Annotated in this window: 55 protein-coding genes and 1 rRNA gene (1 of these 56 cut by a window edge); 32 read left to right on the top strand and 24 right to left on the bottom strand. The window is 73.4% G+C overall.

Annotated elements, in window-relative coordinates; genetic code table 11:
• Position 1, bottom strand: partial view of a hypothetical protein gene (locus HCN08_RS27020; protein WP_167985872.1) — a 1-nt sliver only. The gene continues 1010 nt to the left of window position 1, outside the view; just 1 of its 1011 coding nucleotides falls inside the window; only part of the start codon is in view: it crosses the left edge, with 1 base visible at position 1; its stop codon lies beyond the left edge, outside the window.
• Entirely contained in the window at positions 1–927 is a 927-nt protein-coding gene (locus HCN08_RS27015; RefSeq protein ID WP_206319291.1) for a hypothetical protein, read from the bottom strand. Before HCN08_RS27015 ends, HCN08_RS27020 begins: the two co-directional genes overlap by 1 nt.
• Positions 924–1817, bottom strand: coding sequence for a hypothetical protein (locus HCN08_RS27005; protein ID WP_167985870.1), 894 nt, complete (start codon positions 1815–1817; stop codon positions 924–926). Before HCN08_RS27005 ends, HCN08_RS27015 begins: the two co-directional genes overlap by 4 nt.
• 167 nt (positions 1818–1984) lie before the next feature.
• Between HCN08_RS27005 and HCN08_RS27000 the strand changes: the two genes are divergently transcribed.
• A complete protein-coding gene (locus HCN08_RS27000) occupies positions 1985–2347 on the top strand; it encodes a DsrE family protein (protein ID WP_167985869.1) in 363 nt (120 codons plus the stop codon).
• 29 nt (positions 2348–2376) lie between these two features.
• Here HCN08_RS27000 and HCN08_RS26995 read toward each other — a convergent pair whose 3' ends face one another.
• From HCN08_RS26995 to HCN08_RS26955, 10 genes are all read right to left on the bottom strand, one after another.
• Entirely contained in the window at positions 2377–2691 is a 315-nt protein-coding gene (locus tag HCN08_RS26995; protein WP_167985868.1) for a DUF3099 domain-containing protein, read from the bottom strand.
• A gap of 62 nt (positions 2692–2753) precedes the next feature.
• Positions 2754–3173 (bottom strand): PIN domain nuclease, encoded by a 420-nt coding sequence (locus HCN08_RS26990; protein WP_167985867.1) that lies wholly within the window; start codon positions 3171–3173, stop codon positions 2754–2756.
• Positions 3173–3427: a type II toxin-antitoxin system VapB family antitoxin gene (locus tag HCN08_RS26985; protein ID WP_167985866.1), complete on the bottom strand. Its 255-nt coding sequence runs from the start codon at positions 3425–3427 to the stop codon at positions 3173–3175. Before HCN08_RS26985 ends, HCN08_RS26990 begins: the two co-directional genes overlap by 1 nt.
• Positions 3428–3566: 139 nt before the next feature.
• A complete protein-coding gene (locus tag HCN08_RS26980; RefSeq protein WP_167985865.1) occupies positions 3567–3860 on the bottom strand; it encodes a DUF1416 domain-containing protein in 294 nt (97 codons plus the stop codon).
• Positions 3861–3900: 40 nt separating this feature from the next.
• Positions 3901–4737 (bottom strand): sulfurtransferase, encoded by an 837-nt coding sequence (locus HCN08_RS26975; RefSeq protein ID WP_167985864.1) that lies wholly within the window; start codon positions 4735–4737, stop codon positions 3901–3903.
• 200 nt (positions 4738–4937) lie between these two features.
• Positions 4938–5018: a putative leader peptide gene (locus HCN08_RS36985; protein WP_355342331.1), complete on the bottom strand. Its 81-nt coding sequence runs from the start codon at positions 5016–5018 to the stop codon at positions 4938–4940.
• Positions 5019–5131: 113 nt separating this feature from the next.
• Positions 5132–5830, bottom strand: coding sequence for an LmeA family phospholipid-binding protein (locus HCN08_RS26970; RefSeq protein ID WP_167985863.1), 699 nt, complete (start codon positions 5828–5830; stop codon positions 5132–5134).
• A 124-nt stretch (positions 5831–5954) separates the two neighbouring features.
• Positions 5955–7580, bottom strand: a complete 1626-nt coding sequence (locus HCN08_RS34880; RefSeq protein ID WP_206319290.1) for a hypothetical protein — start codon at positions 7578–7580, stop codon at positions 5955–5957.
• Positions 7577–7870: a MoaD/ThiS family protein gene (locus HCN08_RS26960; RefSeq protein ID WP_167985862.1), complete on the bottom strand. Its 294-nt coding sequence runs from the start codon at positions 7868–7870 to the stop codon at positions 7577–7579. Before HCN08_RS26960 ends, HCN08_RS34880 begins: the two co-directional genes overlap by 4 nt.
• 218 nt (positions 7871–8088) lie before the next feature.
• Entirely contained in the window at positions 8089–8916 is an 828-nt protein-coding gene (locus HCN08_RS26955) for an alpha/beta hydrolase (protein ID WP_167985861.1), read from the bottom strand.
• A 94-nt stretch (positions 8917–9010) separates the two neighbouring features.
• Between HCN08_RS26955 and HCN08_RS26950 the strand changes: the two genes are divergently transcribed.
• The 10 genes from HCN08_RS26950 (at position 9011) to HCN08_RS26905 (ending at position 21644) form a co-directional block, all read left to right on the top strand.
• Complete coding sequence (locus HCN08_RS26950; protein ID WP_167985860.1) at positions 9011–9787, top strand: response regulator transcription factor; 777 nt, start codon at positions 9011–9013, stop codon at positions 9785–9787.
• Positions 9788–9830: 43 nt separating this feature from the next.
• Entirely contained in the window at positions 9831–10853 is a 1023-nt protein-coding gene (locus HCN08_RS26945; RefSeq protein WP_167985859.1) for a LacI family DNA-binding transcriptional regulator, read from the top strand.
• A gap of 112 nt (positions 10854–10965) precedes the next feature.
• Entirely contained in the window at positions 10966–12135 is a 1170-nt protein-coding gene (locus HCN08_RS26940) for a S1C family serine protease (protein WP_167985858.1), read from the top strand.
• A gap of 172 nt (positions 12136–12307) precedes the next feature.
• Positions 12308–13078, top strand: a complete 771-nt coding sequence (locus tag HCN08_RS26935; protein ID WP_167985857.1) for a response regulator transcription factor — start codon at positions 12308–12310, stop codon at positions 13076–13078.
• Positions 13075–14475: a HAMP domain-containing sensor histidine kinase gene (locus HCN08_RS26930; RefSeq protein ID WP_167985856.1), complete on the top strand. Its 1401-nt coding sequence runs from the start codon at positions 13075–13077 to the stop codon at positions 14473–14475. Before HCN08_RS26935 ends, HCN08_RS26930 begins: the two co-directional genes overlap by 4 nt.
• 84 nt (positions 14476–14559) lie before the next feature.
• On the top strand, positions 14560–15774 hold the full coding sequence (locus HCN08_RS26925; RefSeq protein WP_322974700.1) for an MFS transporter: 1215 nt from the start codon (positions 14560–14562) through the stop codon (positions 15772–15774).
• Entirely contained in the window at positions 15771–16697 is a 927-nt protein-coding gene (gene mshD / locus HCN08_RS26920; protein ID WP_167985855.1) for a mycothiol synthase, read from the top strand. Before HCN08_RS26925 ends, mshD begins: the two co-directional genes overlap by 4 nt.
• A 945-nt stretch (positions 16698–17642) precedes the next feature.
• On the top strand, positions 17643–19871 hold the full coding sequence (locus HCN08_RS26915; RefSeq protein ID WP_322974699.1) for an RNA degradosome polyphosphate kinase: 2229 nt from the start codon (positions 17643–17645) through the stop codon (positions 19869–19871).
• 235 nt (positions 19872–20106) lie between these two features.
• Positions 20107–21156, top strand: coding sequence for a CHAD domain-containing protein (locus tag HCN08_RS26910; RefSeq protein WP_167985854.1), 1050 nt, complete (start codon positions 20107–20109; stop codon positions 21154–21156).
• Complete coding sequence (locus HCN08_RS26905) at positions 21153–21644, top strand: NUDIX hydrolase (RefSeq protein WP_167985853.1); 492 nt, start codon at positions 21153–21155, stop codon at positions 21642–21644. The genes HCN08_RS26910 and HCN08_RS26905 overlap by 4 nt, the downstream gene beginning before the upstream one ends.
• Before the next feature lie 25 nt (positions 21645–21669).
• Here the strand turns inward: HCN08_RS26905 and HCN08_RS26900 are convergent, their stop codons facing one another.
• On the bottom strand, positions 21670–22317 hold the full coding sequence (locus HCN08_RS26900; protein ID WP_167985852.1) for a flavin reductase family protein: 648 nt from the start codon (positions 22315–22317) through the stop codon (positions 21670–21672).
• A 65-nt stretch (positions 22318–22382) separates the two neighbouring features.
• On the opposite strand from HCN08_RS26900, the gene HCN08_RS26895 reads away from it, so the two are divergent.
• The 5 genes from HCN08_RS26895 (at position 22383) to pstB (ending at position 27631) form a co-directional block, all read left to right on the top strand.
• Complete coding sequence (locus HCN08_RS26895) at positions 22383–23243, top strand: ArsR/SmtB family transcription factor (protein ID WP_167985851.1); 861 nt, start codon at positions 22383–22385, stop codon at positions 23241–23243.
• A gap of 187 nt (positions 23244–23430) precedes the next feature.
• Positions 23431–24597 carry a phosphate ABC transporter substrate-binding protein PstS gene (pstS, locus tag HCN08_RS26890; RefSeq protein WP_167985850.1) on the top strand — a complete coding sequence of 389 codons (1167 nt, stop codon included), beginning with the start codon at positions 23431–23433 and terminating at the stop codon, positions 24595–24597.
• A gap of 115 nt (positions 24598–24712) precedes the next feature.
• The gene (pstC, locus tag HCN08_RS26885; protein ID WP_167985849.1) at positions 24713–25699 is read left to right on the top strand and encodes a phosphate ABC transporter permease subunit PstC; all 987 of its coding nucleotides are present in this window, start codon (positions 24713–24715) and stop codon (positions 25697–25699) included.
• Complete coding sequence (gene pstA / locus HCN08_RS26880; protein ID WP_167985848.1) at positions 25696–26772, top strand: phosphate ABC transporter permease PstA; 1077 nt, start codon at positions 25696–25698, stop codon at positions 26770–26772. Before pstC ends, pstA begins: the two co-directional genes overlap by 4 nt.
• Before the next feature lie 82 nt (positions 26773–26854).
• On the top strand, positions 26855–27631 hold the full coding sequence (gene pstB / locus HCN08_RS26875) for a phosphate ABC transporter ATP-binding protein PstB (protein WP_167985847.1): 777 nt from the start codon (positions 26855–26857) through the stop codon (positions 27629–27631).
• A gap of 133 nt (positions 27632–27764) precedes the next feature.
• On the opposite strand, the gene HCN08_RS26870 is transcribed toward pstB, so the two are convergent.
• Both HCN08_RS26870 and HCN08_RS26865 read right to left on the bottom strand, forming a co-directional pair.
• Positions 27765–28760: an inorganic phosphate transporter gene (locus tag HCN08_RS26870; protein ID WP_167985846.1), complete on the bottom strand. Its 996-nt coding sequence runs from the start codon at positions 28758–28760 to the stop codon at positions 27765–27767.
• Positions 28761–28765: 5 nt separating this feature from the next.
• Positions 28766–29386 carry a DUF47 domain-containing protein gene (locus HCN08_RS26865; protein ID WP_167985845.1) on the bottom strand — a complete coding sequence of 207 codons (621 nt, stop codon included), beginning with the start codon at positions 29384–29386 and terminating at the stop codon, positions 28766–28768.
• A 189-nt stretch (positions 29387–29575) separates the two neighbouring features.
• Between HCN08_RS26865 and HCN08_RS26860 the strand changes: the two genes are divergently transcribed.
• Entirely contained in the window at positions 29576–29971 is a 396-nt protein-coding gene (locus HCN08_RS26860; protein WP_167985844.1) for a metal-sensitive transcriptional regulator, read from the top strand.
• A gap of 117 nt (positions 29972–30088) precedes the next feature.
• On the opposite strand, the gene HCN08_RS26855 is transcribed toward HCN08_RS26860, so the two are convergent.
• Together HCN08_RS26855 and HCN08_RS26850 are read right to left on the bottom strand one after the other, a co-directional pair.
• A complete protein-coding gene (locus HCN08_RS26855) occupies positions 30089–30274 on the bottom strand; it encodes a hypothetical protein (RefSeq protein WP_167985830.1) in 186 nt (61 codons plus the stop codon).
• A 181-nt stretch (positions 30275–30455) separates the two neighbouring features.
• Entirely contained in the window at positions 30456–31370 is a 915-nt protein-coding gene (locus HCN08_RS26850; RefSeq protein ID WP_240970485.1) for a LolA-like protein, read from the bottom strand.
• An 86-nt stretch (positions 31371–31456) separates the two neighbouring features.
• Between HCN08_RS26850 and HCN08_RS26845 the strand changes: the two genes are divergently transcribed.
• Positions 31457–31639 (top strand): hypothetical protein, encoded by a 183-nt coding sequence (locus HCN08_RS26845; RefSeq protein WP_167985843.1) that lies wholly within the window; start codon positions 31457–31459, stop codon positions 31637–31639.
• 154 nt (positions 31640–31793) lie between these two features.
• Positions 31794–33404, top strand: coding sequence for an FAD-binding oxidoreductase (locus HCN08_RS26840; RefSeq protein WP_322974698.1), 1611 nt, complete (start codon positions 31794–31796; stop codon positions 33402–33404).
• Between the two features lie 122 nt (positions 33405–33526).
• Here the strand turns inward: HCN08_RS26840 and HCN08_RS26835 are convergent, their stop codons facing one another.
• Both HCN08_RS26835 and HCN08_RS26830 read right to left on the bottom strand, forming a co-directional pair.
• Positions 33527–34219, bottom strand: a complete 693-nt coding sequence (locus HCN08_RS26835; RefSeq protein ID WP_167985842.1) for a phosphatase PAP2 family protein — start codon at positions 34217–34219, stop codon at positions 33527–33529.
• 254 nt (positions 34220–34473) lie between these two features.
• A complete protein-coding gene (locus tag HCN08_RS26830; protein WP_167985841.1) occupies positions 34474–35490 on the bottom strand; it encodes a C40 family peptidase in 1017 nt (338 codons plus the stop codon).
• A 279-nt stretch (positions 35491–35769) separates the two neighbouring features.
• Between HCN08_RS26830 and HCN08_RS26825 the strand changes: the two genes are divergently transcribed.
• From HCN08_RS26825 to HCN08_RS26790, 8 genes are all read left to right on the top strand, one after another.
• On the top strand, positions 35770–36078 hold the full coding sequence (locus HCN08_RS26825; protein WP_031524459.1) for a hypothetical protein: 309 nt from the start codon (positions 35770–35772) through the stop codon (positions 36076–36078).
• Between the two features lie 187 nt (positions 36079–36265).
• Positions 36266–37129: a hypothetical protein gene (locus tag HCN08_RS26820; RefSeq protein ID WP_167985840.1), complete on the top strand. Its 864-nt coding sequence runs from the start codon at positions 36266–36268 to the stop codon at positions 37127–37129.
• Complete coding sequence (locus HCN08_RS26815; protein ID WP_167985839.1) at positions 37119–38495, top strand: hypothetical protein; 1377 nt, start codon at positions 37119–37121, stop codon at positions 38493–38495. The genes HCN08_RS26820 and HCN08_RS26815 overlap by 11 nt, the downstream gene beginning before the upstream one ends.
• Positions 38492–40036 (top strand): SCO6880 family protein, encoded by a 1545-nt coding sequence (locus tag HCN08_RS26810; RefSeq protein WP_167985838.1) that lies wholly within the window; start codon positions 38492–38494, stop codon positions 40034–40036. The genes HCN08_RS26815 and HCN08_RS26810 overlap by 4 nt, the downstream gene beginning before the upstream one ends.
• A gap of 40 nt (positions 40037–40076) precedes the next feature.
• Positions 40077–41489 carry an ATP-binding protein gene (locus tag HCN08_RS26805; protein WP_167985946.1) on the top strand — a complete coding sequence of 471 codons (1413 nt, stop codon included), beginning with the start codon at positions 40077–40079 and terminating at the stop codon, positions 41487–41489.
• A 10-nt stretch (positions 41490–41499) separates the two neighbouring features.
• On the top strand, positions 41500–43218 hold the full coding sequence (locus tag HCN08_RS26800) for a type IV secretory system conjugative DNA transfer family protein (protein ID WP_322974697.1): 1719 nt from the start codon (positions 41500–41502) through the stop codon (positions 43216–43218).
• Positions 43219–43483: 265 nt separating this feature from the next.
• Positions 43484–44923 (top strand): hypothetical protein, encoded by a 1440-nt coding sequence (locus tag HCN08_RS26795; protein ID WP_167985837.1) that lies wholly within the window; start codon positions 43484–43486, stop codon positions 44921–44923.
• Entirely contained in the window at positions 44920–46074 is a 1155-nt protein-coding gene (locus HCN08_RS26790; protein ID WP_322974696.1) for an ARPP-2 domain-containing protein, read from the top strand. Before HCN08_RS26795 ends, HCN08_RS26790 begins: the two co-directional genes overlap by 4 nt.
• Positions 46075–46176: 102 nt before the next feature.
• On the opposite strand, the gene HCN08_RS26785 is transcribed toward HCN08_RS26790, so the two are convergent.
• Positions 46177–47178, bottom strand: coding sequence for a hydroxyacid dehydrogenase (locus tag HCN08_RS26785; protein WP_167985836.1), 1002 nt, complete (start codon positions 47176–47178; stop codon positions 46177–46179).
• A gap of 287 nt (positions 47179–47465) precedes the next feature.
• On the opposite strand from HCN08_RS26785, the gene HCN08_RS26780 reads away from it, so the two are divergent.
• From HCN08_RS26780 to HCN08_RS26765, 4 genes are all read left to right on the top strand, one after another.
• Positions 47466–48320, top strand: coding sequence for an ABC transporter permease (locus tag HCN08_RS26780; RefSeq protein WP_240970489.1), 855 nt, complete (start codon positions 47466–47468; stop codon positions 48318–48320).
• 74 nt (positions 48321–48394) lie between these two features.
• Positions 48395–49258, top strand: a complete 864-nt coding sequence (locus tag HCN08_RS26775; RefSeq protein ID WP_167985944.1) for a carbohydrate ABC transporter permease — start codon at positions 48395–48397, stop codon at positions 49256–49258.
• Positions 49259–49285: 27 nt separating this feature from the next.
• Positions 49286–50935 (top strand): extracellular solute-binding protein, encoded by a 1650-nt coding sequence (locus HCN08_RS26770; RefSeq protein ID WP_322974695.1) that lies wholly within the window; start codon positions 49286–49288, stop codon positions 50933–50935.
• A 218-nt stretch (positions 50936–51153) separates the two neighbouring features.
• Positions 51154–52263, top strand: coding sequence for a LacI family DNA-binding transcriptional regulator (locus HCN08_RS26765; RefSeq protein WP_167985834.1), 1110 nt, complete (start codon positions 51154–51156; stop codon positions 52261–52263).
• Between the two features lie 261 nt (positions 52264–52524).
• Here the strand turns inward: HCN08_RS26765 and HCN08_RS26760 are convergent, their stop codons facing one another.
• Positions 52525–53475 (bottom strand): quinone oxidoreductase family protein, encoded by a 951-nt coding sequence (locus tag HCN08_RS26760; protein ID WP_167985833.1) that lies wholly within the window; start codon positions 53473–53475, stop codon positions 52525–52527.
• A gap of 119 nt (positions 53476–53594) precedes the next feature.
• On the opposite strand from HCN08_RS26760, the gene HCN08_RS26755 reads away from it, so the two are divergent.
• The gene (locus HCN08_RS26755) at positions 53595–54059 is read left to right on the top strand and encodes a MarR family winged helix-turn-helix transcriptional regulator (RefSeq protein ID WP_167985832.1); all 465 of its coding nucleotides are present in this window, start codon (positions 53595–53597) and stop codon (positions 54057–54059) included.
• Positions 54060–54093: 34 nt separating this feature from the next.
• Here HCN08_RS26755 and HCN08_RS26750 read toward each other — a convergent pair whose 3' ends face one another.
• Together HCN08_RS26750 and rrf are read right to left on the bottom strand one after the other, a co-directional pair.
• Positions 54094–55152 (bottom strand): RNA polymerase subunit sigma-70, encoded by a 1059-nt coding sequence (locus HCN08_RS26750; protein WP_167985831.1) that lies wholly within the window; start codon positions 55150–55152, stop codon positions 54094–54096.
• Between the two features lie 144 nt (positions 55153–55296).
• Positions 55297–55413, bottom strand: a 5S ribosomal RNA gene (gene rrf, locus HCN08_RS26745).
• Between the last annotated feature and the right edge of the window lie 55 nt (positions 55414–55468).

Raw genomic sequence — 55468 nt, 5'->3', positions numbered from 1 at the left:
TCAGACGCCCTCCCCTGGGGCCTGGATACGGTCGAGCTGCTTGGCCACCACGGTGGCGGCGGCGTCCTCGGACAGCGGGGCGGGGCCGTCGACCCGGATCTGCACCATCAGGTCCCCCTCGGTGGCCGAGCAGTACATCCCGTCCAGCCAGCTCATGTCGTCGCCCCCGTCACCTCCGTCGTCCTCCTCGTCCTCGTCCTCGCCCGACGAGGGGGCGGAGTCGGTCGGCTTCGGCATGACGCACACCGCGTGCGGATGGCCCGCCACGGCCGGCCCCTTGCGCAGCACGTCCGAGCCCTCAGCGAGCTTGCGGAACGTCTCGGGCCCGGCCTGCGCGGCGAGCTTGTTGCCGACCTGGACGAGCGTGATGACGTACTCCAGCTCGCCGTCGTCGCTGCCGTACGTGCGCAGGGCGGCGCCCTTGATGTGCATGGCGTCGATCTGCGCGTCCACCTGCTTGCGCTCGGCGGCGGTGAGCCGGGAGGCGCCGTCGCCGTCCTCGACGAGCTTCTTGGCCTGGGCGGCGTCGAGGACGGCGTCGTTGCCGTAGTTCTCGAAGTCGGGGCCGGGCTCCACGGCGCCGTCGGCGGGCAGCAGCATCTGGCCGAGGTCGCCGTAGTGCGTGCCGCCGGACGTCACGCCGTACGCCTTGGTCGGCTTCGGGCTCGCGGTGGCGGTGGGCGCGGGCTTGGCCAGCGGCTTGTCGTCGCCGCTGCCGAAGAGGGCGTACCCGCCGCCGCCCAGTGCCGCGGCGGCCACGAGGGCGCCGGTCACCAGCAGCGCGGTGCGCTGCCTGCGCGGCGGGGCGACGGCCGCGGGGGCGCCCCACGCGGGGTAGGGCGGCGCGGGCGCCGGGTCGGGCGCGGGCTGAGGTGCCGCGGGCGCCGGGCCGGGTGCCGGCTGGGGCTCCGGGGTCTGGTCGGTCACAGCCGCTCCAGCTGGTTCGTGATCACGGACTGGACGGCTTTCCTGCTCACCGGGTGCAGCCCGGAGACGTAGACCTCGACGAAGATGTCGCCGACGCGGGCGAACGCCTGGCCGACGTACACCTTCAGCGAGCCCTCCTCGTACGGCAGCCCGGACGGCATCACGGTGCCGTCCATCGTGCCGGGGATCGGCGTGCCGTAGCTCTGGTGGACGCCGTCCGGGTAGTCGGTGCCGGACAGCACCTCGGCGGTGTACGAGGTCGTCTCGTCGCGGAACTGCGTGAGCGTGACCTCGGTGTAGACGGAGTCGTTCTTGGGCCCCGAGTCCCAGTGGGTGCTGACCGCCCGCCGGAAGCCGTTCTCCATCAGCTCGGAGAACTCCTCGTCCGACTCCTCGAAGCGGTCCGCGATGTCGGCGACGGTGAGCCAGCCGCGGTCGCGCTGCTTGGCGCCCTTGGGCGTCGGGAGCAGCAGCGTCAGCAGGTTGCCCTCGTAGACGGCGTTGCGGTCGTCCGCGAGCTTGGGCGCCGGCAGGTCCGGGCCCGCGCCCGGCGGCTGCGTCGGCGCGGCGGCGATCAGCGGCGGCAGCGGGGTGGGCGGGCGGTCGTGCTGCACCTTGTACCCGGCCCCGGCGCCGGCGAGCACCCCGAGCACGGCGGCTGCGGCGACGACCAGCGTCAGCGTACGGCGCCGCATCGGCCGGTACGGCTCGGGCGCCGGCGGCACCGACCCGGAGACGAACTCCGGCGCGAAGTACGCGGCCGGCTCGCTGCTCGGGCTCTGCTCCCCGGCGGTGTCCGGGGTGTACGGCGGCTGCTCCCCCGCTGCGTCGGGGGACTGTTCCCCCGCGGTGCCGCCCTCGCGGCGCACGTCGCCGCTCTGCTCTTCCATCGATGCCCCCCCAGGCGTATGACGCACACATGTATGGCACACGCGTGCGGGTTCGTATTATGTCCAGCCGCCACACCGGTCCCCCACCAAATATCCCCACCCTCGGCGTGACCTGCACCACATTCCCCCGCACGCGGCGCCATTGCGCCACCGCCTACGCTGGGCGGATGGCGAACAAGCTCGTGATCAAGGTGACGGCGGGCGCCGACGCGCCCGAGCGGTGCTCGCAGGCGTTCACGGTGGCGGCGGTCGCCGTGGCCAGCGGGGTGGAGGTGTCGCTGTGGCTGACCGGCGAGTCCGCGTGGTTCGCCCTCCCGGACCGGGCCGCACAGTTCGAGCTGCCGCACTCCGCACCGCTGCCGGACCTGCTGGACGCGGTGCTCGCCGGCGGCCGGGTCACCTTGTGCACGCAGTGCGCCGCCCGGCGTGACATCACCGAGCAGGACGTGATCGAGGGCGTCCGTATCGCGGGCGCGCAGCTGTTCGTCAGCGAGATCATGCCGGACGGCGTCCAGGCGCTCGTCTACTGAGACACCCGTCCCACGCCCCCGGCCCTCCCCTACCGCCGCCGGTGGTCCTTCCGGCTGCGCCCCTCCAACTCGGCCCACATCGCATCCGACTCCGGATCCCCGGAGTCCCCCCGCGGCGGCCCGGTGTCGTCGTCCTCGTCATCCCCCGGCTCGTCGAACCACCGCTCCCCCGGCTTGCGCCGATTGGCGACGATCGCCGCGAACGGCGGGATGGTCATGGCCACCAGGCACATCACAATCGCCGCCGGCACCGACCAGATACGCACCACGGCCCACGCCATGACGAACAGCACCACGCAGGTGCCCATCATGGCGAAATACCAATGCCGCCGCCGCGCATCCACCCTTCCACGGTACGTCCGCCCACCACCCCGCTACCAGGCTTGCGGCTCGGCCGCGGGTGGCGTCAGTGGTCGGCGGTGCCGGGTGGGGCGACCCATTCGCTGGGCTGGCCGGTGAGGGAGGCGATCATGTCGAAGTCGCTGTCGTAGTGGAGCACCGTCAGGCGGTTCAGCTCGGCTGTGGCGGCGAGGAGGAGGTCGGGGAGCGAGAGGGCGCGGTGGAAGCCCGCGTTGAGGGCATGGCGCTGGACCTCGAGTGCGCGGGTGAAGGTGGCCTCGTCGGTACCCACGTAGTCGAAGGCGCGCAGCCATGTGCTGATGCGCATCGCCTCGGAGTTGTCCCGCGCGGAGTGGACCATCTCGTATTCGGTCGGTTGGCACACCGCGAGCAGGTAGCGCTCGTGCAGGGGCTTGAGGACGTCCTTCACGCGGGGTTTCGTCCAGCGCGCGAGGGCGGACTTGTCGATCAGGTAGCGGTCCTGCATCAGGCGGCGCGGCCTCCGTCGTGACCGCTGCCGCGCTTGAGGGTGCCGTCCGCGTTGCGCGGGCCGGTGCTCTCGACGATCTCGCTGAAGTCGAGTTCGCCGGCGTCCATGGCGTCGAAGAACTCCTGCCGGAGGTGGCGCTTGACGGCGTCCTCCATGGCGAGGCGCACGGCCTTCGCCTTCGTCCTGGTGCCGAAGATGCGCATGGCCTCGGCGACCATGTCCTCGTCGAGGTCGATCACTGTTCTCGCCATGTGGACGGGCTCCCTCCGCAACGACCGGTCCCATAAACGATACCAATACCGCACACGGGACGATATCGTTTTGCCTCGGCCGATGGACGTGCCGCGGGCCGCACCCCGGGGTGGGGTGCGGCCCGGCGGGGGGTCGGGGTCAGACCGTGATGGCTACCTCGGCCAGGGAGCCCTGTTCGGCGAGGACTACCGTGCGTTCGGCGGTCGCGCCGGGGATCAGGGCGCGCAGGGTCCAGGTGCCGGGGGCGGCGAAGAACCGGAACTGGCCGGTCGCCGAGGTCGGGACCTCGGCGGTGAACTCGCCGCCGTCGTCGAGGAGCCGTACGTATCCGCTCACGGGCTCGCCGTCACGGGTGACGGAGCCCTGGATGATGGTCTCCTTGGCGGTGTCGATGCCTGCCAGGTCCGGCCCGCCGGCCTTCGCTCCACACATAAGGTTCTGTCCTCGCCTTGTCTGGGGTCGTCCGGGTGGGTCAGTTGGCGCCGAGTTCGATCGGCACGCCGACCAGCGAGCCGTACTCGGTCCACGAGCCGTCGTAGTTCTTGACGTTGCCCTGGTCCAGCAGCTCGTGCAGCACGAACCAGGTGAGCGCGGAGCGCTCGCCGATCCGGCAGTACGCGATGGTGTCCTTGGCCAGGTCGACGCTCTCCGCCTCGTAGAGGGCCTTGAGCTCCTCGTCGGACTTGAACGTGCCGTCGTCGTTGGCGTTCTTCGACCACGGGATGTTGCGGGCGCTCGGCACGTGGCCGGGGCGCTGCGACTGCTCCTGCGGCAGGTGCGCGGGGGCGAGCAGCTTGCCGGAGAACTCGTCGGGCGAGCGCACGTCGACCAGGTTCAGCGAGCCGATCGCGGCCACGACGTCGTCGCGGAAGGCGCGGATCGAGGTGTCCTGGGCCTTGGCCTTGTACTGGGTCGCGGGGCGCTCGGGCACGGCGGCGACCAGGTCGCGGGAGTCCAGCTCCCACTTCTTGCGGCCACCGTCGAGCAGCTTGACGGACTCGTGGCCGTACAGCTTGAAGTACCAGTACGCGTAGGAGGCGAACCAGTTGTTGTTGCCGCCGTAGAGGACGACGGTGTCGTCGTTCGCGATGCCCTTGGCGGACAGCAGCGCCTCGAAGCCGGCCTGGTCCACGAAGTCGCGGCGGACCGGGTCCTGGAGGTCCTGCTTCCAGTCGATGCGGACGGCGTTCTTGATGTGGTTCTTGTCGTACGCCGAGGTGTCCTCGTCCACCTCGACGATGACCACCTTGGGGTCGTCGATGTGGGCCTCGACCCAGTCGGCGTCGACCAGGACGTCACTGCGGCTCATGCTGTTCTCCTCCGGGGCAGTGCGGATGCTGCGGGTGCGCGTGACACGCGGGGTGCAAGGGGTGCGGTTGCCGCGGTGCCGGCGGGCGGACGGCCCCGGGAGGTCCCCAGGGGCGCTGCCGACGGCTTCGCGGCGCGGGGCGGGCAGGCGGCGGCGCCGGGCCTTGCGGCCGGCTTGCGGTACATGGGGAGGTGCCGCCCCTAGGGCATGCGACAGAGCATGGCGGCGACGCGGCACAGGTCGACTGCCCGCCGCTTCGTGAGATCCGCCTGTCGCTTCATGACTCCCGATCGTAGGGAAACGGAGCCGCGAGTGTCACCGGTATGTCGAATGTCGAGACAAGATTGTCCGTATTGCGGGACGGTGCGTCATTCCGCCGCCCGCCGGCCCCGTCTCAGCCCGCGAGCTCCACATCCTGCCCACCGACCTGGATGGATATGCCGTCCGGCGTGCCGGTCACCTTCTGGAGGGTGATGCCGTGCGGCAGGTTGCCCAGCTGCCGGGAGAAGTCGATGGTCTTCCTGACCTCGCCCTCCAGGCCCAGCGCGGTCACCGCCTTGGGCAGCTGCTCGGCCTTCACCGAGACGGTGTCGCCCTTGACGGTGATGTCGCTGTAGACGCTCGCCGCGTCGCCCAGCTCGGGGATGCTCGCGCTGAGCTTGACCCGGGCGGTGCCGTCGGCCGCCGCCGGGGCCGCGGAGACCGTCACGCCGTCGGGCGCGGCCTTGCTCAGGTCGTCGTAGGAGATGAAGACCACACCGTCGGCGGTGTCGGCGACCGCGCGCCGGAAGCTGTCGGAGAACTTCACGCCGCGCAGGTCGGCGTCGAAGGACTGGATCCGTACGGTCGTGCCGCCGGCGCCCGCGTTGATGTCCCGCGCCTTGACCTTGACGTCGTCGAGCTTGCCGAAGAGCAGCTGGGTCAGGAACGGGAAGCCCTCGATCGACACCTTCGGCTTCTCGTCCAGGCCCTCGGTGATCTGCACGCGCTCGGCGGCCTTGCTCTGCACCACCGAGACCGCGATCCGGTCCGCCGCGACGAACAGACCGCCCAGGATGACCAGGACGATCAGTACGATCCGCCACACTCGCATGCGCGTGCTTCTCCCACTCGGTTCCGCCGTCGACTTCCGCAACGCCTGACGGGCGGCGAGGGGGCCGCGGTTCCCCACGGCACCGAACCGTTACGTGAGAGCGGGCGGGCCCGGGCCGGGTCGGTTACGTCAGCGCCCGGCCCAGGGCGTAGACGACGGGTGCGGCGGCGGTGAGCGGCAGCGCGACCCCCGCGGTGAAGTGCACGAAGCGCGACGGGAAGTCGTAGCTCGCGACCCGCAGGCCGATCAGCGCGCAGGCTCCGCAGGCCACCGCGAGCAGGACGCCGTCGCCGCCGGCCAGGCCGCCGGTGTGGGCGGCGAGCACGCCGGCGCCGGCCGCGACCAGCAGCGCCGCCGCGAGGGAGAGCGGCTGGCCGGGCAGCGGCAGGGCGCGTACCAGGGTCGCCGCGGCGACCGCGACCGCGCCGGTCACGACCGGGCCGTGGCCGGCGTCCGAGACCAGCGCGGCGAGGTAGCCGCAGGCCAGGACGGTGATCAGGGTCGAGGCGGAGGTCGCGGTGAGGGAGGACAGCCGCTCGTCGGCGCTGCCGTGGTGGCGCAGTTGCAGCACCAGCACGAGCAGCAGCCAGATGCCGAGGGTGCCGGCCATCACCACGGGGGCGTGCGAGCCGTTCGCCGCGAGCATCGCGACGTCGGCGGTGACGCCCGCGAGGAAGGCCAGCACGATGCCCTGCCGGGCGGGCCACATGCCGTTGAGCCGGAACCACCCGGCGGCGGTGACCGCCTGGAGCAGCACCAGCACGACCGCGAGGGCCGGCTTGCCGACCGCGGCGCCCCCGGCGAGCAGCAGCCCGAGCCCGGCGGTCAGCGCGGCGGGCTGCACCCCGGGCGCGATGATCGGCGACCCGGTCCGCCCGTCCGCCCGCATGGGCCCGGCCTCCCTGCGCGCGGCCCGGCCCCCGGCGGGGGCGGGGTTTTCGTCCGCCTCGGGGACGACCGGCAGCACGGCGGTGTGCTCCGCGCCATGAGCCTGCGGCTCGGCATAGTCGTACGCATGCGGCTGCGGCTGCGCCTGCTGCTGCCAGGGCTCACCTGCGGCGCCGTAGCCGGGGCTCACGTGGCCGGGGGCCACGCCGTCGAACCCGGCGGCTTCGCCTGCGGCGCCGGGCGCGGGGGTGCCGTAGCCGGGGCTCGCGTATCCCGGGCTGCCGTGGCCGGCGGGGTCGCCGTAGCCCGAGGGCTCGGCGTATTGCGCCCAGGGCTCCTGGGGCGGCGTCCAGGGGTGGGGCGAGGCGGGGGTGGCCGCCCAGCCGTCGCCTTGCGCGGGGGCTCCGTACGGGGAGCCGTCCTGGCCGGCGGTGTGGGCGGACCAGCCGTCGCCGGGCGGCGGGGCGCCGAAGGGCAGGTCCTGGCCGGCGTGCGGCGGTACGGCCGCGGGCAGCGGCTCGGGCACGTAGGTGCCGTCAGGCGGGTAGGACCCGGTGCCGTCCGGGGCGTAAGGCCCGGTGCCGTCCGGGGCGTAAGGCCCAGCGCCGTCCGAGGCGTAGGGCGCAACCCCCTCCGGCGCGTAAGACCCCGCGCCCTCCGGCGGGTACGGCCCCGTCCCGTCCGGGGCGTAAGGCCCGGTGCCGTCCGGCGCGTAGAGCCCCGTCCCCTCCGGGGCGTAGGAGCCCGGCGGATGGGGAAGCTCTTCGTGGCCGCGGCCCTGTGCGGGCTGCTCGCCGGAGCCGGAGCCGGAGTCGTAGCCGGAGCCGTAGCCGTACGGCGTGTTGTCGCGGTGGTCGGTCATGCGGAGCCTCCCGCGAAGGGGGGCAGCACCTCGACGGTGGCGCCGTCCGGGAGGGGGACCTGCGTGTGGTCGCGGGTGCCGACGGGGTGGCCGTCGACCAGGAAGGAGCAGCGCCCCAGCACCCGGGCGAAGTCCGGCGTCGCGGCGTGCCGGCGGCGGGCGGCGGCCAGCGCGTCGGCGAGCGTGACGGCGCGGTAGGGCTCCTCCGCCGTGCCCGCGGCGGCCTTGGCGGCGGCCCAGTAGCGGATCGTGCCCGCCACGGGCTGTGCTGCCGTGTCGGTTGCGGCCATCGGGGCTCCGTCCCTCGTCTTTCCTCGTGCTGCGCGGCTCAGGTAGCTCAGGCGGCTCAAGCCACCCGAGTGGCCCGCCTCGCCCGTACGGGCGCCGGCACCCACCGCCGTACGGCCCGGCACCGGCACCGGCACCGGCACCGGCACCGGCAGCCGTACCGTCGTCCCGCCGGCGCCGCGGCATGCCGCCGCGCGGTGTCCATCATGGCCCTTCGGCCTCACCGCACTCCACCACGGGCGGTCAGCCATTCGCCGATCCGGCCCAGCAGCGCCGCGTCCGCCGCGTTCTCCGCATGGCCGAAGCCGCGCTCGATCCACAGGTCGGCGCCGCCCTCGCCGGCCGCCGCGGCGAGCGAGAGCGGGTGGTCCAGCGGGAAGTACGCGTCCCGGTCGCCGTGCACGATGAGCAGCGGCGTCGGCGCGATGTAGGGCACGGACTCCACGGGCGAGCGCGGCACCGGGTCCCAGTCGCGGGAGTTGATCCGGGTCTTCAGGCCCCAGCGGCCCACGAGCCGCCCCGCCGGCCGGGTCACGACCCAGTGCAGCCGCCGCATCGGCGCCGTCCCCCGGTAGTACCAGCGGGCCGGCGAGCTGACCGCGACGACCGCGTCGACCTCGCCCATTCCCGAGCCGGGCCCCGCCCCGGCGTGCCGCAGCACCACCGACGCGCCCATGGAGAAGCCGACCGTGGCGACCCGCCGGTAGCCGAGCCGACGCGCCCAGCCGACCGCCGCGTCCAGGTCCAGCACCTCGCGGTCGCCCACCGTGGAGTGCCCGCCGGAACGCCCGTGGCCGCGGAACGAGAACGTGACGACGCCGCCGTATCCGCGCAGCACACCGGCCGCGCGGCGCACCGCGGGCCGCTCCAGCGCGCCGCTGAAGCCGTGCGCGACGACCACCGCGAGGTCGCGCGTGCCGCCGTCCGCGCCGCGGTGCTCCGCCTCGATCGCGATGCCGTCGGACGTCAACAAAACCGCGCCGTAACCACCCGATGTGGTCGGCGAAACACGCAAACATCCGTCGTCGGTCTCGGCAGCGGTGTCCATGTCGGCTATTGTTCCGTGCAAGAGGACCTGGGCAACGCCGCCCCCGGGTCCTTTCGTGCTTTCTCGCACCAGTCCGACCGACGGGAGTCACCCGGTGAGTTCTCTGTTGCTGCTGACCAACGCACTCCAGCCGTCCACCGAGGTGCTGCCCGCGCTCGGGCTGCTGCTGCACAGCGTGCGGGTGGCCCCCGCCGAGGGCCCGGCCCTCGTCGACACCCCGGGCGCGGACGTGATCCTCATCGACGGCAGACGCGATCTGCCGCAGGTGCGCAGCCTGTGCCAGCTGCTGCGCTCCACCGGCCCCGGCTGCCCGCTGATCCTGGTGGTCACCGAGGGCGGCCTCGCCGCGGTCACCGCGGACTGGGGCATCGACGACGTGCTGCTGGACACCGCGGGCCCGGCCGAGGTCGAGGCGCGGCTGCGGCTGGCGACGGGCCGGCAGCAGATCGCCGGCGACGACAGCCCGATGGAGATCCGCAACGGCGACCTGTCGGTCGACGAGGCCACCTACAGCGCCAAGCTCAAGGGCCGGGTGCTGGACCTGACCTTCAAGGAGTTCGAGCTGCTGAAGTACCTGGCGCAGCACCCGGGCCGGGTCTTCACCCGCGCCCAGCTGCTCCAGGAGGTGTGGGGCTACGACTACTTCGGCGGCACGCGGACCGTGGACGTGCACGTACGGCGGCTGCGGGCCAAGCTCGGCCCCGAGCACGAGTCGCTGATCGGGACGGTGCGCAACGTCGGCTACCGCTTCGTGACGCCGGAGAAGGCCGAGCGGGCGGCGGAGGACGCGGCACGTACCGAGGGCGCCGCCGGGCGCGGTGGGACGCGGGGCGCCGCGGAGCGCCGTTCGTCCACAGAGCAGCCGGTATGACAATCCGTGTGACGATCCGATAGACACGCGTAGACTTCCCGTCGTGCCCAAGGTGACGCGCGACGACGTGGCCAGGCTGGCGGGGACCTCCACCGCGGTCGTCAGCTACGTCATCAACAATGGACCCCGGCCGGTAGCCCCGGCCACCCGCGAGCGGGTGCTGGCTGCCATCAAGCAGCTCGGCTACCGGCCCGACCGGGTGGCCCAGGCGATGGCCAGCCGCCGTACGGACCTGATCGGGCTGATCGTGCCCGACGCGCGCCAGCCGTTCTTCGCGGAGATGGCGCACGCGGTCGAGCAGGCCGCCTCCGAGCGCGGGAAGATGGTGCTGGTCGGCAACTCCGACTACCTCGACGAGCGCGAGACGCACTACCTGCGGGCGTTCCTGGGGATGCGGGTCTCGGGGCTGATCCTGATCAGCCAGGGCCTGAGCGAGAACGCGGCGACCGAGATCGACGCGTGGGACGCCCGGGTGGTGCTGCTGCACGAGCGGCCCGAGGCGATCGACGACATCGCGGTGCGCACCGACGACGTCGGCGGGGCGCAGCTGGCGGTACGGCACCTGCTGGAGCACGGCCACCCGTATGTCGCGTGCCTGGGCGGCACGGAGATCACGCCGATGGTCGGCGACCCGGTCACCGACCACGTCGAGGGCTGGCGGCGGGCGATGGAGGAGGCGGGGCGGTCCACCGAGGACCGGCTCTTCCACTCCCCGTACAACCGCTACGACGCCTACGAGGTCGCGCTCGGCCTGCTGGCGGGCCCGGACCGGCCGCCGGCGATCTTCTGCGCCACGGACGACCAGGCGCTGGGGGTGCTGCGGGCGGCGCGCGAGCTGCGGCTCGACGTGCCCGAGCAGCTCGCGGTCGCCGGGTTCGACGACGTCAAGGAGGCCGGGCTCGCCGACCCGCCGCTGACGACGGTGGCCTCGGACCGCAAGGGCATGGCCCGGGCGGCGGTGGACGCGGTGCTGGACGACTCGCTGCGGGTGCCCGGCGCCCGGCGCGAGCGGCTGCGGCAGTTCCCGTCCCGGCTGGTGGTCCGGCAGTCCTGCGGCTGCCACTGAGGGCCCGGCTCCCCGCCGGGGCGATCATCTTTATTTAGGGCATACGGGGTTCTGTCGGGCTTCTCAGCGTGTGCTCAGCCAGCTCTCATGTTCCGGCCCCACAGTCGTAGACATGACCGAGAGCAGCCGCAACGGCGAACCCCAGAACCCGTACGACCCGCAGCTTCCGCTCTACTCCGGGCCCGCCCAGGCCCCGGTCCCGTCCGGCCAGGCTCCCCAGGCACCGCAGGCCCCGGACAACTCCTACGCCGGCTTCCCGCCGCCGCCCCCGTACGGCCCCGGCGGTCCGCAGACCGCGACCGGCGGCCCCGGTGAGGGCGGCGGCGCAGGACACCGGCGGCGGCGGGTGCCGCGGCCGGTCGCGCTGATGGCCGCGGCGGCGGTCGCGGCCGGCCTGGTCGGCGGCGGCGTCGGCGCCTTCGTCGGGCACGCCACCGACGACCACCCCGCCGCCGCGAGCAGCACCGCGCAGACCGGCTCCGCGGCGATCAACGCCGCCGCGCTCAACGGAACCATCGCCGGCGTCGTCAAGGCCGTGGACCCCAGCGTCGTGGAGATCAACGCGACCTCGGGCCAGGGCAAGGCCACCGGCTCCGGCGTGATCATCACCTCGGACGGCCAGGTCGTCACGAACAACCACGTGATCGCCGGCGCCCAGCAGATCAGCGTCACGTACCCCAACGGCAAGACCGCGAGCGCGAGCGTCGTCGGCACCGACCCGAACAAGGACCTGGCCCTCATCAAGATCCAGGGCGCCTCGGGCCTGCCGGCCGCGACCCTCGGCGACTCCTCCTCGGTGGCGATCGGCGACCAGGTCGTCGCGATCGGCTCCCCCGAGGGCCTGAGCAACACCGTGACCAGCGGCATCGTGTCCGCCCTCAACCGCGAGGTGACCGTGCCGGTGGAGACCGGCCAGGACCAGGGCGGCGGCCAGGACCAGGGCCAGGGGCAGGGCTTCGGGTTCGGCGGCAGCGGCGGGCGCGGCGGCGACCAGTGGCCGTTCTCCTTCGGCGGCAACCAGTACAACGGCGACACCGGCAGCTCCACGACCACGTACAAGGCGATCCAGACGGACGCCTCGCTCAACCCGGGCAACTCCGGTGGCGCGCTGATCAACATGTCCGGTCAGATCATCGGCATCAACTCGGCGATGTACTCCGACTCCTCGTCCTCGGGCGGCTCGTCCTCGTCGTCGGCCGGCAGCGTGGGCCTGGGCTTCGCCATCCCGGTCAACACCGTCAAGGCCGATCTGGCGACGCTGCGCGCCGGCGGCTCACACTGAGGCCGGCGGCGGCGTGAGGCGGCCGAGGGTGCCGGGACTCCCGGCGGCCCCGGCCGCCGCCGTACCGTCGTGCAGTACCGAGTCCGTCACCGGGTCCCGCGTCGGCTCCGTCGCCGAGTCCGCCGTCGGGTCCGTCCCCCGGTCCGTCATCCCCAGCGAGGTAGCAGACACCATGAGCCCTGGTCCCGGCTCCGCCCCCGGCACCGGCGAGGCCGCCGAGCCGGCCGCCGCGCGCATCCTGATCGTGGACGACGAGCCCGCCGTGCGCGAGGCGCTGCGCAGGAGCCTGGCCTTCGAGGGCTACGGCACCGAGCTGGCCGCCGACGGCCTCGCGGCGCTGGAGGCGGCCGACACGTACCGCCCGGACGCGATCGTGCTGGACGTGCTGATGCCGCGGATGGACGGCCTGACCACGGCCCGGCGGCTGCGCGCCACCGGGGTGACCACGCCCATCCTCATGCTCACCGCCCGGGACACCGTCGGCGACCGCGTCACCGGCCTCGACGCGGGCGCCGACGACTACCTCGTCAAGCCCTTCGAGCTGGACGAGCTCCTCGCCCGGCTGCGCGCCCTGCTGCGCCGCAGCGCGTACGCCACCGCCGCGGCGGCCGGCGGCGACCCGGACGCGCACGTGCTGTCCTTCGCCGACCTGCGGATGGACGTCACGACCCGGGAGGTCACCCGCGGCGGCGCCCCCGTCGAGCTGACCCGCACCGAATACACCCTGCTGGAGCTGTTCCTGACCCACCCGCGGCAGGTCCTCACCCGCGAGCAGATCCTCAAGGCGGTGTGGGGCTTCGACTTCGAGCCCTCCTCCAACTCCCTGGACGTCTACGTGATGTACCTGCGCCGCAAGACCGAGGCCGGCGGCCGGCCCCGGCTGGTCCACACCGTGCGCGGCGTCGGCTACGTCCTGCGCGCCCCGGACGGCGGCCACGCGTGAGGAAGCTCCCCCTGCGGTCCCGGCTGGCGCTGCTCACCGCTGCCGCGGTGGCGGTGGCGGTGGCGGCGGTGGCGTTCGCGGCCTGGTTCATCACCCGCGACCAGCTCGTACGGCAGCTCGACTCGACGCTGCGCAGCACCCGCGTCGACACCCGCTACCTCAACGCGACCATCGCCACCTGCGCCTCCACCGCGCAGACCGGCGGCAACGTGCCGCCGAGCGCGGTCGGCGTCCAGGTCGTCAAGGCCGACGGCACCCGCTGTGTCGGGGCCGGCAGCACACCGTTCGCGGTGCGGGCGCAGGACGTCGAGGTGGCCGCGGGCACGCTGGGCTCGACCGTGCACAACGCCCGTACCGACAGCGGCGGCAGCGTCCGGGTCTACACAGAACCGCTCACCGCCGGGCCCAACGGAGCGCTCACCGGATTCGCGGTGTCCATCTCGCATCCGCTCAGCGAGGTCGACAAGCCGCTGACCACGCTGGCGTGGGTGCTCTTCATCGTCGCCGGCATCGGCGTCCTCGGCGCGGCGAGCGCGGGGCTGTGGATCGCCCGGACGGGGCTGCGGCCGGTCGACCGGCTCACCCAGACCGTCGAGCACATCGCCCGCACCGAGGACCTGAACGTGCGGCTGCCGGTGGAGGGCGAGGACGAGATCGCCCGGCTCGGGCAGTCGTTCAACGCGATGACGTCCGCGCTGGCGTCCTCCCGGGACCGGCAGCGGCAGCTCATCGCGGACGCCGGGCACGAGCTGCGCACCCCGCTGACGTCGCTGCGGACCAACATCGAGCTGCTGGAGCGCAGTGAGGCGACCGGGCGGGCGATCCCGCCGGAGGACCGGCGGGCGCTGCTGGCGTCGGTGAAGGCGCAGATGACGGAGCTGGCCGCGCTCATCGGCGACCTCCAGGAGCTCAACCGCCCGGACACCGCGCCGGTGCTGACGGTGGTGCCGCTGCACGAGATCGCCGGCACCGCGCTGGAGCGCGCGCGGCTGCGCGGGCCGGGCCTGACGATCACCGCGGAGCTCTCGCCCTGGTACGTACGGGGGGAGGCGCCGGCGCTGGAGCGGGCCATCGTCAACCTGCTGGACAACGCGGTGAAGTTCAGCCCGCCGGGCGGCACGATCGAGGTGGTCCTGCGGCACGGCCGGCTCACCGTGCGCGACCACGGGCCGGGCATCCCGCCGGAGGAGCTGCCGCACGTCTTCGAGCGCTTCTGGCGCTCCCCGTCCGCCCGCTCGCTGCCGGGCAGCGGCCTGGGCCTGTCCATCGTGGCCCGCACCGTCCACCAGTCCGGCGGCACGATCACCCTCACCCGCGCGGACCCGACCGGCACCCTGGCCACGCTGCACCTCCCCGGCGCCCCCACGGCCCCGCCGGACACCCCGCCGGAGGGGTGAGCCGGTACACCACTCGTCTCGCCATGTGGAATTGCCGTCTCAGATCGCGGCGAGAGGCGAATACTTGGCTGCACCATCCACCGAGTGAGGGGCGGCAGGGGCATGCGGCGCTGGGTCATGCTGGGGCTGGGGACCGCCGCGCAGACGGCGGCCTGCGCGTTCGTGTACGGGGTGCCGTATCTGGCGGACGAGCTGCGGGGGCGGGAAGGGCTGACGCTCACGCAGGTGGGGGTGCTGGTGGCGTGCCCGACCGTGGGGCTGGTGCTGGCGCTGTACGGCTGGGGGGCCGCCGCCGACCGGTGGGGTGAGCGGGTGGTCATCGCGGTGGGCCTGGCCGGGGCGGCGGGGGCGCTGGCCGGGGCCGCGTGGGGAGCGCACGGGATGGTCGCGCTCGGGGCGCTGCTGGCGCTCGCCGGGGCCGCGGGGGCGTCGGTGTACTCGGCGAGCGGGCGGCTGGTCATGGGGTGGTTCGGCAAGGAGCAGCGCGGGCTCGCCATGGGCATCCGGCAGACCTCCACACCGCTGGGGATGGGCGTGGCGGCGCTCGCGATGCCGCCGCTGGCGACGTCCCACGGGCTGGTGGGGGCGTTCGGCTTCCTGGCCGTGGTGTGCGGGGTGATCGCCGTGCTGATCGCGCTGTTCGCCGCCGATCCGGTACGGCCGCGGGCGGTGGCCGCGCAGCCGGCGCCGAATCCGTACCGGGGGTCGAGCCTGCTGTGGCGGATCCACGGGTCGGCCGCGCTGCTGGTCATCCCGCAGTTCACCGCGGGGGCCTTCGCGCTGGTGCTGCTGGTGGACGTACGGGGCTGGTCGCCGGTGCACGCGGGGCAGCTCATCGCCGTTGCCCAGGGGCTGGGCGCGGTGTCCCGCATCCTGGTCGGGCGCTGGTCGGACCGGGTGGGCAGCCGGCTGCGGCCGATGCGGCAACTGGCCGTGGTCACCGGGGTGGTCGTGGGGGCCACCGCGGTGGGTACGGCCTTCCCGTCGCCGCTGACGCCGGTGCTGCTGGTCGCGGCGATCGCGGTGACCTCCAGCACGAACGGGCTGTCGTTCACCTCGACGGCCGAGCACGCGGGGCCCGCGTGGTCCGGGCGGGCGCTCGGGGTGCACAACACGGGCCAGAACCTCACGGCGGCGGTCGTGCCGCCGGTCATGGCCGCGCTCATCAGTGCCACCGCCTACTGGCCCGGTTTTGCGCTCGCCGCGGCGGCCACCTGTGCCTCCGCCGGGCTGATTCCGCTGCGCGGAGCCGTGCCCGCCGCGGACGCGCCGGAGGGGCGCCGTACGATTCCGGCATGAGCGCCCGGCGGATCGACACGCAGACGGAACTGCCCGCGGACACCGCGCAGGCGGTGCTGGACCTCATCGCCGCCGCCGCGAAGGCCGACGGCCAGCCGGCGGTGTCCGAGCAGGGCCGGCTGCACGTCCGCCGGCCCGGGCGGACCGGGGTGCGGCACCTGCTGCTGTGGGCGCCCGAGGGCGAGGACGGGCGGGACGTACTCGCCGGGTACGGGCAGATCGAGGACACCGATCCCGTCGAGGCACCCGCCGCGGAGTTCCTCGTCCATCCGGGGCACCGGCTGCGCGGGCACGGGCGGGCGCTCGGGGACGCGCTGCTCGGGGCGAGCGCGCATCGGCTGCGGGTGTGGGCGCACGGGGGCCACCCCGCGGCGCGGCACCTGGCGGTGCAGCTCGGGCTCAGCCTCTTCCGTGAGCTGCGGCAGATGCGCAGGGCCCTGGACGCCGGGCTCGACGGGCTGCCCGAGCCCGTGCTGCCGCCCGGCGTGACCGTAAGGACCTTCCGGCCCGGCGAGGACGACGCGGCGTGGCTCGCCCTCAACGCGCGGGCCTTCGCCCACCACCCCGAGCAGGGCTCCCTCACGCAGCGTGACCTCGACGACCGGATGAGCGAACCGTGGTTCGACCCGGCGGGCTTCTTCCTCGCCTTCCGCGGGGCCGAGCTCGTGGGCTTCCACTGGACGAAGGTCCACTCCGACCTGGGGCTCGGCGAGGTCTACGTGGTGGGCGTCTCCCCCACCGCGCAGGGTGGCGGCCTCGGCCGCGCCCTCACCGCGATCGGCCTGCGCCACCTTGCCGCGGACCGCGGGCTCCCCGGAGTCCTCCTCTACGTCGACGCGGACAACGCCCCCGCGGTCGCCGTCTACGAACGCCTCGGCTTCACCACCCACGAGGTCGATCTCATGTACCGCACGGAGAGCTAGCCGCCTGGCTTGAGGCGATCCCGCCCGCCCTGCCCCGTCCTGCCGCCCCCGGACCTCCCCCGGTGGTGGGCTGGTCGCTCCGTTCTCCCCCAGGGCTTCGCCTGGGGGTACCCCCACGCGCCCCTTCCGCCTCGGGGGATGCCCCCTCACCCCCGTGACGCGACCATCCGCCAGTGGTGGGTTGCTCGCGCAGTTCCCCGCGCCCCTCGCTTCGGGGTGCCCCGTCCCGCCGTCCCGCGACCTTCCGTCCATCTCGGCTGGTCGCTCCGTTCTCCCCCAGCGCTTCGCCTGGGGGTACCCCCACGCAGCCCCTGGGTATGCGTGCCCTCACGCGTAGAGCCCGCGCCTACGGCGCAGGGCAAGCACCAGACGCCACGCATCGCGCGAGGTCAACAAACCAGGGGCGCGGGGAACTGCGCGAGCAACCCACCACCAGCGGACGATCGCGGGACGGCCGCAAGGGGCACCCCGAAGCGAGGGGCGCGGGGAACGGCGCGACAAGCCACCCACCGGCAGAAGATCCGGCGACGGCAGGACGGGGCAGCCCGCACGGTCAGGGGCGCGTGGGGGTACCCCCAGGCGAAGCCCTGGGGGAGAACGGAGCGACAAGCCCACCACGGGCGGGTGGTCCCGGGCGGCGGGGGAGGGGGCAGGGGCGGGGCCGGGGTCGGAGGGGAACGGGGGCACGAGGGGGTCGCCCCGGGGAGTTACGGGAACCTCGCCGGAGGCGGTGCGCTTGCCTGACGGCCACGCTCTCGTTACCGGCGATTCAACCGAGCTTGCCAGCATCGCAGGATGCAGCCCGGTGCCCCCCACTGGCGGAACCCGCCCGACCTGCCGGAACCCCCGTCGGCACGCGACAATGGAGCGACGGCTGGAGGCCGCCAGACGGGGGGCGTCGGCCGCGCGTACGACGTGCCGGAACCGGAGGAGGGCTCGCACACCATGGCCCAGACGAATCACCCCAGCGTCCCCGTACCGCCCCAGCAGGGGCTGGGTGAGGACGGCGCGGACGGGGTCGGCGCCTTCCGGCCGCGGGTCGTGCCGGACCTGGAGCCGGAGGCCGTCGCGCCGGGCGCGGCGAGCGAGGAGTTCGGCGAGGCGCTGCCCGAGGGCCGCTTCCTCGACCGCGAGCGCAGCTGGCTCGCGTTCAACGAGCGCGTCCTGGAGCTCGCCGAGGACCCGGCGACCCCGCTGCTGGAGCGGGCCAACTTCCTGGCGATATTCGCCAGCAACCTGGACGAGTTCTTCATGGTCCGCGTCGCCGGCCTCAAGCGCCGCATGGCGACCGGCGTCGCGACCCGCTCGGCCTCCGGGCTGCAGCCCCGCGACGTGCTGGACCTGATCCTCACCCGGTCCAGGGAGCTCATGGCCAGGCACGCCGCGTGCTTCCAGAACGACGTCGCCCCGCAGCTCGCCGACGAGGGCATCCACGTCATCCGCTGGGCGGAGCTGACCGACAAGGAGCAGGCCCGCCTGGCCACCCTCTTCCGTCAGCAGATCTTCCCCGTCCTCACCCCTTTGGCGGTCGACCCCGCGCACCCCTTCCCGTACATCTCCGGCCTGTCGCTGAACCTCGCGGTCGTCGTGCGCAACCCCGTCTCGGGGCACGAGCACTTCGCCCGGGTGAAGGTGCCGCCGATCCTGTCGCGCTTCCTGGAGGCCGGCCCGCAGCGGTACGTGCCGCTGGAGGACGTGATCGCCGCGCACCTGGAGGAGCTGTTCCCGGGCATGGACGTCCTGGACCACCACATGTTCCGGGTGACCAGGAACGAGGACCTGGAGGTCGAGGAGGACGACGCGGAGAACCTGCTCCAGGCCCTGGAGAAGGAGCTCATGCGGCGCCGCTTCGGCCCGCCGGTGCGCCTGGAGGTCGAGGAGTCGATCGCGCCGCGCGTGCTGGACCTGCTGGTGCACGAGCTGAAGATGAAGCACACCGAGGTCTATCCGCTGCCCGGCCCGCTGGACCTGACCGGCCTGTTCGCGATCGCCGGCCTGGACCGCCCGGAGCTGAAGTACCAGCGCTTCATCGCCGGCACGCACCGCGACCTCGCCGAGGTCGAGTCGGCCACCGCGCCGGACATCTTCGCCGCGATGCGCGAGCGCGACATCCTGCTGCACCACCCGTACGACTCCTTCTCCACCTCCGTGCAGGCCTTCCTGGACCAGGCCGCGGCCGACCCGGACGTGCTGGCGATCAAGCAGACCCTCTACCGCACCTCCGGCGACTCGCCGATCGTCGACGCGCTCATCGACGCCGCCGAGGCCGGCAAGCAGGTGCTGGTGCTGGTCGAGATCAAGGCGCGCTTCGACGAGCAGGCCAACATCAAGTGGGCCAGGAAGCTGGAGGAGGCCGGCTGCCATGTGGTGTACGGCCTGGTCGGCCTCAAGACGCACTGCAAGCTGTCGCTGGTGGTACGGCAGGAGGGTGACACCCTGCGCCGCTACAGCCACGTCGGGACGGGCAACTACCACCCCAAGACCGCCCGGCTCTACGAGGACCTGGGCCTGCTGACCGCGGACCCGCAGGTCGGCGCGGACCTGTCGCACCTGTTCAACCGGCTGTCCGGCTACTCGCGCCGGGCCACGTACAACCGGCTGCTGGTCGCCCCGCGCAGCCTGCGCGACGGCCTGGTCACCCGGATACTCGCCGAGATAGAGCACCACAAGGCCGGCCGGCCGGCGTTCGTCCGGATCAAGGTCAACTCGATCGTGGACGAGGTGGTCATCGACGCGCTCTACCGCGCCTCGCAGGCCGGTGTGCCGGTGGACATCTGGGTGCGCGGGATCTGCGCGGTCCGGCCCGGAGTGCCGGGCCTGTCGGAGAACATCCGGGTGCGCAGCGTCCTCGGGCGGTTCCTGGAGCACTCCCGGGTCTTCTCGTTCGGCAACGGCGGCGAGCCCGAGGTGTGGCTGGGCAGCGCCGACATGATGCACCGCAATCTCGACCGCCGCATCGAGGCGCTGGTGCGGGTCACCGACCCGTCACACCGCGCCACCCTCAACCGCCTGCTGGAGACCGGGATGTCGGACGAGACGTCCTCCTGGCACCTGGCGGCGGACGGGGACTGGACCCGGCACAGCGCCGACGCCGAGGGGCGCCCGCTGCGCAACGTCCAGGAGATGCTCATCGACGCCCGGAGGCGCCGGCGTGGCCCCTCAGCAGCTACCTGACCGCGCGCCGGGACCGGTTGCCGCCGGGCCGGCACAGGCCGCCGGAGCGGCGGCGGCACCGGCGCGGCAGCCGCGCCCGCCGTCCGGCCGCGCGGGGCGGGCGGCGGCCACCGCCGCGGCCGGCCCCGGCGCCACCGGCGCCGGGCCGACGCCCGCGACAGCGCCCGCACGCACACCTGCATGCGCACCGACGCCTGCACCGGCAGACAACGGGGACACGGGGACCAGCACCATCATGAACGCCGACTCCTACGACGCCATGCCACCGGCCGGCGCCACCGCGGGTGAGGTGCTGACCCGCTACCTGCACGAACGCGCCGCCGGCTTCCTGCGCGGGCTGAGCCTGCGCGGCGAGAACGAGGCGGAGGCCGACGCGCTGCTGCGCGGCAGCGCCCGGCGCATCGGCGGGGCCCTGCACACCTTCGGGCCGCTCACCGACCCGGCGTGGGCCGAGCCGCTGCGGGCCGAGCTGGCGTGGCTGTCGGCGACACTGGGCCGCGAGCCGCAGCACGCCGGGCGGCTGGCCCGGCTGCTGGAGGCGCTGCGCCGGCTGTCGGTCGCCGCGCCCGAGGGCCAGGAGCCGGTGCTCGCCGGCGGTACGGGCGGCGCGGCGCCGCCCGCGGTGCCGGCCCCGGCGTCGGGCGGGCCGCTGGCGCTGGGCGCGGCGCGGGCGGGCGCGCTGCTGGAGCGGCAGCTGACGCTGGCCCGCACCCGGGCGCACTCGGCGTCGTTGCAGGCCATGGGCTCCTCGCGGTTCCACGCGCTGGCCGACGCGATCGCCGTCCTGGTCTCCGAGGTGCCGCTGACGCCGGCCGCCGCGCAGCCCGCCCAGGCCGTACTGCCGCAGCTGGCCGGGCAGGCGTCCCAGCGGCTCGCCGACGCCGCCGCCGCGCTGCCGCTGGGCCGGGCGGCGCACCCGTACAACGCCGACGCCGTGCAGGCCGCGCTCGGCGCGGAGCTGACCGCGGACCTCCAGGACGCGCCCTGGCACCAGGTGCGCATCCTGCTGCGGCTGACCCGTTACGCGGCCGAGGTGACCCGGGCCGAGGGCGACACCGCCGAGCGGCAGCGGCTCGCGGACGCCGCCCGGCTGCTGGAGCGGCACCGGGAGGCCGCCGAGTCCGCCGCGGCCGTCGCCGCCGCGGCCCGCACCCCGCGCATAGCGCCGGCGACCGCGTACGCGCTGGGCGTACTGCACGCCGACCAGCGGCACGAGGTCGAGGCGGCGCGCTTCGCCTTCTCCCGGCTGTGGCAGCCCGCGGTCCCGGGGGCGCGCCGGGAATGAGCACGCACCCCGAGCCGGCGGGCCCGGACCGCCCGGTGGGGACGACCGTCCGGGCGGCGGGCGTGGTGCTGTGGCGCACCGCGCCCGGCCGCCCCGACGTGGAGGTCGCGCTGATCCACCGGCCGCGCTACGACGACTGGAGCCTGCCGAAGGGCAAGCTCAAGCGCGGCGAGGAGTACGCGGCGGCGGCCGTCCGCGAGACCCGCGAGGAGACCGGCCTGGAGTGCGAGCTGGGCCCGGCGCTGCCGGCCACGTACTACCTGGTGGCCGGCCGCCCCAAGGAGGTCCGCTACTGGGCGGCGCACGCGCACGCGGGCGACTTCGCCGCGAACGCGGAGGTCGACGCGCTGGTCTGGCTCCCGCCGACCGCCGCCCGGCACCGCCTCACCCACGACCGCGACCGCCCCCTCATCGACGCACTCCTGCGCACCCTCGACGCGCCGGACCGACGGGACGGACGGGCGCCGGGCCGGAGCTGGCGGGACTGACGGGGCTGATGGCGCTGACGGGGCTTTACGTGCGGGGCGTCTGCGTGCGGTAGGAGTGGCCGAGCTCGGGTCCGAGGCCGAAGTAGTGGCGGAAGTTGTAGACCAGCGGGCTCCACGCGCCCGGGTCGACGTGGTCCGTGCCGGGGACGACGATGCGCGGGTCGGCGTGCACCGCGGCGACCGCGGCCTCGACGATGACGAAGTCGCCCGTCGTGCCCGGCCGTACGCGCGTGGCGCGGGCCTCCAGCTGGAGCGGGCAGCCGGCCACCCGCGGCGGGCGTATGCCGTGCGACGGCTCGGGCGTGAGCCCCGCGGCGCCGAACTTGTCCGGCTCGAAGCGGCAGCCCGCGGCCTTGGTCGCCGGCACCGGATGGCGCCCGGTCAGCGGCGCGAGCCGCTCCACGGCCGGCCACTGCTCGGGCGCGGGCAGGCTGAGCGCGAGCTCGGGGCGGGCGGCGAGGTTGTCCGCGGTCTGCCCGTCGCCGCCGAGCCCGAGTACGACGGTGCGGCCCAGGGCCCAGGCGGAGGACAGCGGCGCGAGGTTGAACGTGCCGTCCGGGTTCTCGGTCGAGACGAGCACCACGGGTGTGCCGAAGTACAGGATGCTCGGCTTGATCCGCAGGTGCCCGCCCGCCGTGGGGCCCGGCAGCGTGCCGGCAGGTGCAGTGTCCATGCCCGGCAGCGTAGGAGCGGGTCCCTTCGGCGCCGGCCGAAGCGTCCGGGGCGAGAATGGACCGCATGACCTCCAGGCAGCGCGCCGCCGCTCCGCCGCCCGGGCCCGCCCCGGACGCAGGCCGGCCCGCGCACGCCCTGGACACCGCGCGGCGGGCGGACACGCCCCGGACGGCCGGGCCGCAGGCGGGCGGACCGCAGGCGGCCGACCCGCGCGCGAGCGGGTCCGCGCCCGATCTCGCCGGGGTGGCCAAGCTGCTGGCCGACGGCACGCGGGCCGGCTTCCTGCTCGCCCTGCTCGACGGCCGGGCGTGGACGGCCGCGGAGCTCGCGCGGCACGCGGGCGTCGCGCCCTCGACGGCGACCGGGCATCTGAACGCCCTGGTCGCCGGCGGCCTGCTCGCGCAGGAGCGGCAGGGCCGGCACCGGTATGTGCGGCTGGCCGGGCCGCAGGTCGCCGAGGTCGTGGAGAGCCTGGCCGCGCTGGCCCCCGGCCGCCCCGCGCAGCCGCCCCGTACGCTCTCGGCGGCCGGCCGCCGCAAGGCGCTCGCGCACGCCAGGACGTGCTACGACCACCTCGCCGGCGCGGTCGGGGTGGCGCTCACCGACGCGATGGTGGCCCGGCGGCTGCTGGACGACACCCACGGGCTGGGCCTGACCGCCGCGGGAGCGGCCTGGCTGGCCGACCTCGGTGTCGATGTGCCCGCGGGCACCCGCCGCCCTGCGGTACGGTCATGCCTGGACTGGACCGAGCGCCGCCCGCACCTGGCCGGCGCCGTCGGTGCCGCCCTGTGCCGCCACGCGTTCGACGCGGGCTGGATCACCCGGGTCGGCACCACCCGTGCCGTCGCCGTCACGCCGCCCGGCGCCCGGGCGCTGCGGGGCCGTCTCGGCCTCCCGGAGGGCCTGCTGCGCGGGCCCCGGTAGCGCTTCCCCACGGGCATCACCGCACTGACGGACGAGGTTCACCTGGCGTTCACCCTCTCCCGTTGGTCGCTTCACCTGATCTGCCTAATTTCGGCCGTACCGGTGGTCATCAGCCGCCGGGGGACGCAGAAACACAAACCCTCTGCTTCGCCGTGCACCGGCGGGCTCTCGGAAGGAACACACGAAGGTGAAGCTTCAGCGTAAGAGCGGGCTGCGCGCCCTGACCGTCGGCGCGGTCGCGATTACCGGTGCGCTGGTCCTGTCCGCCTGCGGCTCGGACGACAACGACAGCGACAACTCGTCGTCGCCCAGCACGTCGAGCAGCGCGAGCAGCAGCAGCACGGGCGGGGGCACGAACGCGCTGGGCATCACCTGCGCCGACGGCAAGATCCTCTCCTCCGGCTCGACCGCCCAGCAGAACGCGATCGAGTCCTGGGTCAAGGACTACCAGCAGGCCTGCAGCGGCGCCACGATCAACTACAAGGCGTCGTCCTCCGGTGAGGGCATCATCGACTTCAACCAGGGCACGGACGCCTTCGCCGGCTCCGACTCCCCGCTGAAGCCCGAAGAGGTCGCCTCCTCCAAGAAGGTCTGCGTCGGCGGCCAGGGCATCAACATCCCGATGGTCGGCGGCCCGATCGCCATCGGCTACAACCTGCCCGGCGTGGACAACCTGGTCCTCGACGCGTCGACCCTGGCGAAGATCTTCAACGGCAAGATCACCACCTGGAACGACCCGGCGATCGCCGCGCTCAACTCCGGCGCCAAGCTGCCCAGCACGAAGATCCAGTCGGTCCACCGCCAGGACGACTCCGGCACGACCGACAACCTGACCAAGTACTTCAAGGGCGCCGCGCCGGCCGACTGGCCGTACGAGCACGCCAAGGCGTGGGCCGCCAAGGGCGGCCAGGCCGCCGCGCAGTCCTCCGGTGTCGCCGCGCTGGTCAAGCAGACCGAGGGCGCGATCGGCTACTTCGAGCTGTCCTACGCGACCGCCAACAGCATCCCGACCGTCAAGATCAACACCGGTGCCTCCGCCCCGGTCGAGGCCACCACCGCCAACGCCTCCGCGGGCATCGCCTCCGCGAAGATCGTCGGCACCGGCTCCGACCTGGCCCTCGACCTGGGCGCCGCGTACACCACCAAGGCGGACAACGCCTACCCGATCGTCCTGGTGACCTACGAGATCGCCTGCGACAAGGGCAACAAGGCCGACACGCTGCCGCTGACCAAGTCCTTCCTGAACTACATCGCGAGCGACCAGGGCCAGCAGAAGCTGTCCGACGCCGGCTACGCCCCGCTGCCGCCGGAGATCGCCGCCAAGGTGCGCACCACCATCGGTTCGCTCGCCTGACCACGCGCGGCGGGGGCCCCGCGGTCCTTCGACCGCGGGGCCCCCGCCGCGTATCCGGTGCACCGCCGCCGGGGGAGTCCGCTGCTCCCCCACCCAGACCGGAGAAACGATTCCCATGACAACCACCGCTCCACCCCCCACCAAGCCCGAGCCGCACCGGGCGACCGGGCCCGTGACCCGGCCCGGTGACCGGATATTCGCCGGCATGGCCCGCGGGTCCGGTATCGCGCTGCTGGTGGTGATGGCCGCGATCGCCGCGTTCCTCACCGTCCGCGCGGTCCACGCCATCTCCAAGGACCACGGCAACTTCCTGACCACCTTCGAGTGGACGCCGAGCCTGAACCCGCCGGTCTTCGGTATCGCGGTGCTGGCCTACGGCACCGTCGTCAGCGCCATCATCGCGATGGTCATCGCCGTGCCGATCGCGCTGGGCATCGCGCTGTTCATCACCCACTACGCGCCGCGCCGCCTCGGCGGCCCCATCGCGTACGTCATCGACCTGCTCGCCGCCGTGCCCAGCATCATCTACGGCCTGTGGGGCGCCCTCTTCCTGGTGCCGCACATGCGCGGGCTGAACCTGTGGCTCGACGACTACCTCGGCTGGACGGTGATCTTCCACAAGGAGGACCCCAACTCCGCGGCCCGCTCGCTGTTCACCGTGGGCATCCTGCTGGCGATCATGGTGCTGCCGATCATCACCAACGTCAGCCGCGAGGTCATCAACCAGGTCCCCAAGATGCACCAGGAGGCGGCACTCGCGCTCGGCGCGACCCGCTGGGAGGTCATCCGGCTGTCGGTGCTGCCCTTCGCCCGCTCCGGCATCATCAGCGCCTCCATGCTGGGCCTGGGCCGCGCGCTCGGCGAGACCATGGCGGTCGCGACCGTGCTGTCCGCCTCGCCGACGCTGTCGGCGCACATCCTGGACCCGGTCGGCGGCACCTTCTCGCAGAACATCGTCGCGAAGTTCGGCGAGGCCGACGACTTCGGCCGGGACGCGCTGATCGCCTCCGGCCTGGTGCTGTTCCTCATCACCCTGCTGGTCAACGGTGCCGCGCGGATCATCATCCAGCGGCGTAAGGAATACTCGGGGGCCAACGCATGAGTGACACGGTCATGGACGCCACGCCGGCCGCCGGGCGTCCCGCGCACACCAAGCTCGCCTCCCGCCACCTGCCCCGCTGGAGCCCGCTGGCGATCGCCGCGGGAGCCATCGTGGTCGCGGTCGCCATCGGCGCCGGCGCCGGGCTCAGCAGCCACATCCAGTGGGGCCTGATCGCCCTGCTGCTGTTCGTCGGCGGCTCGTACGCCATCACCGCGCAGGTCGAGGGCCGCCGCCAGGCCAAGGACCGGGTCGCCACCAGCCTGGTGTGGTCCAGCTTCATCCTGGCCGTCATCCCGCTGTACTCGCTGGTCGAGACGACGATCAAGAAGGGCGCCGGCGTCATCGACGGCACCTTCCTGACGCACTCGATGAACAACGTGCTGACCCTCCAGCCCGGCGGCGGCGTCTACCACGCCATCATCGGCACCCTGGAGCAGGTCGGCATCGCCGCGGTCATCGCGACCCCCATCGGCCTGCTGACGGCCGTCTACCTGGTCGAGTACGGCAAGGGCCGGCTCGCCAAGTGGGTGACCTTCTTCGTCGACGTCATGACGGGTGTCCCGTCGATCGTCGCCGGTCTGTTCATCCTGTCGATCTGGTTCGTGCTGCTCGACAAAGCCCCCGCGAACGGCTTCGCCGGCTCGCTGGCGCTGGCGATCCTGATGCTGCCGGTCGTCGTGCGCTCCACCGAGGAGATGCTCAAGCTCGTCCCCAACGAGCTGCGCGAGGCCTCGCTGGCGCTCGGCGTGCCCAAGTGGCGCACCATCGTCAAGGTCGTCGTGCCGACGTCCATCGGCGGCATCACCACCGGCGTCATGCTGGCCGTGGCCCGTATCGCCGGTGAGAGCGCCCCGATCGCGCTGCTGGTCTTCGGCAGCAACGTCATCAACACCGACCCCTTCCACGACCCGCAGTCGTCGCTGCCGTACTACATCTACGAGCAGTACAAGAACGGCAACGAGCCCAGCTACGCCCGCGCCTGGGGCGCCGCCCTGGTGCTCATCGCGTTCGTGATGATCCTGAACCTCGTCGCCCGGGCCATCGCCCGCTGGAAGGCACCGAAGCATCAATGAGCGGCTCCGCCGCGTGGCCGGTCGCTGACGCGGCCATCCCAGCAGTCAGCCGGACCGTCGTAGAAAAGAAGTGATCCCCACCATGGCCAAGCGCATCGACGTCAGCGGCCTGTCCGCGTACTACACCGCCCACAAGGCGATCGACGACATCTCCATGACCATCGAGCCCGGCTCCGTGACGGCCTTCATCGGCCCGTCCGGCTGCGGCAAGTCCACCTTCCTGCGCACCCTGAACCGTATGCACGAGGTCACCCCCGGGGGCCGCGTCGAGGGCAAGGTGCTGCTGGACGACGAGAACCTGTACGGCTCGGGCGTTGACCCGGTGACCGTGCGGCGCACCGTCGGGATGGTCTTCCAGCGCCCCAACCCGTTCCCCACCATGTCGATCTACGACAACGTGGCCGCGGGCCTGAAGCTCAACGGCATCCGCAAGAAGGGCGAGCTCGACAGCATCGTCGAGAAGTCCCTCAAGGGCGCCAACCTCTGGAACGAGGTCAAGGACCGGCTGAACAAGCCCGGCTCGGGCCTGTCCGGCGGCCAGCAGCAGCGGCTGTGCATCGCCCGCGCCATCGCGGTCGAGCCCGAGGTGCTGCTGATGGACGAGCCGTGCTCCGCGCTCGACCCGATCTCCACCCTCGCCATCGAGGACCTGATCGGTGAGCTGAAGGACCGCTTCACCATCGTCATCGTGACGCACAACATGCAGCAGGCCGCCCGGGTCTCGGACCGCACCGCCTTCTTCAACCTGGCCGCCGTGGGGCAGCCCGGCAAGCTGATCGAGATCGACGACACCGAGCGCATCTTCTCCAACCCGTCCGTGCAGGCCACCGAGGACTACATCTCCGGCCGCTTCGGGTGACCCAGACCGCCGTGCGGTGCTGCATGGCGGTGCCACCGCAAGGCGCAGGCCCCGCTCCCCTGGTCAGGGGGGCGGGGCCTGATACGTGTCCGGTAGGCCGCCGGTACGCGGCCGGCGCGCGGCCGGCGCGCGCTCAGCCGAAGACGAGCTTCACGACGCCGAAGCACGCGGCGGCGACCAGGGCCGCGGCCGGCATGGTGATGAACCAGCCCGCCACGATGTTCTTGGCCACCCCCCAGCGCACCGCCTTGACCCGGCGGGTGGCGCCGACGCCCATGATCGACGAGGTGATGACGTGGGTGGTGGAGATGGGCGCCTCGAAGATGTACGAGGTGCCGTAGAGGATCGCGGCCGACGTCGTCTCGGCGGCGAAGCCCTGCGGCGGGTCCAGGTCGATGATCCGCCGGCCGAGGGTGCGCATGATGCGCCAGCCGCCCGCGTACGTGCCCAGCGACATCATCGCCGCGCACACCAGCTTGACCCAGATCGGGATGCCGAAGCCCTTGCCCGGGTCGTGGATGACCAGCGCCAGCACCACCACCCCCATGGTCTTCTGCGCGTCCTGCAGGCCGTGGCCGAGCGCCATCGCGGCGGCCGAGACGGTCTGCGCGATACGGAAGCCGCGCTTGGCCTTGTGCGGGTTGGAGCGGCGGAAGAACCACAGGATCGCGACCATGACCAGATAGCCCAGCACCAGGCCGACGACGGGCGAGACGAACATCGGGATGATGACCTTCTCGATCACGCCCGACCAGTGCACGGCGATCCCGCCGGCCAGCGCCGCGCCGACCAGCCCGCCGAACAGCGCGTGGCTGGAACTCGACGGCAGGCCGAAGTACCAGGTGACCAGGTTCCAGACGATCGCGCCGGCGAGCGCGGCGAACAGGATGCCCATGCCGGAGCGCCCGGTGGGGGTGTCGATGAGGCCCTTGCTGACCGTCTTGGCGACGCCGCTGCCGAGGAAGGCGCCGGCCAGGTTCATCACCGCGGCCATCGCCAGCGCCGCCCGGGGGGTCAGCGCCCGGGTCGACACGGAGGTGGCGATGGCGTTCGCCGAGTCGTGGAAACCGTTGGTGTACGTGAAGAAGAGCGCCACCGCGACGGTGACGATCAGTGCGAAGGTGTCCACGTAGGTCAGGACTCCTTGACCGCGATGGTCTCCACGGTGTTCGCCACGTGCTCGAAGGCGTCCGCGGCCTCCTCCAGCACATCCACGATCTGCTTGAGCTTGAGCACCTCGATGGCGTCGTACTTGCCGTTGAACAGCTGCGCGAGCAGCTTGCGGTGGATCTGGTCGGCCTGGTTCTCCAGCCGGTTGACCTCGATCCAGTACTCGGTGAGGTTGGACATCGTGCGCAGGTTGGGCATCGCCTCGGCGGTCAGCTCCGCGGCCCGGGCGAGCACCTCGATCTGCTGCTCGACCCCCTTGGGCAGTTCCTCGACGTTGTAGAGGACGACCAGGTCAACGGCCTCTTCCAGATAGTCCATGATGTCGTCGAGCGAGCCGGCGAGGGTGTAGATGTCCTCGCGGTCGAAGGGCGTGATGAACGACGAGTTCAACTGGTGGAAGATCGCGTGGGTCGCGTCGTCTCCCGCGTGCTCCGCCGCCCGCATCCGCTCGGCGATCTCGGTGCGGGTAGCCGAATCGGCTCCCAGCAGTTCCATGAGGAGCTTCGAACCGGTGACGATGTTGTCCGCGGACGCGGCGAACATGTCGTAGAAGCTCGTCTCCCTGGGGGTCAGACGAAAGCGCACGTGGGTTCCTCGGGATACATGGGAGTCGTCTCGTTGATGCTAGGCGCACCATCCGGCCACAGCTAACCGGCGCTTCCAGTGTCGCCCATGGGACAGAGTCCCCCTGACGGGGGATGGCTCGCACACGATATCGATTCGGTAAGATATACCCTCTAGGGGTATAAGGGGACAGAGAGGGCGGACGGCGCGATGGTGGACACGGCGGCGGACTCGGCGACGGGACGGGCGGCGGTGACGGAACCGGTGGCAGGACCGGCGGCGGAAGCGGCTGCGGCAGCAGACGAGATTGTGTCGCCGTCGGGCCCGCATGGCTATAGCCATGACAAAGAGTCCCACCTCAAGCGGCTGCGCAGGATCGAGGGGCAGATCCGGGGCCTGCAGCGGATGGTGGAGCAGGACGTCTACTGCATCGACATCCTGACCCAGGTTTCGGCGAGCACGAAGGGGCTGCAGTCCTTCGCGCTGCAACTGCTGGAGGAGCATCTGCGGCACTGCGTCGCCGCGGCGGCGGTCGGCGGCGGGCCGGAGATCGACGAGAAGGTCGCGGAGGCGACGGCCGCGATAGCGCGGCTGCTGCGGACCTGAGCGCTTCTTCTTTTACGGGTCCGGCTTCGCGTCCGCTTCTTTTACGGGTCCGGCGCCGTCCGGCTTCACGGGTCCGGTGCCGTCCGGCTTCACGGGTCCGGTGCGTACGGCTCGGGGCTAGCAATTGGCGCAGGGGACGGCGGTGCGGTCCACCTCCAGGACCTCGTCGATACGGGCGAAGCTCAGCCGCTCCTCAGCGGCGGTGGACGCGGCGATCATCAGCTCCCCGATGAGCTCGATCTCCGCCAGCGCCACCGGATCGTCCTGGACCGTAGCCCCGGGCGACGGCACCATGTTGCGCATCCCCTCTCCGCCAGGCGTCCCGTCCCCGCGCGCGCTCGCGTACGACCCGGGCGCGGCGGACCTCGGTCCAGCGTAGGGACAACCCTTGCCCCGCCGCATGGCACGTAAGGACCATTTCCGGTGCCCCTCCACCCCGCCGGGCGGGCCATCCAGGAGCTCAGGGGCTCAGGGGCTCAGTGGCTCAGGGGGCAGAAACGATCTTGCCGGTCCAGATGTCCGCGCCCGCCGGGAGGGCGAAGGGCACGGCGGAGCCGAAGGCGTCGTAGGAGGTGGTGGCCTGCACGCCGACGCCGGTGGCCGCCGGGCCGTACGTGAAGTGCTCGGTGAGCTTGCGCAGCCGGCCCTGCGCGTCGAGCCACGCCTCGAACGGCACGCCGGTGACCGCGAAGCCCTTCGCCGCCGCGGCGAGCGGGGTGGCGCCGCCGCCGGCCAGCCGGGCCGCCCGGGCGATGTCCGCGGTGCCGCGCACATGCCGTACCGCGGTGCCGTCCAGCGACTCGGTGCCGACGAGCGTGACGTCGCGCGCCCCGCGCAGGAGCTGCGCCGCGGCGAGCGGGTCGGTGGCGCCGCCGGTGACGAGGTTGCCGTCCGGGAGGGCGGTGGTGTCCACCCGTACCCACTTGCCCTCCGGCACGCCCTCGCCGCGGTCCTTCATATAGAGGGCGCCCGGGGTGAGCAGCTCGGTGACGGGCTTGTGCTCCTGCGCGCCGGCCGCGTCCCGCGGCAGCACCAGGGTGAGCCGGCCGCGGCCGGCCGTGAAGTCGAAGCTGCCGGTGCCGGTGACGGTGACCCAGGTGCCGCCCGAGGCCATCCGCATCTGCGTGCCGACCCGCGCGCTGCCGGCCCGTACCAGCGCGTCCGCCGCGTCCCGCACCGCCGCCGCGGGGTCGCCCGCCGTGCCGGGGGCGCCCGCGCCCTTGGCCTCGCCGCCGGTCGCGGGGGCCGCCGCTGCCGCCGAGCCGCCGCCGGCCGCCGCCCCGCAACCCGCGACCAGCGCCATCGCGCAGCCCGCGGCGGCCACCGCGCCCGCCGTACGGGGGAGCCGCCGCCTGCGCCGCGCAGCCGCCAGGACCGCCGTGGACTTCGCCGCCACCATCCCTGCACCATCCCCGTCCGCGCGCCTGGGCCTCACCTCCGTAACGACGGTCGGAAGCGCACCGTCACGCCCGTTACCGTGGAGTCGTGCCTCAGCTCCGCAGCCAGGACGACCGCGGCGAGCAGACCGGCGGCGGCACCGGCCACCGCACGACCGTCGTCGAGCGCGGCTCCTTCGTCACCGCCCGCTGCTCCTGCGGCTGGCGCGGCCCCGCCCGCCGCGCCCGCGACCGCGCCAGACGCGACGCCGCGGACCACACCCCCGACTGACACACCCTCGCCCGCGGGCCCCTCACCGCCCGGTGGGATTGCCGGCGGGGAAAGCGCCGGTGGAGCCGCGCAACCGGCATCGGCCTTGTCACGTCTTGGACTTGCAGAGTCCTCGGACGCCGGCGGTGTCCGGCCTGATTGCGGCGGTGAACGCGTGAACGTCCCGGCACCCGAGCCCCGGCCCGCGGCCCTTCCCGGTGTGCGGCGGCGTACCGCGCTCGCGGCGGGCGGCGGCGCCCTCGCCGCCGCGTGGCTCACCGGATGCGGCCCCTCCGACGACGGGGCCGGCGGGGCCGGCGGCTCCGCGGACGGCAAGGGCGGCGGCACGCCCGGCAGCCCGCCGGCCGCCGCCTCGCGCACGCCCGCCCCGCGCACCTCCCCCACCACCGCGGACTGGTCCGCGCTGGCCAAGGACCTGCACGGCACCCTGGTCCGGCCGCAGGACGCCGGATACGCCACCGACCGGCGGCTGTACAACACCCGCTTCGACGGCCTGCGCCCGGCGGGCATCGCCTACGTCAGCGGCGCCGACGACATCCGCCGCTGCCTGGACTTCGCCCGCCGCACCACCGTCACGCCCACCATCCGCAGCGGCGGCCACTCGTACGCGGGCTGGTCCAGCGGCGACGGCCGGCTCGTCATCGACGTCTCGAAGCTCAACACGATCTCGGTGGACGGCGGCCAGGCCACGATCGGCGCCGGCGCCAAGCTCATCGACGTCTACGCCACGCTCGGCAAGCACGGCCGCACCATCCCCGCCGGCTCCTGCCCCACCGTGGGCGTGTCCGGGCTGACCCTGGGCGGCGGGCACGGCGTCGTCAGCCGCTCGCTCGGCCTGACGTGCGACAGCCTGGTCGGCGCGACGCTGATCACCGCCGACGGCACCGTCCACGAGGTCTCCGCCGACCGCGAGCCGGACGTCTTCTGGGCGCTGCGCGGCGCCGGCTGCGGCAACTTCGGCGTCGTCACCTCGCTGCGCTTCACCACCCACCCGGTGCCGGACGTCGTCACCGGCTATCTGACCTGGCCCTGGAGCCGCGCCGCGGACGTCGTGACGGCCTGGCAGGGCTGGGGCCCGGACCAGCCGGACCACCTGTGGTCGGCGCTGCACCTGGACTGCGACGCGGGCGGCGCGCCCACCGTCTCCGTCCCCATGCTCTCCACCGGCTCGCGCGCCGACCTCGCCGCGGCGGCCGACGCGCTCGCCACCGAGGTCGGCTCGGCCGCCTCCTCGGTGTCCCTGCACCCGCACACCTACGTCGACGCGATGTTCTCCTACGCCGGCTGCGGCGGCTGGTCCGCCGCCCAGTGCCGTCTGGCGCCCGCGGGCCGGCTGGGACGCGAGACGTACACCGCGCGCTCCGACTTCTACGACGCCGACCTGCCGGCGGCCGGCGTCAACGCCCTGCTGGCGCAGGTCCAGCGGCTGGCCAACACCCGCGGCGGCGGCACCGGCAGCGTCGCGCTCACCGCGCTGGGCGGCGCCGTCAACCGCGTCGACCCGGCCGCGACCGCCTTCAGCCACCGCGGCTCGCGCTTCCTCGCGCAGTACCTGGCCTCCGACGCGCTGTCGGCGGCCTCCTGGCTGGACACGACGTACGACGCGATGCGCCGCTACGCCTCGGGCGGCGCCTACCAGAACTACACCGACCCGGCCCTGAAGGACTGGCGTACCGCCTACTACGGCGCGAACGCCGACCGGCTCGCCGGTATCAAGCACACCCTCGACCCGGACCGGCTCTTCGACTTCCCGCAGGCCCTGTGACGGCCCCGGGGCCCGCGGCCGACGGCCGGAAAGCGCCTTGACGCCGGACCGGCCGGCTCGGTCGGGGTGGTCGGGGCAGTTGGGCCATCGCGGCCAGCCCGGGGCGGCCCCGGGCAGCCGGCTCAGGCCGCGAGGTCCTTGTCGTCGGCGCGGTGCCAGTGGTGCGCGGCGGCCGGGCGCGGCCGGCGTGCGGGCGCGGGCCGGGCGAGGACCAGCGCCGCCGCCCGGCCGCCGGCCACCTTGCGGGCCAGCGCGGTGAGCAGCGCGAGCGCCGGCGGCGCGAGCAGCAGCGCGGTCGCCGCGCCGAGCGCGAAGCCGCCGACGACGTCGGTCGGGTAGTGGGTGCCGAGGTAGACCCGGGTGAAGCCCTCGGCGAGCGCGACCGCGATCGCCGCGACGCCGACCCGGCGGTTGACCATGAACAGCCCGACCGCGACCGCCGCGGTGATCGCGGCGTGGTCGCTGACGAAGGCCATGGTGTGGTGCCCGGGCGCGAGCACGTCGAGCCCGTCGTGGTCGACGGACGGGCGGGGGCGGCGCACCAGCGCGCGTACGGGGATGTTCAGCAGCGCCGCGAGCCCGGCGGCCAGGCACGCCCACGCCACGCCCGCGACGGCCGCCGGCGCGTCCGGGGACCGGCGGGCCAGCCGCCACCAGCACCATCCGGCCAGCAGCGCGCTGAGCGCGACCAGGCCGTACTCGCCGGCGAACTCCACGGCGCGGTCCACGCCGCGCGGCGCCTGCTTGGCGAGGTCGTTGATCGATCTGAGCAGGGATACGTCGGGGTTAGCGCTGTCGTCGGCGACCTGTGCCATAGCGGTGGTGCCCCTCTAACCACTAGCAACTGACCGTGCCTCACGGCTCGGCACGTGCGCAACGCCTGTCGCATGCGTACCAAGCCATTGTCGCCCGTACAACGGCCCGCACTGTACGTAGCGTTCCGGTCTTCGCCAGAAGATCACCATGCTGTTATGCAAGAGTGACCGATACGCCGGGTTGAACGGCAAACCGTGGGCCAGAGGGTGACGCACCGATGACGGTGGGCCGTCCGTACGGCGACGGGCGCGGCTCAGACCGCCGGTTGCGCCGGCTGGGTGGGCAGCGCCTGCGCGCCGGCCTGGGTGACCCGGGTCGCGCCGATGTAGTCCGCGCTGTCGACCGGGTCAAACCTGATGACCGCGCCGGTGTGCGGGGCGTCGATCATGTAGCCGCCGCCGACGTAGATCCCGACGTGGTGGATGGAGCGCGGGTCGTCGAGGTCGGTCGCGAAGAAGACCAGATCCCCGGGCAGCAGGTCGGCGCGCGCCGGGTGCGGCCCGGCGTTCCACTGGTCGTTGGCCACCCGCGGCAGCGTGATGCCCACCGAGGCGTACGCGGCCTGGGTCAGCCCCGAGCAGTCGAACCGCCCGCCCTGCGCCGCCGTCCCCTCGCCGCCCCACAGATACGGCGTCCCGAGCCGCTGCTGGGCGAAGTAGATCGCCCCGGCCGCCTGCTGCGAGGGCGCGACCGCCCCGACCGGCGCGGCGAAGCTCTTCTCCAGGGTGCGGATGCGCTTCACGTAATTCTGCGTCTCGCGGTACGGCGGCACCCCGCCGGCCTGGATCACCGCGTAGGCGCCCGCGTTGTAGGCGGCGAGCATGTTGTCGGTGTTGTCGCCCGGCACGTTCTTGACGTACGAGGCCAGGTCGCAGTCGTACTGCGCCGCCGAGGGGATCGCGTCCTCGGGGTCCCACACGTCGGCGGTGCCGTCGTGGTTGGCGTCCAGGCCGTGGGTCGCCCAGGTGCCGGGGATGAACTGGGCGATGCCCTGCGCGTCGGCCCCGCTCTGCGCGCGCGGGTTCCAGCCGCTCTCCTGGTAGAGCTGCGCCGCCAGCAGCGCCGGGTTGAGCGCCGGGCACAAATTGCCCCAGTCCTGCACGAGCGCCTGGTAGACGTTCGGCACCGCGCCCTTGGCCAGGCCGACCGCGCCGCGCGAGCTGCCCACGAGGCCCGCGGCGGCCGAGTACGTACCGACGACGAGCAGCGCGAGGAACGAGAAGAACAGCCCGCCGCCGACGATGACGCCGAGCCAGATCTTACGCCCCATCAGCGAGCCCTCCCCTCATGCCGTTCGCGCCCTTCGCGCAGGAACACACGTTCCTGTCTCGTTGCCCCACGGTCATGCTCGTGATACACAGAGTAGTCAACCCTGTCCCATCGAACACCGGTCCGTCCACCAGTCTGACGGCTCCGGGCCGGATCACACGGACGATCCGCCGAGAAAGTCGCCGAGCGACGCGCAACAGCGGAAACGTCGGTCAAGATAGATGCTGGCCCCTTGCGCCCCGGCAGGGGAGCCAACTGACAGAGCGGGGTGGTGAGTTACATGTTCGTGGCAGCCCCCAAGGGCGACATCAACACCATCATCGGCGGCATCGCGCCCGACTGGGGACCCTTCGGGTCTCTCGGCCAGGAGGCACGTGTGATGATCGAGGTGGTCATGGCCGTGGCGATCCTGCTGTGCCTGGCCATGGCGATCTGGGGCGCGGCCAAGCAGCGGATCGGCGCGACCGCGCTGCGCGACACCTTCAGCGCGGAGCAGGGCAAGGGATTGATCATCGCCGGGCTGACCGGCGTGTTCATCATCGGATCGCTCGGCACGCTGTTCACCATCGTGTACGGAATGGCCGTGTAGCCGCGCCCGCCGAACCGCCCGTGTCCCGTACCGTCCCGCGACCCGTGCCACATCCCCCCGGAGCCCGTCCCCGGCTCCACCGTCCCACCTGAGGCTGCGTGCTGATGCCCACTCGACCAAGCAGCGGAGCCGTCCGCCCCGACCGTGGCACCCGCACGCCCGCAGCGCCCCGACGGGCGGTCCCGCGATGAGCCTCGGCCAGGACGGACCCCCGACCAGGACCCGGCTGCCCGAGGGCCACGGGACGCACGGCGGCACCCGGCGCCCGCAGCCGCGCCGCGCCCTGGTCACGGTGGTGGGCATAGTCGTCCTGCTGATCGCCGCGCTGGCCTTCGCCAACCGCGGTGACCACCCGTCGTCCGGCGGCGGCGACCCGGCTTCCGGCAGCGGCAGCAGCGGCGGCACATCGGTCGGCGCCACGGCCCAGGGCGGCAAGAGCGGCGCCCACGCCGCGCCGACCGACCCGACCGGCACCGAGCCGGTCACCGGCAAGGGCGCGGCCGGCATCCCCGCCGGCTTCGCCCACACCAGCCAGGGCGCGCAGTCCGCGGCGGCCAACTTCGCGGTCGCGCTGGGCTCGGCCGACATGTTCGACACCGCCCGGCGGCACGGCATCGTCGAGGCGATCTACGACCCCTCGGTCGCCGCGGGCGCGCAGAAGGACCTGGACGGCGCCTACTCCGGCGACGCCCTGAAGAACCTCGGCCTGAACGCCGACGGCACCGCCCCGGCCGGCCTCACCTTCGTCTCCCGCACCGTCCCGGTCGGCACCAAGGTCACCGCGGGCGGCTCCGGCAGCTCCTCCACCACCACCGTCGAGGTGTGGTGCACCGACCTCGTGGGCCTGGCCGGCACCGGCTCGACCAAGCCGGTGGCGACCGCCTGGTTCACCATCACCGAGCAGCTCGTCTGGACGAACGGCGACTGGAAGCTCCGCTCCTCCTCCCAGAAGGACGGCCCCGCCCCCGTCGCCGCCGACAACCAGGCGGCCTCCGCCGACGAAATCGCCGGCGCGGTCCGGGACTACGGAGGGTTCACGTATGCCAGGTAGCCGTCTGCGCCGGTCCCTCACGACCGCCGCCGTCCTCGCGATCAGCGCCATGGCCGCCCCCGCGGCCCTCGCCGACACCCCGACCCCGAGCACGACGCCGACGGCACCGCTGTCCGGGCTGCCCGCGACGGCGACGCCCACCGTGAACCCGTCGGCGACGGCCAACCACGCGTGCGACGGCCTGATCAGCGCCGCCAAGGCCTACTGCACCAAGGGCGACTCCAACGCCCCCGCCAAGGGCGTCGACCCGACCGACAGCGTCGACCCGCTCAGCTCCCTCGCCAGGGGCTGCGGCAACGCCGCCGCGTGGACGATCGACAAGCTCTCCGCCGCGGTGACCAAGACCACCCAGGTCGACTTCACCAACACCGCCTTCCTGCGCCAGTACGCCGTCGTCTTCGCCGCCTCCACGATCCTCACCCTCATCCTGTGGCTGCTCGCGGTCGCCAAGCGCGCGGTGCGCGGGGTGCCGATGACCGAGGCGCTGACCGAGGCCGTGGGCTTCCTGTGGCTGACGGTGCTGGCCTCCGCGTTCACCCCGCTGATCCTCTACACCGTGGTGTCGGCGACCGACGCGGTCACCGACGTCGTCTCGTCGGGCACGAAGTCCGACACCGAGGTCTTCTTCGGCTCCTTCTCCGCCGCCCTGACCAAGGGCACCGACATCGGCGGCGGCCCGATCATGCTGATCGTGGTGTCCCTGGTGTCGGTGCTGGCCGCCGGCGTGCTGTGGCTGGAGCTGGTCATCCGGGCGGCGCTGCTGTACGTCGGCGCGATGCTCGGCACCGCGGTCTACGCCGGCCTGGTGGACAAGAACATGTGGCACCACGTCAGGCGCTGGGCGGGCATCATGATCGCGGTGATCCTGGTCAAGCCGGTGATAGTCGTCGTGCTCGGCCTGGCCGGCGCGCTGTCGTCCTCCGACGACGGGCCCGGTGCCTTCTCCGCGGTCGTCTCGGGCCTGGCCATCATCCTGCTGGCGATCTTCGCGAGCGTCATGATCTACCGCTTCGTGCCGGGCTTCGGCGACGACGTGGTGAATCTGCGCAACAGCCGCAAGGCCAGCGGCCAGAGCCCCGCCGCGGCCGTGATCTCCTCGCCGGCCGCGCTGGTCAAGCAGGGCATCAAGACGCACAGCGCCCGCGGCGGCCCCCAGGAGCAGGCGCAGGGCGGCGGCCCGCAGCCCTCCAACGCGGTCGCGGGCGGCATGGCCGCGCACAGCACCCGTACCGGCGGCCAGGGCGGGGGGGCGTCCGCCCCGCCGCCGCGACCGGCCGGCGGCGGTGGCGGGGGCGGCTTCGGCGGTGCCTTCCGGCCGAACCAGGGACCGAACAACGGCTCATCGCAGGGAGGTGACCGCGGGTGACGACCCAGTCCTTCACCCAGCCGCGCCGCACCTATCTCATCGGCAAGGCCCGGCCCAACGCGATCGTGGGCAAGAACCGGGAGACCGGCGAGATCGTGCTGATCGTGCTCGGCGCGGGCCTCGGCATGCTCAACGGGCTGCTCGTGCCGGTGCTGCTGCTGCGTATCGTCGGCCTGATCGGCTGGCCGCTGCTGGCGCTCGCCGCGGTCTTCCTGCCCTACCGGCGCCGTACGTTCTACCGCTGGTTCGAGATCAACCGCGCCTACCGCCGCACCCTGCGGACCACGCCCACGTACCGCTCGACCGTGCAGGAGGCGGGCACGATGCTCGACGGGCGGGAGATCGAGGTGGGGCCGCCGCCGGGGATCGGGCGGATCAGCTGGCTGTCGGCGCCGTTCGGCCCCGACGAGATCGCGGTGCTGCTGCACGTGGACCGGCGTACGGTCACCGCGGCGATCGAGATCGAGGGCCCGGGCGTGGGCCTGCGCGACAGCGAGGACCAGGAAGCCCTGGTGGAACGCTTCGGCACGCTGCTCAAGCACGTGGCCAACGGCGACGGGTTCGTCACCCGGCTGCAGATGCTGGCCCGCACCCTGCCCGCCGACCCCGACGCGCACGCCAAGGACGTCGCGATGCGCGGCGACCCGGAGGCGGAGCGGTGGCTGAAGGACTCCTACGAGCAGTTGCAGTCGATGGTCTCGACGTCCTCGGAGCAGCACCGCGCCTACCTGGTGGCGTGCATGCACTTCACCCGCGAACTGGCCGCCGAGGGCAACGCGCTGGCGCGCGCCACCTCGGTGCGCGGCCGGAAGGTCGACAAGGACGCCGGGCTCGCCGCGGTGATGGCCCGTGAGCTAAACGACATCTGCGCCCGGCTCGCCGAGGCCGACATCCGGGTGCGGCAGCCGCTGGGGCAGGCCCGGCTCGCGTCGCTCATCCACTCGATGTACGACCCGGACCACCCGATCGACCACATCCAGGCGATGACCCGCCGCAACGCCTGGCCGGCCGAACTCGACGCGACCGAGCCGACGTTCCTCCAGGCCAAGACGCGCGAGTCGGCGACCCGCGCGCCCTGGCACCACTCGACGGCCTGGATCAAGGAGTGGCCGCTGACCCCGGTCGGCGTGAACTTCCTGGCGCCGCTGCTGGTCCACACCCCGGACGTGATCCGTACGGTCGCGGTCACGATGGACCTGGAGCCGACGGACGTGGCCATCGAGCGGATGCTGACGGAGAAGACCAACGACGACGCCGAGGCCAGCCGGGCGGCGAAGATGAACCGCACGGTCGACCCGCGGGACGTGGCGCACCACGGCCGGCTCGACCAGCGCGGCGAGGACCTGGCCAGCGGCGCGGCGGGGGTGAACCTGGTGGGGTACATCACGGTGTCGTCGCGCTCCCCGGAAGCGCTGGCGCGCGACAAGCGCACCATTCGTGCTTCCGCCGGTAAGTCGTATTTGAAGCTCGAATGGTGCGATCGTGAACACCACCGGGCATTCGTCAATACGTTGCCGTTCGCTACCGGCATCCGCCGCTAGTCGCCGTCACGAGGTTCATGAGGAGGCCGTCGCCATGCCCATGTTGGACCCTCTCGCGGCGCTCACCGAGGCGTTCACCAGCTTCCTGTTCGGCCGGGTCGAGACGGCCCGGCTGCCGGTGCGCACCTCCACGGGCCAGGCGCAGGCGGTCTACCTGCCGACCGCGGCGCCGGGCCTGGGCGACTCCGGGGTGATCATCGGCCGGGAGGTGTACTCCGGCAAGGGCTACATCTACGACCCGTTCCAGCTGTACGGCCAGCAGCTGCCGGCCCCGCACTGGCTGGTGCTGGGCGAGTCCGGCAACGGCAAGTCGGCGCTGGAGAAGACGTACGTGCTGCGCCAGCTGCGGTTCCGGGACCGGCAGGTGGTGGTGCTGGACGCGCAGGGCGAGGACGGCGTCGGCGAGTGGAACCTCATCGCGCAGGCGATGGGCCTGACCCCGATCCGGCTGGACCCGATGGCGGCGCTGGACGGCGGCATCAAGCTCAACCCGCTGGACCCGGCGATCACCGTGACCGGGCAGCTGGCGCTGCTGCGGACCATCATCGAGGTGGCGATGGGCCGCGGCCTGGACGAGCGGTCCGGCTTCGCGCTGAAGGTCGCGCACGCCTATGTGGCCGAGACGGTGACGGACCGCCAGCCGATCCTCACCGACATCGTCGAGCGGCTGCGGCACCCGATGCCGGAGTCGGCCGAGGCGATGAACGTCGACCTGGACGACGTACGGGCGTGGGGCCTGGACGTGGCGCTGGTGCTGGACCGGCTGGTGGACGGCGACCTGCGCGGGATGTTCGACGGGCCGACGAGCGCCGGTATCGACCTGGACTCGCCGCTGATCGTCTTCGACCTCTCCCACATCGACCGCAACTCGATCGCGATGCCGATCCTGATGGCGATCGTCGGGGTGTGGCTGGAGCACACCTGGATCAGGCCGGACCGCAAGAAGCGGATCTTCCTGGTCGAGGAAGCCTGGCACATCATCAACTCGCCGTTCGTGGCGCAGCTCTTCCAGCGGCTGCTGAAGTTCGGCCGCCGGCTCGGCCTGTCGTTCGTCGCGGTCGTGCACCATCTGTCGGACGTCGTGGACGGGGCCGCGGCCAAGGAGGCGGCGGCGATCCTGAAGATGGCCTCCACCCGCACCATCTACGCCCAGAAGGCCGACGAGGCGCGGGCGACCGGGCGGGTGCTGGGGCTGCCGCGCTGGGCGGTGGAGATCATCCCGACGCTCACGCCGGGCATCGCGGTGTGGGACGTCAACGGCAATGTGCAGGTGGTCAAGCACCTGATCACCGAGGCCGAGCGGCCACTGGTCTTCACCGACCGGGCGATGACCGAGTCGTCCTCGCAGCACGCCGCCGACCTGGCCGAGGCGGAGGCCGAGGCGCGGGCGGAGGCGCACGCCGCCGCGCAGGTCGCGCTCGCCAAGCATATGGCCGACGACGCGGTGGCGTGAGGGGCCGGCCGTGGCGGCGCAGAGGCGCGAGCAGAGCGGGGGCGGCGGCCTGCCGGACGGGCTGGTCGTCGGCATCATCGCGCTGCTGCTCGGCGTCACGGTGCTGGTGTGGACGGCGACCGGCGTCGCGGGCCTGCTCTCGCACGGCGCGTGGCCGTCGGACGTGCACTTCACCCGCACCCCGCGGGCGATGCGGGGCCTGATCGGGCAGCCGCACGACCTGCCCGGCGCGTGGCCGGGCGCCAAGCCGTCGGAGCTGCCGGGGCCCGGGCTGTTCTGGGGCATCTTCATCGGGCAGTTCATGGTGCTGTTCGCCGTCGCGGTGTGGGTGCTGAACGTCCTGGCGCGGCTGCGGGCGCGGGCCCGCCGCGGGCCGGTCCGCGCGGCGCCGGCCCCGGTCGCGCAGGCCGGGTCCGGGCCGGACCCTTCCGAGCAGGAGCCCTCGGGGCCGGGGGCTTCGGGGCCGCTGCCCGCGCCGCGCCGCAGGGGCGGCGACGCCGGGTACGGGCCGGGTACGGCGGCGGGTGCGGGTGCCGGCGCGGGTGCGTACGGCGGCCGGGGCAAGGGCGGGGAGGGCGACGGCCTGGACGCGTGGTTCCGCACCGTCCCGCAGGCCGTGCCGCCGCGCCCCGCGGACCCGGTCACCGCCGAGCTGCCGCCGGTCGGCGAGGACCCGCCGCCCGCCCCGCGCGAGGCGCGCCCGCCGGCGCTGGACGGCGGCGAGGTCACCCGCACGTACGCGCTGTTCGCCGGGCCGCGCGGCGACCAGGCCAAGCGGGTCGTGCAGCCGGCGGTGCTGGCCGCGGCGGGCCCGGTGCTGGTGACCACCGCGGACCCGGACACGTACCACCAGACGGTCGGCAACCGCAGCAAGCTCGGCCCGGTCCATGTGTACGACCCGGCGCATCTGCTGGACGTGCCCGGCCGGCTGCGGTGGGCGCCGCACGGCGGGTGCGAGCGGCCGGCGACCGCCGGGACCAGGGCGGCGGCGCTGCTGGCGCCGCTGCGGACCGCGCGGGCCGACGAGGCGATCGTGCACAGCACCGCGGTCACGCTGCTGCGCTGCTGGCTGCACGCGGCGGCGGTCGACGGCCGGCCCTTCCGGCAGGTGCACCGCTGGGCGGCGGGCGGCGCGGCGGCGGCCGACGCGGTCCGTATCCTGCGCAGCGACACGGGCGCGGCGTCCGGGTGGAGCGGCGAGCTGGAGTCGGTGCTGCACGCGCACCCCGACCGGCGGGACGCCGCGCAGGCGCTGATCCGGCAGATCCTGGCGCCGCTGAACTCCGTGCACATCCGCGACGCGTGCAATCCGTCCCGTACCGGCGGCCTGGACGTGGAGTCGTGGGCCGCGGAACTGGGAACGCTCTACGTGGTGGGCGAACGGATCGAGGACCCGCGTTCCCACCTGGGTGCGATGCCCCTGCTCACCGCACTCGTCTCCAGCGTGGTCGAGCACGGCCGGCGCATGGCCGCAGGGTCACCCGCCGGCCGGCTCGACCCACCACTGACCTTCGTCCTCGACGACGTCGCCGCCCTCGCCCCGGTCCCGGACCTGCCCGCGCTGCTCGCCGAGGGCACCACCGCGGGCCTGCCCACCCTCGCGGTGCTGCGCTCCCCCGAGCAGGCCACCGCCCGCTGGCAGGCCCCGCTGTGGCAGGACGCCGACCTGCGGCTGGCCCTGGACGGCGAGGCCGCGGCGAGCGTGCGCGACGCGATCCGGCTCCGCTGAGCCGCGCATGCGCCGGGCCGGGCGTGCGCTGAGCCGCGCATGCGCCGGGCCGGGCGTGCGCCGGGCGCCTTTCCCTGGCCGGGCGCCCACCTGGCACGTAAAACCCCAGGAGCGCTCCCCGGCGGGCCTGTTACCGTGCCAGGGCCGACCGCGGGACTTCGTCGCGACTTCCGGAACCTGCCTCTGAAGCAATGATTCGCAGCTCGCGCCCTCACTCCCCGGTCGGCAACCCCCGCACCGTTGCCCGCGCGTTGGGAGTCCGCCGATGCCCGCCGAGGGACTGGTCGCCGCCGAGGACGTGCTGCTGTTCGCCAATGCCGCGATCACCGCGACCGCGCAGCGCGAATTCCACGGCGGCGCGGCCGAGCAGCGCATGTCGCTGGACTTCTTGCACGCCTACATGCTCGGCAACTACCGCGACCTGTACGCCGCCGTGCTCGCGCTCGGCATCAACGACCACAACGCGGCCCTGGTCATCCACGGCCTGCTCGCCACCGCCGGCGAGGCGACCCCGCGGCAGCGGCACCTCGAAGGCCGGCTCATCGCCCGGCGGTTCGCGCTGCTGCCGCCGCAGCGCGGCTACGCGCTCGTCGCGGCGCTGCGCGAGGCGAAGGTCAACAACCGCCGCACCCGGGCGATCGTCCGCGACTGGCTGGCCGCCCGGCCCGACCTCGCGCTGGACGCCGTCAAGTACCGCACGGGCCTGAAGACCGCGCTGCGGCACGCCCATCTGCCGCCGCCCAGCGCCGAGTTGGGCGACTTCCTGTTCCGCCCGCGGGCCCGCGCCCGCTACACCGCGCCGCTGCTGGACACCTGGCGCCGCGCACATTACGAGCAGGGCGCCGTCCACGAGCTGCCGTTCACCGTCGCCGAGGGCTTCGCGGCCCGGCACGGCATCGCGCGGGCCGCCTTCCTGGAGCGGATCGCGCCGCGCATGACCCGCGGGGAGCGGCTGCGGCTCCAGGAGTCCGCCCGCCGCGAGGGCGCCGCCGCGGTGCGCGCCGACCTCACGGCGATGCCGCTGACCCGGCTGGCCTCGTACGTCCTGGGCCTGCCGCTGCCCGACCGGGCCGCCCGCCGCGCCGAGCTGACCGCCGCGCTGCGCGCCGCCGCCCGGCGGGCCGCCGGGCCCGAGGCGGGGACGTGGGGGCGGGTGGCGGCGGTGCTGGACGACAGCTTCTCCGCCTACGCCTCCGGCCACAAGCGCCGCCGCCCGCTGGCCGTGGCGCTGGCCGCGCACTTCCTGCTGGCCGAACTCGGCGCGGCCTACGCCCCGTACTGGACCTCGGGCCGCCGGGACGCGCTGCCGGCCGTGCCGCACGGGGCGACGCCGCTGGGCGAGCGGGTGCTGGACGCGCTGGAGCCGCGGCCGGACCGGCTGGTCATCGTCTCGGACGGCTGGGACAACGCCCCGCCGGGCATGGCGGCGGAGGTGCTGCGGGTCTGGCACGAGCGCCTCGACCCGCACGGCCGGGTCTCGGTGGTCCACCTCAACCCGGTCTACGACGCGGACACCTTCACCGTCCGCCGCCTGTCCCCCACCGTCCCCACGGCCGGCATCCGCGACGCGGAGGACCTGCCCGTGCTGACCGGCCTGGCCCGGTTCGCCGCCGGCCGCACGGGCCTGCCCGAGCTGCGGGCCCACCTCGACGCCCGGGTCGCGGCGTTCCTGGCCCCCGTACCCGAGGAAGGCGCCGCCCCGTGACCGCCGCCGCCGAGCTGCGCCTCGACCTCGCGGGGCTGCGCACCGCGCCGGCCCAGGTCTGGGGCGGGATACGCCTGGTGCCGCTGGTCCGCGACGCCCCCGTGCCGGGCCTGCGGCTGCACCGTGAGCAGTACGGCGAGGGGTACGGCGTCGTGGACGTCGCGCCGCACACCGTCTACACCTCGTACATCCCGCACGGCTTCGTCGCCGACTGGAGCGGCGCCGGGGACGCCGCCGCGTACGGCACCCAGCTGCGCGGCGAGCAGGCCGCCGCGTCCACCTCCGCCCGCGTGCCCGTCGAGGCGGTGCCGGTGCGGGTGCACCGCCGGATGGCCCGCCGGCAGGGCCGCCGCCGGCTGCGCTTCCTGCCGCTGCACCTGGCGCTGGAGGGCTATCTGGCACTGCACTTCGGCGGGCCGGCCGTCGCGTGGGAGGAGTGGTCGCAGCGGGCGCTGCGGCGCGGCCTGTCCCCGCGCGTGGAGGAGGCGTACGCGGGCCTGGAGGTGCAGGGCCTCGGCGACGCGCTGCGGGTCTTCGAGATCCACCCGGGCCAGTGCGGGCTGCTCCTCTACACCGCCGACGCCCTCACCGCGGCCTTCGCCGTCCCGCACCCCGACGACTACCGGGCCCTGCACGCGACGCTCGTGCACGACCTGTACGGCGAACTCGTCCACCACTACGCCCTGCTGAGCGCGCCCGTGCCGGACTTCGTGCCGCGGCTGGATGCCGCCGCCGTGTCCTCCACCGCCGACCTGCGGGCGGCGCTCGCCGGGCAGCGCGCCGCCTGGGCCGACTTCCACGCCGGCACGATGGCCGCGGGCCTGCTCGCCCCGGCGTATGCGGCGCGCACCGTCCACCGCGCGGGCGACTTCACCCTGCTGCGCTTCCTGCCGGCCTTCCGGCCGCGCACCGAGAACCACGTCGGCGAGGCCATCACCACCGCCGACGGGCGGCTGGCCTACCTCAAGACGTTCCGGCTGTCGGAGGCCCAGACCCGCCGCGGCCACCTGCTGTCGACCCTCGCGGCCCACGACTGGTCCCTGCCCCGCGCCGCCGAGGCCCTGGGCCGGTCCGAGGCGGACCTGCGCACCCGGCTGGCCGGCGCGGGCTTCGCGGCCCTGCTCAAGCACCGCCCGCACGCGCCGCGCTGAGCCGCGGGCCATCGGCTCGGCCATGGGCGCCGGGAAAGGCACCCCTGCGCAATAGGTGCAGGGCAGCGAAACCCTGCGCCATAGGCGCCGGAAAGCCGGCGGCTACGCAATACGCGCCAGGTCCTCCACCCGTACGGCCCCCAGCAGCGGCTGCCCCGCGGCGAACCGCGCCACCTCGTCCACCGCGTACGCCCCGAGCCGGGCGACCTCCGTGCCCTGGCACCCGGCAATGTGCGGGGTCAGCAGCACATTGCGCAGCCGGTGCAGCACATGCCCCTCGGGCAGCGGCTCGGGGTCGGTGACGTCGAGATACGCGTCGAGCCGGCCCGTCTCGCACGCGCGGGCCAGCGCCTCGGTGTCGACCAGCCGCCCCCGGGCGGTGTTGACGACCGCGGCCCCGTCCCGCAGCAGCCCCAGCCGCCGGGCGTCGAGCAGGTGCCTGGTCTCGGGCAGGTCCGGGGCGTGCACGGTCACGATGTGGGAGCCGGCGCACAGCTCGTCGAGGTCCACCAGCCGCGCCCCCAGCCGCGCGGCCTCGTCCGCCGAGACGTACGGGTCGGCGAGCAGCACCTCGAAGTCCGCGGCGGCCGACGCCAGCCGGGCCAGCACCCCCCGCCCGATGCGGGAGGCCCCGATGACGCCGACGACGGCGCCGTCCGCGCCCCGCCGTTCGGGGTAGCTGGGCTGCACCCCGCGGTGGTAGTCGGCGGCGGCGCCGAGGGTGCGGCGGGCGGCGAGCACGATCGTGGCCATCGTGAAGTCCACGACGGGCCCGGCGTTGGCGTCGGCGGCCGACGACACGCCGATGCCGCGCTCCCACACCACCGGGTGCACATGGTGCTTGACGGTCCCGGCGGCGTGCACGACCGCCCCGAGCTTGGGCAGCCGGGCCAGCAGCGCGGCGTCGACCTCGGGCGCGCCCCACCCGGTGAGCAGGATCTCGGCGTCGGCGAAGGCCGCGTCGGCGGCCGGGTCCGAGGCGTCGGTGACCAGCAGCGGATGGACGTCGGCGAGCGTGTCGAGCCGGGCGCGCAGCGCGGGCGGCAGGACCAGGTCCACGATGTCGCGCCGCATCGCCAGTACGAGCTTCGGCCGTTCCGCCATGTCTGCCCTCAATCGTGTAATCGGTTACTTCCTGATGCATCCAGCCTAGGTCCGCACCCCCCTCGGGTCAACGCTGTCCGGCACAGAGGGGTTGACCCTGCCGTAGTAACCGGTTTAGGTTCCGTCCCACCTTAGGCGTCGAGGAGGACGCAATGGCGATAGCCGAACGGGACGCCACCGGCCGCGCAGGGGCGGCAGGTGCGTCCGGCGCAGACCGACGGGCCGGTCGGAAGGGGCGCGGAACACGCCTCAAACGGCTCCGCAGGGACGCGGCACTGCTGGTGCTCATGGCGCCCGGCGTGCTGTATTTCCTGGTCTTCCACTACGGAGCGCTGGCGGGCAACGTCATCGCGTTCAAGGACTACGTCCCCTTCGACGGCCTGTGGGCCAGCGCATGGGTCGGCTTCGGCAACTTCCAGACCATGTTCGGCGACCCGGACTTCTGGCACGCCCTGGTCAACACCGTCGTGATCGCGCTGCTCCAGCTGGTGTTCTTCTTCCCCGTGCCGATCGCGCTCGCCCTGCTGCTGCACAGCCTGACCAGGGACAGCGTGCGCCGCTTCGTGCAGTCGGTGGCGTACCTGCCGCACTTCCTGTCCTGGGTCATCGTCGTGGCGATCTTCCAGCAGGTGCTCGGCGAGACCGGCCTGCTCAACAACGTGCTGGGCGACGCCCATCTGCACACCGTGAACATCATCGGCAACCCCACCGCGTTCAAGCCGCTGGTGATCGCCCAGGTCATCTGGAAGGACTGCGGCTGGGGCACGATCATCTTCCTGGCCGCCCTCACCCAGGTCGAGGAGCAGCAGTACGAGGCCGCCGCGATCGACGGCGCCGGCCCGTGGCGGCGGTTCTGGCACGTCACGCTGCCCGCCGTCCGGCCGATCATCATCTTGATGCTCATCATGCGGCTCGGCGACATCCTGTCCGTCGGCTTCGAGCAGATGCTGCTGCAGCGCTCCTCGGTCGGCCCGGACGCCGCCGAGATCATCGACACCTTCGTCTACTACAAGGGCCTGGTCGGCGGCGACTACGGATACGCCGCCGCGGCCGGCCTGTTCAAGGGCGTCGTCGGCGCCGCACTCGTCTTTGCCGCGAACAAGATCGCGCATCGCCTCGGTGAACAGGGGGTCTACCAGTGAGCAGCCTCACCCAGGGCCTGCGCCGGACCGCCGGATCCGCCGGCCGGCCGCGCAGGACCAACCGCCCGGCGTGGATGGAGCGCCCGAGGCCGATCACGCAGACCGCCAAGGCGATCGCCCTGGTCGCGGTGGTGCTGCTGGTCACCGTGCCGTTCCTGATCATCGTCGCCACCAGCCTCGCCTCCACCGACGAGGTCGTCGCCAACGGCGGCTGGGTGCTGTGGCCGCAGCACCCGACGCTGCGCGCCTACCACGAGCTGTTCGACGGCGGCATCGTCACCCACGCGCTGTGGGTCAGCGCCGGCATCACCGTCGTCGGCACCGCGATCAGCATGGCCTGCACCATCGGCCTGGCCTACGCCCTCAGCCGCCGCGACGTGTTCGGCGGCAAGCCGGTCCTGCTGCTGATCCTCTTCACCTTCCTCTTCCCGCCCGGCATGATCCCGGCGTTCCTCCTGGTCAAGGGCCTGCACCTGCTCAACAGCTATGGCTCGCTGGTCGCCCCCGTCCTCATCAACGTCTTCAACCTGGTGGTGCTGCGCGGCTTCTTCCAGTCGCTGCCCGACGAGCTGTACGAGGCCGCCCGCCTCGACGGCGCCGGCGAATGGCTCATCCTGCGCCGCATCGTGCTGCCGCTGTCGAAGGCCGCGCTCGCGGTGGTCGGGCTGTTCTACGCGGTCTCGTACTGGAACGCCTGGTTCTACGCCTCGATCTACCTGGAGTCGGACAAGTGGCCGCTCCAGCAGGTGCTGCGCACGTACGTCGTCGGCGGCGCGCAGCTCGCCGACACCGGCGTGGGCGACGCCAGCCAGGTCGCCGCGCCGCAGACGATCCAGATGGCGGTGCTGGTGGTGGCCACCGTGCCGATCCTCGTCGTCTACCCCTTCCTGCAGAAGTACTTCACCAAGGGCGTGCTCACCGGCGCCATCAAGAGCTAGCGAAAAAACCTGACGAAAGGACCTCCCGTGAGTACCCCGTCGTTCTCGCGGCGCTCCCTCCTGCGCTCGATCGCCGCAAGCGGCGCCGCCGTGGCCGCGCCGTCCGTTCTCGCCGCCTGCTCCACCTCGGCCAAGAAGCACGACGTCGGCAACGTCGGCAAGAAGCTCGTGCCGTGGCCCACCTACGTGCCCTTCCCCGGCCCCGCCCCCGACCTGCCCGGCACCGCCGACGGCATACAGCCCGGCTACCTGACGTATCCCAAGGACCTCGCCACCGCCGTGCACGACAAGCCCGGCAAGGGCGAGACGATCAAGGTGATGACGATCACCTACGGCACCCCGCCCAAGCCCGCGGGCCAGAACAAGTTCTGGACGGCGATCAACGAGGCGCTCGGGGTGAACCTCGAATTCACCGTCGTCCCCGACTCCGACTACATGACGAAGATGGCCACCATGATGGCCGGCAACGACCTGCCGGACGTCATCAACTTCGGCGGCGGCCACACCCTGCCCCGCGAGGCCGACTTCGTCGTCTCCAAGTGCGCGGACCTGTCCGACCACCTCACCGGCGACGCCATCAAGGCGTACCCGAACCTGGCGAACCTGCCCACGTACGTCTGGCAGGACATGGGCCACATCGGCGGCCGGCTGTGGGGCGTACCCGTGCAGCGCTCGGCGCCCGGCAACTGCCTGTGGATCAACAACGACGTCTTCACCGCCGCCGGCATGAAGGACGGCTGGACCTCCGACGACTTCCTGGAGGTCGCCAAGGCCGCCACGCACGACAAGAAGTACGGCCTCGGCTCGTCGGCGCCGCTGCTGTTCGGCGAGACCATGCACTCCATGGCGTGGGGCGCCCCGCAGGAGTGGAAGCTCGACGGCGGCGCCTTCGTCAGCGCGTACACCACCGACGAATACCGCGCCTCCATCGAGTACATGAGCAAGCTGCGGCAGGCCGGGCTCTACAACCCCAACGTGCTCGGCACCTCCACCGTGGACTGCAAGACGTTCTTCTACAACGGCACCGTCGGCTCCATGGTCGACGGCTTCGGCGCCCTGAGCACGTCCGTGCCCAGCATCAAGGACGCCTTCGTCCTGGACGCCGCCGTGCCGTACAAGCCGGCCAACGGCGCCAAGCCCGGCATGCAGCGCGCCAAGGGCGCCTGGGGCTACACCGTGCTGAAGAAGACCACGCCGGACCGCGTCAAGCTCATCCTGCGCGTCCTGGACTACCTGGCCTCGCCGTTCGGCACCAAGGAGTACGAGCTCAACCACTTCGGCGTCGAGGGCACGCACTTCACCCGCGACAAGGACGGCTCGCCCATCCCCACCGAGCTGGGCCTGGTCGAGAACCCGGTGCAGCTGCCCGTCAAGTACCTGTGCGACGCCCCGCAGGTCCTCTACATCCCCGGCCGCCCCGACGTCGTCCAGCGCAACCACACCTGGCAGCTCAAGGTCGCCCCGATGCTGGTGCCCAACCCGCGCTTCGGCCTGCAGTCCGCGACCGCCAGCCGGGTCGGCGCCGCCATCGACACCCTGCGCACCGACACCATCGGCTCCATCGTCGCCGGCCGCAAGCCGCTCAGCGCATGGGACGACACCGTCAAGAAGATGCGCGACCAGGGCCTGGACCAGATCGCCGAGGACTACGCGAAGGACTACGCCGCCAACCACTGACCCCGCGCCTGCCCCGGCCGGCGCCCCCACCGACGGGCGCCCCCGCGGACCCGCGAACACCCGCGGGCCCGCACAGGCGCCTCACAGGTGCGCACCGACCCTGCGCACCGGCCCCGCGCCGCCGCACCCGGCCCATTACGCTGGGGCGGCGGCGCCTGGCCGCAACGACGGACCACCGGCACGGGCGACCGGCTCGCCGGCAACAGCGGATGGCGGAGATGGCGGAGACCTCACCAGTGCCGGGCGCCGGCACGACGTCCGGCGGCCCCACGCGCCGCGTCACGATCCGCGACGTCGCCGACCGCGCGGGCGTCTCGGTCGCCACCGTCTCGCGCGTGCTCGCCGGCAACTACCCCACGTCCGCCGCCGCCCGCGCCAAGGTGCTGCGGGCCGTCAAGGACCTCGACTACGTCATCGACGGCCGCGCCCGCGCCCTGGCCGGCACCGGCCCCAAGACCATCGCCGTCATCGTCTCCTCCGTCGACAGCGCCTTCTACGCCACCGTCGCCCAGGGCGTCGAGCAGGAGGCCGCCGCCCGCGGCCGGCTGTGCATGGTGTGCAGCCACGGCGGCGACGAGGCCCGCGAGCTCGCCCTGGTCCAGATGATGCGCGAGCAGCGCTGCGAGTTCGTCGTCCTGGTCGGCGGCGCCGTCGAGGACGAGCGCTACCAGGCCCGGCTCGGCGAATACGCCCACGGCCTGGCCGCCGCCGGCTCCCGCCTGGTCCTGTGCGGCCGGCCCGCCCCCAGCACCGACATGCCCGTCCTCGTCGTCGAGTACGACAACGAGGCCGGCGCGTACGCCGTGGTCAGCCACCTGCTGGGGGCCGGCCACCGCGACATCCTCTACCTCGGCACGATGCCCGGCCACACCACCGTCGAGCCCCGCATCACCGGCTACCGCCGCGCCCTGGCCGACCACGGCCTCCCGCCCTCCGCAGAACGCGTCGCCGGCACCGGCCTCGGCCGCGCCCACGGCTACGCCAACATGCGCCGCATCCTCGCCGAATGCGACGGCCGCCCCCCGTTCACCGCGGTCTTCGCCGGCGACGACCAGGCCGCCGCCGGCGCGATGGCCGCGATGCGCGAGTTCGGCCTGCGCACCCCGGAGGACATCTCCGTCGTCGGCTACAACAACGACGGCCTCGCCCAGGACCTCAACCCCCCGCTGACCACCGTCAACATCCCCGCCTACGAACTCGGCCGCGAAGCCGTCCGCCTCGCCCTGACCGAAGAATCCGCCACCCCCCGCTCCCCCACCCAATCCCGCCACCTCCTGGGCACCCACACCGTCCTCCGCAACAGCGTCCGCCGCCTACCTACTGCGTAGGGGCTCCCCCCGGGGGCCGGGGCCGAAGACCAACGCCCGGAGCCGGCATTTCAGGGGCGCGGGGAACTGCGCGACCAGCCACAGCCGACAGACGATCCCGAGACGACAGAACGAGGCAGCCCGGAGGGACTTGCCCAGCCCCGCCGGGGCTGAAGACCAACGCCCGGAGCCGGCATTTCAGGGGCGCGGGGAACTGCGCGACCAGCCACGGGCGGCGGAAGGTCCCGACCGGGCAGAACGGGGCAGCCCGGAGGGCTGGGGTCAAGCCACCTTGAGCAGCACCTTGCCAGGGCCTGCGGCGCCAGCCGCAAGCGCGGCGACGGCCTCCCCCACCTCATCGAGCGCGAGCTCGCCCGCAACCCCCACCCGCACCCCACCCTGGCCCACCCCCTCAAGCACGCGCCGCGCACTCGCGGCCAACCGCCCCGGATCCGTCCGCGCCAGCAAACTCCCGTTGTACGTCACCGCCGAAACCCCCCGCGCCAAAAGCTCATTCGCCGAGAACCCCACGGAGTCAAAGCTCGCGATGTTCCCGTACATCACCAACCGCCCATGCGGCGCGACCAGCCCCAAGCTCGCCACCCGCACCGCACCCCCCACCGGATCGAGGACCACGTCGAAGAGCCCCTCCCCCACCCCCGCCGGAAAACCCTCCCGCTCCACGACCCGGTCGTACCCGAAAGACCTCGCGTACGCGGCCCGCTCGGGCCCGTGCGCCACCCCCACGACCTCCCCCGCCCCCGCCGCCCGGGCGAACTGCACGGCGAGCGTGCCCACCCCGCCGGCCGCGGCATGCACGAGCACCCGCTCCCCCGGCCGTATCCGCCCCACCTGCTCGACCAGGTCGTACGCGGTGGGCCCCGCCCACCCCAGCGCCGCCGCGTCCCGCAGCGCCGCCGCCCCGACGCCGAGCGCCAGCACCTCCCGCGCCACGACGACCTCCGCGCAGGCCCCGCCGTCGACGAGCGCCACGACCTCCTCCCCGATCCGCCCGGCCGGGACCCCCTCCCCCACGGCGACGATCCGCCCCGCCGCCTCGAACCCCACCACGAACGGCCGCGGCACCGGGAAGTGCCCGTCCCGCAGCAGCACGTCCCCCCACTGCACCCCCGCGTACGCGACCCGTATCGCCACCTCCCCCGGCCCCGGCATCGGCTCCGGTACGTCGTCGAGTCGGTACGTCCCCGCGTCGTCGAGCACGACAGCCTTCATGACCCCAGCTCCTTGCGTTGACTCAGTATCCTGAGACTCCTCAGGCAGCACCGATCCAAGCAGTATCAACTACCTGAGTCAACTCAGGAACATGTGAACCCATGAGAGGCGTGCCCGCCATGACCGACGCACCCGGCGCGATCGACGTCCCCGTCGAAGAGCACCTGTGCACCCGCATCCGCCGCGCGGAACAGGCCCTCATGGCCCACCACGAAGCCGTCCTGCGCGGCTACGGCCTGACCATGACGCAGTACACCGTCCTGCTCGCTCTCTCCCGCGAGGACGGCATGTCCGGCGCCCAGCTCGCCCGCGCCTGCGGCGTCACCCAGCAGTCCATGGCCACCGTCCTCACCACCCTCCAGGGCAAGGACCTCATCCGCCGCGACCCCTCCCCCGTCCACGCAAAGGTGCTGATCGCCCGCCTCACCCCGACCGGCACCGGCCTCCTGGACCGCGCGTACGGCGAGGTCAACGTCCTGGAGCGGCAGCTCGCCGCCGCCTTCAGCCCGGCCGAGCACGCCGCCCTGGTCGACCTGCTCGACCGCGCGACCTCCACCCTGGTCGAGCAGACCCGCCGCGCCTGACCCGCGGCGGGCCCCCGCCCCCCGGGACGGCCGGCTACCGCCCGCGCAGCGACCGGGACAGCCCGAACTCCGCGAGCAGCCCGTTGTCGACGAACCTGGTCATCGCCGCGACCCGGTCGCCCTCCAGCGCCAGCACCATCACCCCGTGCCCATGCGCGATCGGCGACCCGGCGTCCCGCCGGTAGAGCGCGAACGCCGGCTGCCCGTTCGCCCGCAACGGCCGCAGGACGTACCCCAGCCCCTCCCGGAAGACGACCGCCCGCAGGAACTCGGCCACCGGCCCGTACCCCTCGTACTCCAGCTCCCGCGGCGGCATCGTCAGCCGCGCGTCCTCGGTGAGCAGAGCGACCACCGCGGCCACGTCCCCGGCCTCGAAGGCCCGCGCGAACGCCTCCACCACCCGCCGCTCCCGCGCCGACCCCGGCAGCGGCGCCCGCTCCCGGTCCTGCCCCGGCAACTCCGCCGCCAGCGCCGCCCGCGCCCGCCGCAGGGCCACGTTCACCGCATTGTCCGTGGTGCCCAGCATCGCCGCGACCTCCGCCGCCCGGAAGCCCAGCACGTCCCGCAGCACCAGCACCGCCCGCTGCCGCGGCCCGAGCTGCTGCAGCCCCACGACAAAGGCGAGCGACACCGCCTCCCGCGTCTCGTACCGCGCCTCGGGCCCCGGCGCCCGGTCCGGCAGATCCGCGATCAGCCCCTCCGGATACGGCTCCAGCCACGCCGGATCCGCCCGCCGCCGCGACGGCTCCGGATACGCCAACCCCGCCGGCATCGCCCCCACCTCCCGTGGCCGCTGCCGCTCCCCCGCCCGCAGCGCGTTCAGGCAGCGGTTGGTGGCGATCCGGTACAGCCACGTCCGCATCGACGCCCGCCCCTGGAAACCGTCCAGCCCGCGCCACGCGGCCAGCAACGTCTCCTGGAGCAGATCCTCCGCGTCCTGCAACGACCCGAGGATGCGGTAGCAGTGCAGCTGCAACTCCCGCCGATACGGCTCCGTCAGCTCCCGGAACGCCTCCCCGTCCCCACCCCGCGCCGCCTCCAGCACCTCACCGCCGCCGGTCCCACTTCCGCCCTGCCCCGTCTCGGCCGCCATCGCCGGCCCTCCTCACCGCATGAGTCCAGTCTTCTCCGGGTCTCCCCTGATACAGACACACCGCGGCCCGGAAACCTGTCGGGGAACGCGAAAAAGGCCCCGGCTCCGAGATCACTCTCGGGGCCGGGGCCTCCATCAATATTTGTTCGGCGGTGTCCTACTCTCCCACAGGGTCCCCCCTGCAGTACCATCGGCGCTGAAAGGCTTAGCTTCCGGGTTCGGAATGTAACCGGGCGTTTCCCTGACGCTATGACCACCGAAACACCATGAAACACACACCACACACCCACACCAACCCCCGGATCACCCGGGGATA

Source organism: Actinacidiphila epipremni (genome assembly GCF_012034175.1).
GTDB lineage: Bacteria > Actinomycetota > Actinomycetes > Streptomycetales > Streptomycetaceae > Actinacidiphila > Actinacidiphila epipremni.
The sequence above is the reverse complement of the archived record's forward strand: the minus strand, read 5'-3'. Positions and strand labels throughout refer to the sequence as shown.

Bases quoted from the DNA above. Each gene is read 5' to 3' on its own strand.
- pstA (WP_167985848.1), top strand. From the start codon at position 25,696: ATGAGTGACACGGTCATGGACGCCACGCCGGCCGCCGGGCGTCCCGCG.
- HCN08_RS26780 (WP_240970489.1), top strand. From the start codon at position 47,466: ATGGCGCCCGGCGTGCTGTATTTCCTGGTCTTCCACTACGGAGCGCTG.
- HCN08_RS27005 (WP_167985870.1), bottom strand. From the start codon at position 1,817: ATGGAAGAGCAGAGCGGCGACGTGCGCCGCGAGGGCGGCACCGCGGGG.
- HCN08_RS26895 (WP_167985851.1), top strand. From the start codon at position 22,383: ATGACCTCCAGGCAGCGCGCCGCCGCTCCGCCGCCCGGGCCCGCCCCG.
- HCN08_RS26785 (WP_167985836.1), bottom strand. From the start codon at position 47,178: ATGGCGGAACGGCCGAAGCTCGTACTGGCGATGCGGCGCGACATCGTG.
- HCN08_RS26825 (WP_031524459.1), top strand. From the start codon at position 35,770: ATGTTCGTGGCAGCCCCCAAGGGCGACATCAACACCATCATCGGCGGC.
- HCN08_RS26960 (WP_167985862.1), bottom strand. From the start codon at position 7,870: ATGGCCGCAACCGACACGGCAGCACAGCCCGTGGCGGGCACGATCCGC.
- HCN08_RS26910 (WP_167985854.1), top strand. From the start codon at position 20,107: ATGAACGCCGACTCCTACGACGCCATGCCACCGGCCGGCGCCACCGCG.
- HCN08_RS26955 (WP_167985861.1), bottom strand. From the start codon at position 8,916: ATGGACACCGCTGCCGAGACCGACGACGGATGTTTGCGTGTTTCGCCG.
- HCN08_RS26805 (WP_167985946.1), top strand. From the start codon at position 40,077: ATGTTGGACCCTCTCGCGGCGCTCACCGAGGCGTTCACCAGCTTCCTG.
- HCN08_RS26850 (WP_240970485.1), bottom strand. From the start codon at position 31,370: ATGGTGGCGGCGAAGTCCACGGCGGTCCTGGCGGCTGCGCGGCGCAGG.
- HCN08_RS26765 (WP_167985834.1), top strand. From the start codon at position 51,154: ATGGCGGAGACCTCACCAGTGCCGGGCGCCGGCACGACGTCCGGCGGC.
- HCN08_RS26835 (WP_167985842.1), bottom strand. From the start codon at position 34,219: ATGGCACAGGTCGCCGACGACAGCGCTAACCCCGACGTATCCCTGCTC.
- HCN08_RS26830 (WP_167985841.1), bottom strand. From the start codon at position 35,490: ATGGGGCGTAAGATCTGGCTCGGCGTCATCGTCGGCGGCGGGCTGTTC.
- pstB (WP_167985847.1), top strand. From the start codon at position 26,855: ATGGCCAAGCGCATCGACGTCAGCGGCCTGTCCGCGTACTACACCGCC.
- HCN08_RS34880 (WP_206319290.1), bottom strand. From the start codon at position 7,580: ATGACCGACCACCGCGACAACACGCCGTACGGCTACGGCTCCGGCTAC.
- HCN08_RS26975 (WP_167985864.1), bottom strand. From the start codon at position 4,737: ATGAGCCGCAGTGACGTCCTGGTCGACGCCGACTGGGTCGAGGCCCAC.
- HCN08_RS26935 (WP_167985857.1), top strand. From the start codon at position 12,308: ATGAGCCCTGGTCCCGGCTCCGCCCCCGGCACCGGCGAGGCCGCCGAG.
- HCN08_RS26940 (WP_167985858.1), top strand. From the start codon at position 10,966: ATGACCGAGAGCAGCCGCAACGGCGAACCCCAGAACCCGTACGACCCG.
- HCN08_RS26970 (WP_167985863.1), bottom strand. From the start codon at position 5,830: ATGCGAGTGTGGCGGATCGTACTGATCGTCCTGGTCATCCTGGGCGGT.
- HCN08_RS26820 (WP_167985840.1), top strand. From the start codon at position 36,266: ATGAGCCTCGGCCAGGACGGACCCCCGACCAGGACCCGGCTGCCCGAG.
- HCN08_RS27000 (WP_167985869.1), top strand. From the start codon at position 1,985: ATGGCGAACAAGCTCGTGATCAAGGTGACGGCGGGCGCCGACGCGCCC.
- HCN08_RS26905 (WP_167985853.1), top strand. From the start codon at position 21,153: ATGAGCACGCACCCCGAGCCGGCGGGCCCGGACCGCCCGGTGGGGACG.
- HCN08_RS26755 (WP_167985832.1), top strand. From the start codon at position 53,595: ATGACCGACGCACCCGGCGCGATCGACGTCCCCGTCGAAGAGCACCTG.
- HCN08_RS26815 (WP_167985839.1), top strand. From the start codon at position 37,119: ATGCCAGGTAGCCGTCTGCGCCGGTCCCTCACGACCGCCGCCGTCCTC.
- mshD (WP_167985855.1), top strand. From the start codon at position 15,771: ATGAGCGCCCGGCGGATCGACACGCAGACGGAACTGCCCGCGGACACC.
- pstC (WP_167985849.1), top strand. From the start codon at position 24,713: ATGACAACCACCGCTCCACCCCCCACCAAGCCCGAGCCGCACCGGGCG.
- HCN08_RS26980 (WP_167985865.1), bottom strand. From the start codon at position 3,860: ATGTGTGGAGCGAAGGCCGGCGGGCCGGACCTGGCAGGCATCGACACC.
- HCN08_RS26860 (WP_167985844.1), top strand. From the start codon at position 29,576: ATGGTGGACACGGCGGCGGACTCGGCGACGGGACGGGCGGCGGTGACG.
- HCN08_RS36985 (WP_355342331.1), bottom strand. From the start codon at position 5,018: ATGAAGCGACAGGCGGATCTCACGAAGCGGCGGGCAGTCGACCTGTGC.
- HCN08_RS26750 (WP_167985831.1), bottom strand. From the start codon at position 55,152: ATGGCGGCCGAGACGGGGCAGGGCGGAAGTGGGACCGGCGGCGGTGAG.
- HCN08_RS26900 (WP_167985852.1), bottom strand. From the start codon at position 22,317: ATGGACACTGCACCTGCCGGCACGCTGCCGGGCCCCACGGCGGGCGGG.
- HCN08_RS26990 (WP_167985867.1), bottom strand. From the start codon at position 3,173: ATGCAGGACCGCTACCTGATCGACAAGTCCGCCCTCGCGCGCTGGACG.
- HCN08_RS26915 (WP_322974699.1), top strand. From the start codon at position 17,643: ATGGCCCAGACGAATCACCCCAGCGTCCCCGTACCGCCCCAGCAGGGG.
- HCN08_RS26760 (WP_167985833.1), bottom strand. From the start codon at position 53,475: ATGAAGGCTGTCGTGCTCGACGACGCGGGGACGTACCGACTCGACGAC.
- HCN08_RS26985 (WP_167985866.1), bottom strand. From the start codon at position 3,427: ATGGCGAGAACAGTGATCGACCTCGACGAGGACATGGTCGCCGAGGCC.
- HCN08_RS26795 (WP_167985837.1), top strand. From the start codon at position 43,484: ATGCCCGCCGAGGGACTGGTCGCCGCCGAGGACGTGCTGCTGTTCGCC.
- HCN08_RS26855 (WP_167985830.1), bottom strand. From the start codon at position 30,274: ATGCGCAACATGGTGCCGTCGCCCGGGGCTACGGTCCAGGACGATCCG.
- HCN08_RS26775 (WP_167985944.1), top strand. From the start codon at position 48,395: ATGGAGCGCCCGAGGCCGATCACGCAGACCGCCAAGGCGATCGCCCTG.